Below are 57,671 nucleotides of genomic sequence, written 5' to 3'. Positions count from 1 at the left end.
ACCGGCAGTGGCAGTCCGCCGGCTCGCCGGTCGGCCTGTCCACGGTCTACCGCACCCGCACCGCCCTGGCCGCCGCCGGCCGGGCCGACACGGTCCGCGACACCCCTGGTGCGGGGCGGCGAGGCGGCCCTGTCGCGTACCGAGGAACGCCTGGTCGAGATGACCAACGGATGTATCTGCTGCACTCTGCGCGACGACCTGCTTCAGGAGGTCGTCCGGCTGGCCCGCGAGGGCCGCTTCGACTACCTGCTCATCGAGTCGTCCGGCATCTCCGAACCCATGCCGGTCGCCGCGACCTTCGCGGTCGCCCGCGACGACGGCGCCACCCTCGGCGAGATCGCCCGCCTGGACACCATGGTCACGGTCGTGGACGCCGCGAACTTCCTGCCCGAGCTGGTGAGCGGCGACGAACTCGCCGGGCGCGGCCTGGACCAGTACGCGGAGGACGAACGCACCGTCAGCGACCTGCTGATGGACCAGGTCGAGTTCGCGGACGTCATCGTCCTCAACAAGACCGACCTCGTCGACGAGGAAGCGGCGGACCGGCTGCGGGCGACGCTCACCCGCCTCAACCCGGCCGCACGTGTCGTCCCGGCCGTCCACGGCCGGGTGAGGGTCGGGGACGTACTGGGCACCCGTCTGTTCGACCTGGACCGCGCCCAACAGGCCCCCGGCTGGGTGAGGGAACTGGGCGGCGACCACGTCCCCGAGACGGAGGAGTACGGCATCTCCTCGACCGTCTTCCGCGCCGAACCGCCCTTCCATCCGGAACGGTTGTGGACGTTCGTGACCGAGGATCTCGACAGCGGTGCGTACGGGCAGGTCCTGCGCTCCAAGGGGTTCTTCACGCTCGCCGGCCGCCCCCGGGTGACGGGTCTGTGGTCGCAGGCCGGCTCCGTCGCCCGCTTCGAGGCCTCCGCCGCCCGCGACACCGACGGCCCGGGCGGCCAGGAACTGGTCTTCATCGGCACGCACCTGGACGCGGACGCACTGCACGCCGCCCTGACCGGCTGCCTCATGGCCGACCACGAGAGCCTGCCGGGCGCGGACCCGTTCCCCGCCTGGGACACCTACGGCACCGACGAGACGTGCGAGCACGAGCATCCCGGACTCCTGGCGGGTGCCTGAGGACGCCGATCCGGCAGACGCCATGGAAGGCGGCCACGGTGTCCAGGGCCGTTGGCTCGTCCGAGCCGCGCCGCCAGGGGCCTGCCGGGTGGCCGAAGCGGACCGGGATGCCGGTGGCGAGAGTGGTGATGGTGAACGCGCCGTGGGCGGCCGTCTCGCCTGACCGTGGTGACCAGCGCGTCCCGGACGCCTTCCGCGCCGTGGTCGCCGGGCGGGCGCAGGAGCACGACGTAGCGATGGGACGCTCGACCGGGGTGCCGATGGCCGATCCGGACGGTGGATTGTGACGGGAGCCTCCCGTGGGGCGCCTCCCGGATCCCCGGCCCGCGTCGATAATCACCTTGTGCGCTCGCTAGCCAGGAAATCCATCCTGCCCCTGACGCTGGTCATCGTCGGGACGGCCACAGTGGTGAGCGACGCCGCGGTAAGGACCCCCACGGCCGGAAGCAGCGGGCGCAGCGGTTTCGGCAAGTCCGGCGGGCCCGGCCGGTCCCCGCAGAGCCAGGACCAGGATCTCCCCGCGACGGCGTCGGCCAAGGACGGCGACGCGTACACCCCCCGCAGGACCGAGGAGAACGCCCGGATCGGCGCGGTCTTCGAGAAGGACGACCAGGGCGGCCACTTCTGCACCGCGAGCGTGGTGCGGAGTCCGGGCCGGAACATGCTGATCACCGCGGCCCACTGCGCCTTCGACGCCGACTCCGGACAGCCGCTGAACGACCTGCTCTTCGCCCCCGGCTACCGCAACGGCGACGAACCCAGCGGCCTGTGGAAGGTCAGCAAGGTGGTCGTCGACGACCGCTGGGCCACGTCGCAGAACGAGGACCTCGACGTCGCCTTCCTCGTCCTGGACCAGAAGGACGGCAAGGACATCCAGGACGTCCTGGGCGGCAACACCCTCGGCATAAACCGCGGCTTCGACAACAAGGTCAAGATCACCGGCTATCCCACCGGCCGTGACACCCCGGTCTCGTGCCAGAACCGCACCACGAAGTTCAGCGACACCCAGCTGCGCATCGAGTGCACCGGCCTCAAGAACGGGACCAGCGGCAGCCCCTGGCTCGCCGGCTACGACCCCAAGAGCCACACCGGCACGGTCATCGGCGTCCTGGGCGGCCACGAGGGCGGCGGTGACCAGGACGACGTCTCCTACGCCGCGTACTTCGACGACGACGTCGCCAAGCTCTACCAGCGCGCCGAGCACGAGGACTGAGCCCGGACCACACGCGGAATTCGCGACGTACGACACATATTCCTGCGGCCACAGGCGGTGCGGAATCATTTACCACGCACGGCCGACATCGACGTGCTATGGTCGTTGCCAGTTACAGGTGTGGTTGCCGGAATCTTTTTCTCCGGCTGATCGACGCGGTGACACGAAATGTGCACAAAGTGCACGACTTCGGCCTCGGCGAGCTGCTGAAGGGCCGGACGGGCCCGACGGCCGAGAACACCGTTCTCGCCTGACGCACCGCACTGACGTATATTTTGCAGCTGGGGCCCGCACCTTGGGGTGCGGGCCCCAGCTCGATTTCTATTCCCAGGGTAATTCAGCCCTGTCGTTTTTCGGCCCGTTCTCGCGATTCTCTGCGCTGCTCGCTCTGCTGCGGAAATCCCTTGATACGTGCCCGCATCGAGGAAGGTTCCGCATGAACCGCGCCCGCTCCACTCGCGCACGTACCAATCGCGCCCACGACCGCACCGGAGGAAGTGCGGCCGCCGGCCGCTCCGGTGCTCCGCGCCGCTCCAGCGGTCACGGAAACCGACAGCCCGAGCAGGGCGAGTTCGCGCTGCCGAAGACGGTCACGCCCGCGCTGCCCGCTGTCGAGTCGTTCGCCGATCTCGCCATGCCGGCTCCGTTGCTGGCCGTGCTCGGCCAGGAAGGCGTGACCGAACCGTTCCCCATCCAGGCGGCGACCCTGCCGAACTCCCTGGCCGGCCGTGACGTACTCGGTCGCGGCCGCACCGGGTCGGGCAAGACCCTCGCCTTCGGCCTCGCGGTCCTGGCCCGTACGGCGGGCCGGCGCGCCGAGCCGCGCCGGCCGCTGGCCCTGGTCCTCGTCCCCACCCGTGAGCTGGCCCAGCAGGTCACCGACGCGCTCGCTCCCTACGCCCGCGCCGTGAGCCTGCGGCTGGCGACCGTCGTCGGCGGAATGTCCATCGGCAGGCAGGCCGGTGCGCTCCGCGCCGGCGCGGAGGTGGTCGTCGCGACGCCCGGTCGGCTCAAGGACCTCATCGACCGGGGCGACTGCCGGCTCACCGACGTCGGCGTCACGGTCCTCGACGAGGCCGACCAGATGACCGACATGGGCTTCATGCCCCAGGTCACCGCCCTGCTCGACCAGGTGCGCACCGGGGGGCAGCGGTTGTTGTTCTCGGCGACCCTGGACCGCAACGTCGACCTGCTGGTCCGCCGCTACCTGAGCGACCCGGTGGTTCACTCCGTCGACCCGTCGGCCGGCGCCGTGACCACGATGGAGCACCACGTGCTCTACGTGCGCGAAGCGGACAAGCACCGCACGACGACCGAGATCGCGGCCAGGGACGGCCGGGTCATCATGTTCCTGGACACCAAGCACGCCGTGGACCGGCTGACCAAGCACCTGCTGAACAGCGGTGTCCGTGCCGCGGCCCTGCACGGTGGCCGGTCCCAGCCGCAGCGCACCCGGACCCTGACGCAGTTCAAGGACGGTCACGTCACCGTTCTGGTGGCCACCAACGTCGCGGCGCGCGGCATCCACGTCGACAGCCTCGACCTGGTCGTCAACGTGGACCCGCCCAGCGACCACAAGGACTATCTGCACCGTGGCGGTCGTACGGCCCGCGCCGGGGAGTCCGGCAGCGTCGTCACCCTCGTGACCCCCGACCAGCGCCGCGGCATGACCCGGCTGATGGCCTCGGCCGGCATCACCCCGCGCATCACCACCGTCCGCTCGGGCGAGGCGGAGCTGAGCCGCATCACGGGCGCCCAGGCGCCCTCCGGCGTCCCGGTGGTCATCACCGTGCCCGTCGCGGAGAGCCCCCGCCGCGCGTCGTCACCGTCCCGGGGCCGTCGGGGTCGCCGGGGCCGCGCCGGTCAGGGCCGGCCCGCCGGCACGGGGGAGCGCCGCAGCGCCCAGCGGCGGCCCGCCGGCGACCCGGCTGCCTGAGACCGGCGCGGTTCCCGGCACCCTGACGAGGACCGGGGTGCCGGCCGCGGTGAGGGACGTCGGGCCGGAGCCCGTCACGGATGAGTCCGTCACCCTCGGCGGGCGCCGCCCCGCTCGCAAACCCCCGGCCGGGCGACGGCGGGCGGACGGCGTCTCACCCGTCTGAGTAACTGAGGTCGCCCACGGTCCATGCGCTGACGTCCTTGATCGCGACTCGGTACATGCCGCCCGTCTCCGGCATACCGATGCTGCCCTGCAGGATCCGGGCGAGATGGAAGTGCAGATGCGTGGGCGGCTCGCCGCGACCGGGCCGGTTCCCTCGTGGTCCGCGCGCGAAGACGTCCGAGAACGGGCCGAGACGGTCCGAGTCCTTCAGGACCTCCGCCACCCGCTCCCGCCACACGGCCTCGGGGGCCAGCCGGCCGGTGATGACGGCACCGCCGACGACCACCGTCAGCGACATCTGATTGCTTCGCTCGGACTCCACCGCGGCGGAGATGGCGACGAGCAGCTCATCAGGGTTCGACATGTCTGCAGAGCTTATGCGGCCCGCCCGTGACCGCGCCCCCCGCGGGGCCGAAGTCACCGCGCGCCGGGCCGGGTGGCGGAGGCGGATCGATGGGCGTCGTCCTTCGCAGGGGGAGGTGCCGGCCGGTCGGCCGGGACACCACTGCGGGGACCGGTGCCCGGCAGGAAGCCCACGAAAGTGTTCGTCTACGGGCCGTCACCGGCCGTGGCCGACGGCGAGCCGGTCAGCCGGTCGTCGGTCGCCGGTTCGCGGGATACTGCCGGCTCGGTGCCGCCGACGTCGATCCGCAGGGGCGGATACTCGTCCGTCATCAGCGCCACGTAGGCCAGCAGGCGCAGGATCCAGCGGTCGAAGCCGACGATCGGGCCGAAGAGGCGTCTGGGGTAGCGGCCGGTGAACAGCAGGATGGCCGCAGGCCCGACGAAGCACGAGACCACGGCGGCGCACACCACCAGCAGCCACAGGATGCCGCCCCACCACTGGGCCGCGAGGAAGACCAGCGAGGACAGGCCGAGGAGCAGGAAGTGCGGCAGGGGCAGCAACCACGACTTCACCAGCACCAGGCCGCGTGACAGCCGCTCGGGATAGGCGATCTCCACGCGTGCCGGGTACCCGGGCACCGCCCCCAGGCTGAACGGCGGATAGCGGTCGGTGGCGAGCGTCCCGGAGAAGTAGTAGGCCACGCGCCACGTCCAGCGCAGCACGCCCGTGGTGAAGGCGAACAGCACACGCGGGTAGCGGCCGGTGCACAGGATCGCGACGAAGGCGATCGCGCTGGCCGCGGCGAACAGCACCCACAGTGCCGTCAGCGCCACGTGGTGGGGGACGAGCAGGACCGGCTTCACCAGCCACAGCCAGCGCGACAGGGGCTCGTCCAGTTCGGCCTCGACCGTCACCGAGCGGTAGGGCTTCCGGTTCGCCGCCCGGCCCGGCAGATGGCGCCGAGTCCGCATACCTCCAGTGTCCCGCCGCCGGTCCCGTCCGGCACGGCGTGCTGGAGAGCACCTCACCCGACGTGTCCGGACCGCCGCGCCGAGGCCGGCGGGCGCGGCGCGGACCCCCACGGCTGCCGTCCGGGTCGCCCCACTCGCTCGTCCGCAGGCGACTTGCGGGGCGGGCCGTGGTCCCTGGTACTCGCGCCGCATCCCGTGGCAGCCGCGTCGTACCGGGCGGACAGTGGAATGGAGGGGCATCAGGGAAGCGAGATGATCATGGACCGTTACCCGCCCATCGCCGACCACGGACTCGTCGGCGACCTGCAGACCGCTGCGCTGGTGTCGTCCCGGGGCGTGGTCGACTGGTTCGCGGCTCCCCGGTTCGACTCGCCCAGTGTCTTCGCCGCCCTGCTCGACCACGACCGCGGCGGCTACTTCCTGTTCGCGCCGGAAAGCCGGACCACCACCTGCAAGCAGCTCTACTACCCCGACACCGCGGTCCTGGTGACGCGGTTCATGTCGCCCGACGGGGTCGGCGAGGTCTTCGACTGCATGCCACCGGACCGCACCGGCACCCCCACCGACAGCCATGTGCTGATACGCGGCGTACGAGCGGTGCGCGGAACGGTGCGCTTCACTCTGGAGTGCCGTCCGCGCTTCGACTACGGCCGGGCCACCCACCGTCTCGACCTGCGGGACGGTACCGCCACGTTCCGGGCGCCGAACGTCACGGCCTGTCTGCAAGGCACCTTCCCCCTGCGGCAGGACGGCACCGACGTGCGCGGTGAGGTGACCCTGAGGGCGGGTGAGCTGGCCGCGGCGGTGTTCACCGTCGGCGGCCCGGGTGACGACCCCCCGCCACCGGTCACCCCGGACCGGGCGATGGACCGGTTCTGGGACGTGGTGGAGTTCTGGCAGCGCTGGGTGCGCTCCTCGCGGTACCGCGGCCGGTGGCCGGGGGTGGTGCACCGCTCGGCCATCACGCTCAAGCTGCTCACCTACGCGCCCACAGGCGCCCCCGTCGCCGCCGCGACCATGGGCCTGCCCGAGCAGATCGGCGGCGAACGCAACTGGGACTACCGCTACACCTGGGTCCGTGACGGCTCCCTGTCCGTGCGTGCCCTCCTCGACCTGGGGTTCGCCGAGGAGGCGGCGCGGTTCACGCGCTGGATGGGGGACCGCCTCCGGGCCCGGGAGGGCGTCGATGGCGAGCCGCTGCAGATCATGTACCGCGTCGACGGAGATCCCGATGTGCCGGAAGAGGATCTCCCGCACCTCGAGGGCTACCGGGGTTCGTATCCGGTGCGGCTGGGGAACGCGGCGGCCGATCAGTTGCAGCTGGACATCTACGGGGAGGCGCTCTACGCCCTGTCCGAGGGCCGCGAGGTCACCATGGAAGGCAGCTACCACGGCTGGAAGAACGTCGCGCGCACACTGGACTGGCTCGCCGACTCCTGGGACCGCCCCGACGAGGGCATCTGGGAAACCCGCGGCGGACGCCAGGACTTCACCTTCAGCCGGATCATGGCGTGGGTGGCCTTCGACCGGGGGCTGCGCCTGGCGAGGGAACAGAGCCGTCCGGCGGACGCTCCCCGGTGGACCGCGGCCCGCGACGCGATCCTCGAACAGGTGATGGAGCGGGGCTGGAACGAGAAGGAACAGGCCCTCGTCCAGCACTACGGAAGCGATGTCCTCGACGCGTCGCTGCTGCTCGTTCCGCGCGTCGGGTTCCTGGCGCCCAGGACGTCGAGCTGGCTGTCGACCCTGGACGCGATGGAGCGCACGCTGGTGTCGGACAGCCTCGTCTACCGCTACGACCCCGCGGCCTCCCCGGACGGTCTGCAGGGCTCCGAGGGCACCTTCAGCCTCTGCACCTTCCTCTACGTGGACGCTCTCGCCCGCGCCGGACGGACCCGTCCCGCGCGCTACGCCTTCGAGAAGATGCAGACCTACGCCAACCACGTCGGCCTGTTCGCCGAGGAGATCGGCCCCAGCGGCGAGCAGTTGGGCAATTTCCCGCAGGCGTTCACGCATCTGGCGCTGATCATGGCCGCCACCACCCTGGACGACGCCCTCGACCGGCAGCGCGACTGAGCACCACGCCGCGTACCGCCGTCCGGGCCCAAGGACGCGCAGCGGCTCAGCCGCCGGTGGCGAATCCGGGGAAGAGGGTCATGCCGCCGTCCACGAAGACAGTGGTGCCGACCACGTAGTCCATGAGGTCCGAGGCGAGCGCGACGGCCGCGCGGGCGATGTCCTCGGGATCGCCGACGCGACCGTAGGGAATCAGCCGCAACAGGTCCTTCTCGGCATCGGGGGAGTCCCAGGCGCTGCGGTTGATGGGCGTCCTGATGGCTCCCGGAGCGATGGCGTTGACCCTGATCCTGCGGGGCGCCAGCTCCTGGGCGAGCGTCTCCATCATCATCTGCACGCCGCCCTTGGAGGCCGCGTAGTTGACGTGGCCGGCCCAGGGGATGACCTGGTGCACCGAACTCATGCAGATGATCTTCCCGGCGGCTCGCGACACCTCGGGGACGACCCCCCGCCTCAGGAACTCCTTGGTCGCCTCACGCGCGCACAGGAACTGGCCGGTGAGGTTGACGTCCAGCACCTTCTGCCACTGGGCCGTCGTCATCTCGGTGAACGCCGCGTCGCGTTGCAGCCCGGCGTTGGCCACGAGGATGTCGATGGTCCCGAAGTCCCGCACCATCCGTTCGGTCATCGCGACGACCTGGTCCTCCTGGGACACGTCGGCCTCGTACGCCATCGCGCGCACCCCGAACCCGGAGATCTCCTCGACGACCTTCTCGGCCTCCTCGCGTCCGGCGACGTAGTTCACGACCACGTCGGCTCCGGCGCGCCCCAGGCCGATGGCCGTCGCCTTGCCGATGCCCGAGTTCGCGCCGGTGACGAGGGCCTTCTGGCCCTTCAGCAGATGCGCGGGAATGACGCCCCGAGGGCCTCCCTGAGACACGCTCACGCCGGTTCTCCTCCTCGACTGGCCGTCCGCACGGCCTCGTGCCGGTCCGGTCGGCCTCTGCCGACACCGAACCACCCGGGAGCCCGGGCCACACCCCGAGCGGGGGCGGGTTGCGCCGATCGGTCGAACGCGGCCGGGCCGCAGGGTGGTTGTGGCGGGGATGCGGCTCGGGCGCCGATCGGCACAGCCGCCCTTTCCCCGCATGCGGGCGGTATGTGCGCGGGATAGGCTTTTCCCCAGGAACGTCAGGATCTCCGGGCGGTGTTCACCCGCCCGTCGCCTTGGACGAGACAGCCAGTTCCTCCTGCGGCGACCCGACGAGCGCGGTGCACCTCCGCGCGGTCCGCGGAGGTGGCGACGGGCCACATCCCTTCTCTCTCTCGCCGTCTCGTGCCTTGCGCGCCGAAGTGGCGCCGGCTTCGGGCCCGCAGCCTGCAATCCCCGTGGAGGCCGGGATGAGAGTTGTCGTCGATCTTTCCCGATGTGAGGGGTACGCGCAGTGCGCCTTCCTGGCTCCGGACGCGTTCCGGATGCACGGCGAGGAAGCGCTGATGTACGACCCGAACGCCGACGACGCCCGGCGCGACCAGGTGCTGCGTGCCGCGGCGGCCTGCCCGGTCCAGGCGATCCTGGTCGACCGGCTGGAGGGACGGGACGCACCCGCGCAGGCGGCGGCGCCATGACCAGCGCCGACAATCTGCAGGCGTTCAAGCGCGAGGGCCGCATCGTGGTCGTCGGGGCGTCCCTGGCGGGGCTGCGTGCCGCCGAGGCGCTGCGCGACGAGGGTTTCACCGGATCACTGACCATGATCGGCGACGAGGTGGGCGAGCCCTACGACCGGCCTCCCCTGTCCAAGCAGGTACTGACCGGGTGGGTGCCGGCCGGGAACACCAAGCTGCCGCGCCGTCGCGAGATCGACGCGGAGTGGCTGCTGGGCGTGCCCGCCGGCGGACTGGACCTGGCGACCAACCGGGTGCGTCTCGCGGACGGACGCGAGGTCCCCTTCGACCGGGTGCTGATCTCCACCGGGGTCCGGGCCCGGCCCTGGTTCGTCGAGAGCGAGGCGGCCCTGGACGGGGTCTTCGTGGTGCGTACGCGCGAGCACGCCGAGGGCCTGCGGCGAGCCCTCGCCGCCGGACCCTCACGCGTCCTGGTCATCGGTGCGGGCTTCACCGGCTCCGAGATCGCCTCGGTCTGCCGCGAACGGGACATCCCGGTGACCGTCGCCGAACTCGCGCCGGCCCCGCTGGTCGGGGCGCTCGGTGCCATGATCGGCGAGGTCGCGGCGGACATGCAGCGCGCGCACGGCGTGGACCTGCGCTGCGGGGCCAAGGTGACCCGGCTGGAGGGCGACGCGCAGGGGCGGCTTCGGCGCGCTCACTTCGACGACGGCACCACCGTCGACGCCGACGTGGCGGTGGTGGCACTCGGGGGCATCCGCAACACCGAGTGGCTGCACGGCTCGGGACTTGCGGCGGGGGTCTGGGGAATCGCCTGCGACACGGGCTGCCGCGCCCTCGACCTCAACGGCCTGGTCACCGACGACGTCTTCGTCGCCGGAGACGTGGCCCGCTGCCCGAACCCGGTCTACGAGTACCGGCTCATCTCGCTGGAGCACTGGGCCAACGCCGTGGAGCAGGCCGAGGTCGCGGCGCACAACATGGTCAGCGGCCAGGCGGACCGCTGGCCCCACCTGTCCATCCCGCGGTTCTGGTCGATCCAGTTCGGGGTCAACATCAAGTCCGTCGGCGTACCGACCTTCGCCGACGAGGTGGTCGTCACGCAAGGGTCGGTGCCCGACCACCGCTTCGTCGCGGCATACGGCTACCGGGGCCGCGTCACCGCGGCGGTGAGCTTCAACAACGCGAAGTGGCTGGACCACTACCAGAGGCTCATCGAGACGGCCGCGCCCTTCCCGCCTCCCTGTCCCACGCCGGACCAGCCCGCCGACATGAAACCGGTGCCCGTGGACTTCCCCGGCCCCGTCCTGCTCGCCCAGGGCGCCACCGTGGTCGTCACCGGCCACGACCCGAGCGAGCGGCGCGTCACGGCCGCGTACCAGCACCGATAGGACGGAGGGCGAGATGACCACGACCGAGACGCCCGGCATGCTCCGCCGGATCCTCGACTACTCGTCCCGGGCCGACCCGTACCCGCTCTACGCCGAACTGCGCAAGACGCCCGTGGCCCAGCAGGAGGACGGCAGCTACGTCATCAGCACCTATCGCGAGATCACGGACATACTGCACAACCCACACCTGAGTTCGGACACCCGCAATCTCTCCCGCCCGGCGGCCGGGGCCGAGGAGCAGACCACGCCGGCGTTCATCAACCTCGACCCGCCCGAGCACGACCGCCTGCGCCGTATGGCGATGCGCCATTTCGGCCCCCCGCACACCCCGGGGCTGGTCACCGGCATGGAACCCGCCCTCACCACCACCGTCAGCGGCCTGATCGACGACTTCGCGGGCAAGGAACGGATCGACATCGTCGACGACTTCGCCTACCCGTTCCCCGTCACCGTGATCTGCCACCTGCTCGGCGTGCCCCGCGAGGACGAACCGAGGTTCCACCTGTGGGTGAACGACATCATCGACTCGATCGACTACGACCCGAAGACCGATCCGAAGGAAAAGCTGGACAACGGCGTGCGGGCCCGCAAGGACCTGCGCCAGTACCTCGGCGGGCTGCTGGCGCAACGCCACGGCGGGCAGGGCGACGACCTGCTGTCACGGCTGGCCAACGATGACGGGCCCGACGGGCGGATGACCGACGAGGAGATCATCTCCACCGCCAACCTGCTGCTGATCGCCGGCCACGAGACCACCGTCAACCTCATCACCAACGGCATGCTGACGCTGCTGCGCCACCCGCGGGTGCTGGAGCGCCTGCGCCGCGAACCGGACCTCGTCGTACCGCTGGTCGAGGAACTGCTGCGGTACGAGCCACCCGTGCACATCATTCCCTGGCGGGCGGCGTACAGCGACATCACCGTCGCCGGCACCGACATACCCAGGGGTTCGCAGATCATGCTCATGCTGGCCTCGGGCAGCCGCGATCCGAACCGCTTCCACGATCCGGACCGCTTCGACCCCGACCGGCGGGACAACCAGCACCTCGGGTTCGGCAGCGGCATCCACCTGTGCTTCGGCGGCCCGCTGGCCCGGCGGGAGACCCAGATCGCGCTGACCGAACTGGTACGCCGCCTCGAGGAGCCCAGGCTGGTCACCGACCCGCCGCCGTACCGGCGCAGCCCCGTTCTCCGCGGTCCGGTCCATCTGCACGTCGAGCAGGGCGCGGGGTGACGCCGCCGCGTAGCGCCTCGCACGAGGTCGTGCTCCCCGGAGACCACCATGGGACATGCCGTCGGTGATGTGCTCGGCCTGGCGGCGGTGTCGCGATCAGCCCGCTGCCCGTCGTGGCGATCATCCTCGTCCCCGCCACCCCGCAAGGGCGCCTGAACGGCACCCTGTTCGCCATCGGCCGGCTCCTCGGCCTGGCCGCCCTCGGAGCGATCATGCTGGCGGTGGGCGGCCCCGGTGGAGCGTCCGCGCACGAACACCCCGCCACCTGGGTGGGCGGCCTCAAGCGGGCACTGGGTGACGGCCTCCCCGGATGGATTTCTCCGGTGCATCGCCCGCGTCAAGGAGCTGACCGGCGGCATCGGGGCGGATTCGGTGCTGGAGTGCGTCGGCACCGCCGAGTCCATGCGGCAGGCCCTGCACTCGGCGCGGCCCGGTGGCAACGTCGGCTTCGTCGGTGTCCCGCACGAGGTGGCGGTCGACGGCCAGGAGCTGTTCTTCTCCCAGGTCGGCCTGCGCGGCGGCCCCGCCCGCGTCCGCCGCTACCTGCCCGACCTGATCGACCGGGTCCTGTCGGGCCGGATCGACCCGGGCAAGGTCTTCGACCTGACCCTGCCCCTGGAGCAGGTCGCCGAGGGATACCGGGCGATGGACGAGCGCCGCGCCGTCAAGGCCCTGCTGGAGCCCTGACGGCCGACCCGTCACCGCCCGCCACGTCCCTGCCCCGCACAGAGAGAGCAAGCGCATGCCTTCCGCGTCCGGGACAGCCCCCGGCAAGCTCCCCCTCGCCGGTGGCCTCATCGCGGCCCGCACCCTGCTGCCCTGATCGCTCTCGCCGTCCGCGGTACCTCGATCACACCGCGGCTCGTGGCCCAGCGCACCGCTCCGCTCCCCGGGCGCGGTGAGGAGCGTGCCGGAGCACCGGCCCGCCGCTGAGCACCGGCCGCGTCACGACACCGACGGGCGAACACGGTGATCCGGCGCGGGGCGCATGGCCGTCCGGCGTGCGGCGGCCGGCGCGGAGCGTACGGCATGGCTGATGCCGCGGCCCGTGGAAATCTGTCGTGGCGGGGCCAGGTCTCCCCGGCCGGCGGAGTTAGGGTTGCTGTACGCGGCAGATGGCGACGAGTCGTCGGAGCGCGGGTGCCACGCACGCCCCGCCGTCCCCGCCGCGCCCCGAGACGAAGGTGCCATGCCCGCCGAGAACGCCCCAGTCGCCAACAACCTCGACGACGACGACTACCCCGCCTACACCATGGGGCGGGCGGCGGACGTTCTCGGTACGACTCCCGCTTTCCTGCGGGCCGTCGGCGAAGCCGGGCTCATCACGCCCCTGCGTTCGGACGGCGGCCACCGACGGTACTCGCGCCGGCAGCTGCGCGTCGCCGCCCGCGCCCGGGAGCTGGTCGACCAGGGCACGCCCGTCGAGGCCGCCTGCCGCATCATCTCGCTGGAGGACCAGCTCGACCACGCCCTGCGCCTGAACCGGGAAATGCGCCGCAGACGGGACGAGGTCGACACGGATACCTAGTCCCGCCGATACAGAATTACGGGCCGCGGCGGAACGAGAATTACGACGGCACCCCGAAAAACGGATGGGTGCCGTCGGCCGACCTGTGTTAGCGTGCTAGCAGTTGCAGTTTTGGTTGCCAGAGATCGTATTCTTTGCAGAGCTTTCCGGATCTTTCCGGAGGGGTGATCATCGCGGCGACCCGGTTCCGCAAGGTGCGGAGTCCGGCACTGCCCCAAGGGAGATTCAATATGGCATCTGGCACCGTGAAGTGGTTCAACGCGGAAAAGGGCTTCGGCTTCATCGAGCAGGACGGCGGCGGCGCTGACGTGTTCGCCCACTACTCGAACATCGCCACCACCGGCTTCCGCGAGCTTCAGGAAGGCCAGAAGGTGACCTTCGACGTCACGCAGGGCCAGAAGGGCCCGCAGGCCGAGAACATCGTTCCCGCCTGACACTGACGCGAAGCGCCCGACTCACATCGTCTGACGCGAATCGTCGCGAGCCCATGGCTCGCACATCATGAGGCTGGGGCCCGCGCTCTCGGGGTGCGGGCCCCAGCTCATTGGTTTTCCCGCTTTCCGGATTCACCGGACCGCCGACGCCCCGACCGCACCACGAAGCCGGGCCTTTCTTCTTTTCCCGGCTCATTCCCGCGAATCCTCGCGCGGCCGTAGCCGCCGTACGGCTTTCTCGACATGCCGCACAGGAGTTCGCCCTGCCGGTCATCCCTCACCGGCGTACTCCCCCGCCCCGTGGAGGCATCCATGCGCTGCGTCATCGCCCGTTTCCCCTTCGACCTGACCAAGAGTGAGGTCGAACAGTCCATGGCCGGTGTCACGCCCGAACCGGTCACCGGCGTGGCCGTGACCATCGGCCGCCGCGTCTACCCCGTGATGCAGGTCGGGGAAGTGATCACCAGGCAGAACCGCCGGGACTTCACCACGGGTGAGATGCGCCGGGCCCTGACCCGCCTCGGCTTCACCTGCCACACCGCGGCCCCGGTCGCGCCGGCCCGTGACACCCTGGCCGGCGAGGACGCGCTCGGCTGGTGACACCGGCCAGGCCGACGGCGGACGAGGGGGAGCCCGCCGGGCGCGCCTGACGGAAGGCCGCCAGGCGCGATGACAGCCAGGTGGCCTCCGCTCGCTGAAGACCGCGCCGGGCGAGCCCGACGCCCCCGTGCGGGGACGGCCACCTGTGCCCCGCCTTCCAAGGCGCCCACCCGGCACCCCGGCGCGATCGACCAGAGCCCCGCGTCGGCCCCGCCGGGCTGCGTGACACCGTCCGCCGGCACCCAGGTCCGCATCGCCGCCCAGGGCCCGCTGGCGTACCGCGTCCTCGGCGTCACCGACCAGGCCGGCCTGTTCACCACGGTCCGCGAGGCCCTGCGCCTGCGCTGACCGCCGCACGCCACCGTGCCGGTGCGGTGACGGGACGCTATCCGGTCCAGCCGGAGACCAGGTGCACTCCGGCGAGCGCGACGGCCAGGCCCGCGCCGAGGGCCGCCGCGAGCAGGGACCAGCGCGCGGCGCGCCGCGCGGCGGTGATCCCGTGGCGCGCCGGGCGGCGGCGCAGGTCGGCGCCGATGAGGCGGGGCAGGCGCCACAAATAGACGAGGACGTGTACGGCGGTCACGGCGATCCAGCAGACGAAGCTCGCCTTGTGCAGCAGGAGCACCGGAACCGGGCCGGTGTCTCGTCGGCCCAGCAGGGCCAGCGCCACACCGGTGCCGAGGACGGCGACGCTCGTGGCGACGACCAGGGGGCCGAGCAGGCGCGGCAGCGGGGCCGGCGGGCCCTTGAGGCGGTGGGCGGGCGATCCCCTGTGGTAGCGGTGGAACCGGTAGCCGGTCGATCCGAGCTTCAGGCAGACCGGGCCGGTCAGCAGCAGCCCGGTGAAGAAGTGCAGGGTGAGCAGCCGTCCGAGGAAGACGATGGTGACGCCCTCGACGGCGAACAGGACGAGCAGCACGGCACCGGTCGCCGCGGTCAGCCGCTCGTTGCCCTCCGGGCCGCCGGTCAGTGTGCCGGGCGGCCGGAGCGCGGCGTCCGTCGGTGTCCTGCCGCCGATCACGGTCACTCGTCCGTCCTCCTGGTGATCGGGCCCGGCCCGGCCCGGGTGGCCGTGCCGCGTCGCCCGCTCCCGCGCCGTGCGCCTGAGCGGCGGAAGTATGGACGACGTGGTTGAGAAAACGATCATCTCCGCCGGGACGGTGGCGGGCCCGGCGGCCGCTGCGGCTGGTCCGTCCGGGCCGGTCCCGCGACCGGAGCGCCACCGCCCTGCCAACTCGGCGGTCCACAGCCGGAGTTCGGCAACGACGCTACGGGGGCCGCTACTTCAGGCCGACGGCCGCGCAGTCCGCCGCGTACGCCGGGGTGCAGATGTCCTGGACGGTGTAGACGCCGTCCGCGATCACCGTCTGCCTGATGTCGTCTCTCGTGAGGGCCACCACCGGCACGAGCCTCGCGGGAATCTTCTTCGCCGTCGGGCTGTCGACCGTGTCGCGGGTCAGCGCGTCGAACCGGATGTCCTTGTCCTGCACCTTGTCCACCGCCATCTGCGCGGCGTCGGTGGCCTCGTCCAGGAACGACTTGTACACGGTCATGTACTGCTCGCCCGAGACGATCCGCTGCACGGCGTCCAGGTTGGCGTCCTGCCCGGTCACCGGCGGGATCCTGGTGGCGCCCGCCTCCTTCAGGGCGTCGATGACGGCGCCGGCCATGCCGTCGTTCGCCGCGTAGACGCCGGCGATGTTGTCCAGCCCGACCGACCGGATCGCCTTCTTCATGTTCGCCTTGGCGATCGCGGGCGACCACTTGTCGGTGTCGTACTGCTGGACGATGTCGACCTGGCCCTTGAGTTCGCCGAGCGCGCCCTCCTTGAAGCGGGCCGTGTTCGGGTCGGCGGGGTCGCCGTTCATCATGACGACCTTGCTGCCCGACGTCCTGGGGCCGAGCGCCTTGAGGAGGGCGCGGGCCTGCACCTGGCCGACGAGTTCGTTGTCGTGGGAGACGTACGCGTCGACGGGTCCCTCGGCGAGCCGGTCGTAGGCGATGACCGGTATGCCCGCGTCCTTGGCCTTCTGCACGTCCGGCGCGACGGCCTTGGCGTCCAGCGCGTCCACCAGGATGACGTCGACCTTCTGGGCCACCATCCGCTGGAACTGCCGGTTCTGCGTGGCCTGGCTCGCCTGGGCGTTGGCGTAGACGACCTTGCCCTTGCCGCGCGTGAGGGCGGCGACCTCCTTCGCGATGATGGGGTGGTCGAACTTCTCGAAGCGCGCCGTGTCCGTGTCGGGCAGGAGCAGCCCCACCGTGATGTCGTCACCCTTGGGGGAGGCGGAGCCGCCGCCGCTGCCGACCGCGTTCTGGACGGCGCCGCACGCGGTCAGCGTGAGGGCCGAGGCGGAGGCGGCCAGAGCGATCGCGAGGTGGCGTGTGGGGGTTCTGTGGGGGGTCGGAGCGTTCACTGCAGGTGCCTTCCGGATCAGGGAGCATCTGGGAACCCAGGTGTCGGAAGCCAACGCGGAAAGCACCGGGAACGTCAAGACGTCAGGACAAAAAGGGAGTTGAGGCGGCGGGCGTGGCACCGTCCCACACCGTGTGGAAGGCCAGGCGCAGGCAGCCGGCGAGGGCCGGGTGCTCGATGAAGAGGGTGGTGGTGGAGCCGGCCCCGGCCACCGGGTCGGGCATGTCGCACAGGACGAGGGAGGCGTCGGCGATGACGAGCTTCAGCGGCAGCGCGGGGGCGAAGCGGGCCTCCTCGCCGGCGGCGGCGAAGCGCTGTACGTGGTCGATCGTCTCGGGGTCGTCCAGGGCGGCGTCGAGGTAGATCGCCCGGACGGTGCCGCCCGCCCGGTGGAGCCTGCGGACCACCGCGATGCCCTCCGTGTTCTCGGCGGGGGCGACGAACGGCGGCTTGCAGAAGGTGAGCAGTTCACGGCGGGCCTGCCGCTGGATGTCGGCGAAGCGCTCGGCGATCGCCTTCGGGTCGCGCAGGATCTCGATGTAGTCCAGCGGGTCGGTGTGCTCCCGGCCCTGGGACCACAGCGGCTGCAGGACACCGGCGAGCCCCTGCGAGACCCGCTCCAGCCGGTCGACGGACTCCCGCTGCACGGCCATCAGCCGGGCGAGGGCCAGCTCGGGGGTGACGGCGGAGTACGTCGCCACGCGCCCGGGGTGGGCGGTGACCAGCTGGCGTCGTACGAGCGCGTCCAGCACGTCGTACACGCGCTGGCGCGGCACATCGGCCTCGCGGGCCGTCTCGGCGGCCGTGTAGGAACCACGCCTGATGAGGGCCAGGTAGACCCGTGCCTCGTACCGGGCGAGGCCCAGCGCCATCAGGTCGCCCACGGTTCTGTCGTCCAGCTCCATGGCTGCACAAGGTACCTGTCCTGGCCGAGGAGTTGAGGGAAAGGTTTTACCAACGCGCCCTGTTCTCTTCGGCAAATGGTCAATACCCTCGTTGCCCAGTCACCACTGACCAGGGTGGCACGACCAACAGCATGCCCGGAATCCGGCTCCTATTCGGCCACCCCCAACGGAAAGCGCTTGTCATGCCCACGACATCCCCCTGCGGGACGGGGCATCCGGCGGCGCGTCCGGCCGCCGACCGGGAGCCCACCCATCCCCCCACGGAGGGCAGTTCATTGCATTCGCATCGCAGAAGGAACCCGATACGCCGCGGCGCGCCCGCCCTGCTGTCCGCGGCGGCGCTGATCACCGGCGGCCTCGCCGTCGCCTCGCAGTCGGCAGCCTTCGCGACCCCGACCACCTCTTCCGGCTCCACTTCCGCCTCCGCCTCCGCGTCCTCGGTCTCCGCCGCGCACACCCACCGGCTGTGCTCCGAGCCGAGCAAGCCGGGCTACATGGCCTGCCAGGCCGTCGTACGCACCGACCTGAAGACGCAGAAGACCCTCGGCCGCCACGACACCCCCAAGGGCTTCGGGCCGGCCGATCTGCAGGCCGCCTACAACCTGCCCAAGGACGGCGGCAAGGGCGCCACCGTCGCGATCGTCGACGCCAACGACGACCCGAACGCCGAGAAGGACCTGGCGGCCTACCGCTCCCAGTACGGCCTGCCGGAGTGCAGCACGAGCAACGGCTGCTTCAAGAAGACCGACCAGGACGGCGGCTCCAACTATCCGGCCCCGGACGCCGGTTGGGCCGGCGAGATCTCCCTCGACCTCGACATGGTCAGCGCGGCCTGCCCGCAGTGCCACATCCTGCTCGTCGAGGCCAAGTCCGCGAACATGGACGACCTCGGCGCGGCCGTGAACCAGGCCGTCAAGCAGGGCGCCCGTTACGTCTCCAACAGCTACGGCGGCAACGAGGACGCGACCGACGCCAAGGCGGACGACCAGTACTTCAAGCACCCCGGCGTCGCCATCACCGTCAGCTCCGGCGACAGCGGCTACGGCGTCGAGTACCCGGCGGCGTCCCCGTACGTGACCGCCGTGGGCGGCACCTCGCTCAAGAAGGACGGCAGCACCCGCGGCTGGTCCGAGTCCGTGTGGGGCACCTCGGCGGGCGGCGACGGGGCGGGCTCGGGCTGCTCGCAGTACGAGGCCAAGCCGTCCTGGCAGAAGGACACCGGCTGCGGCAAGCGCAGCGTCGCCGACGTCGCGGCCGTCGCCGACCCGGCCACCGGTCTCGCCGTCTACGACACCTACCAGGCGAGCGGCTGGAACGTGTACGGCGGCACCAGCGCCTCCGCCCCGTTCATCGCCGGCGTCTACGCCCTCGCGGGCGCCCCGGGCTCCGGCGACACCCCGGCCTCCTACCCCTACGCCCACCCGGACAAGCTGAACGACGTCACGAGCGGCTCCAACGGCTCGTGCGGCGGCTACCTGTGCCAGGCGGGCAAGGGCTACGACGGCCCGACGGGCCTCGGCACCCCGAACGGGGTCGCGGCCTTCACCAAGTGATCCGCCCCGCCGTCTGACAGACCGCAGCGCCCCGCCGGAGAACCGGCGGGGCGCTGTCCTGTCGGCGGCGCCGGCGCCGGGGGCGTGGAACGGCCGAGCCGGGCAGGGGCCCCGAATGCTCCGTCCCGGGGTCCCGCACCGGCGCCGGCGGCCGGTCGCCCCAGGCTGCGCCCCGTACCGGATCGATCCCGTACTCCGGCGAGCAGCGGGGAGGCGGGGAGCGCCCGGTGCGGGGTGACGTTTCCGCGGCGGCGGACGCTGGTCATAGGGGGCCGTCGACGCGACTGGAACACGGCGGGCGGCAGGAAATCGCTATGAACCGGCGCGAACGAGGACGATCTTGGGCCAGGTACGGCAACCCCGGCGCGTACAGGCGTACGACGGAGAACTGGGCGCGGCGGTCGCACGGGCCCAGGAGGGCGACGAGGCCGCTTTCGCGGTCGCCTACCGGATCGTCCAGCCCGGCCTGCTCGGCTTCCTGCGCGGCATCGTCGGCGACGACGCGGAGGACGTGGCGTCCGACGCCTGGCTGGAGATAGCCCGCGACCTCGGACGTTTCCAGGGTGACGGCGCGGGCTTCCGCGGCTGGACCGCGACGATCGCCCGGCACCGGGCGCTGGACCATCTGCGTCGTCAGCGCGCGCGGCCCCGGGCGGGCGGGACCGAGCAGGACGTACTGGACCTGCCCGGCCCGCACAGCACCCATGAGCAGGCCCTGGAGTCCCTCTCCACCGAGCGGGCCCTGGAACTGGTCCGCGGGCTGCCCCGGGACCAGGCCGAGGCCGTCCTCCTGCGGGTCGTGGTGGGTCTGGACGGCCCCGCCGCCGCGCGCGTCCTCGGCAAGCGCCCGGGTGCGGTGCGCACGGCGGCCCACCGCGGCCTGAAGCGCCTCGCCGGCCAGCTGGGGTTCGCCGGCGTCGCCGGGGAGGGTGTGACGGATGGGGCCGTCCGCACGCTGGGGGAGTCGGCATGAAGGACGACAGCGGACCGGCGAACGGGCAGCCGGGTGGCGCCCCGCGCCGGACGAGCGGAATCCGGCGCCCCTCACCGTACGTACGGAGTCTGTCGGACAGGAGCGGAACCGGACATGAGGCGGAAGCGGACATGAGCGAAGGGCTGAGCGGCGGACGTCCGCTCGGCGGGGTCCCGGACCGTCGGCGGGGATCCGACGGCGCTCTGTCCGTCCCCCGGTACGGACGTGGCACCGTGCCGGACACCTCGGACCTGGAAACGGTCCTGGCCGCCGCCCTCCGCGTGGACGACGTCGACCCCCGGGCCGAGCAGCGGGCCGTGGCCGCCTTCCGGGCCGCCCGCGATACGGGCGCGCACCGGGCGCGCCCCCGGCGCCGCGACGACTGGCGGCTGCCCGGGGAGCGCCGGGCCCGGCACTCCGTGAAGATGACGCTCGCAGTGGTGTTCGCGAGTCTCACCCTGGGAGGTGTCGCCGTCGCGGCCATCGGTTCCGCCGGCTCCTTCGGCGACGGCGCCGACGGCGGCCGGAGCGCCACCGGGACGCATCCGTCGGCGGCCGCTCCCGGCACACCGGGCGGCCCGGCCTCCGCCGCCTCCTCGGCGCCCTCCGGCGGCCCCAGGCCGACGGACGGCCCGGCACCGGCCCAGGACACCGAGGCCCGCTGCCGCGCCTACGCGCGGCTGCGCGGCCTCGGCAGGACGCTGGACGCGGCTGCCTGGCAGTGGCTCGTCTCGGCGGCCGGCGGCAAGGACGAGGTCGCCGCGTACTGCTCGGCGCAGCTGTCCCGGGCGACGGCCGAGCCGCACGGTTCCGCCGACCCGGGCAGGTCCGACGAGGGCGCCGGCAACGGTACGGGCGCCTCCGGCGACTCCGGTGACTCCGGTGACTCCGGTGACTCTGCCGACTCCGGCAACTCGGGCGACTCCGGCAACGGCAACTCCGGCGACTCCGGTCACCGTGCGTCCGGCAACTCCGGCAAGGGTGGGTCCGGCCAGGCGGGCGGCTCTGGTGACTCAGGGGGCTCCGGCAGCTCGGGCGCAAACGGAAGCTCCGGCAACGGCACGTCCGGCTCCAGCTCCGGCGGGGCGACCGGCACCGGCGGAAACGGAGGGTCGGACGGAAACGGCGGATCGGGCGGGCACGGAGGCTCGGGCGGAAACGGAGGCTCGGGCGACCAGGGCGGCGGAAAACACAAGTAGCCCGCCCCCTGGGCGGGCGACGACGCGGCTTACGTTCGCGCCCTCGGCTGGGGACAATCGCGGTATGCGGGTTGTGGTCGTCACTGCCGGTTCGCGGGGGGACGTAGCGCCGTTCACCGGGCTGGGCCGGCGGCTGCTGGAGGCCGGGCACGAGGTCGCCGTGGCCGCCCACGCCCCCTTCGCGCCGCTGGTCACGGCGTGCGGTCTCGCGTACCGGGAGCTTCCGGGAGACCCCCAGCGGCTGATCCGGTCGCGAGGCCGGGCGGGATCACCGGCCGAGGCCCGGGCGGTGATGACGGCCTTTCTGGACGGTCTCGCCGACGGCGTGGCGGCGGCCGTGGCGGGCGGAGCCGATCTGCTGCTGACCGCCTTCGGGCCGTCGGCGTTCACCCAGGCGGCCGGGGAGGCGTACGGCATCCCCGTGCTCGGCACCTATCTCGCACCGGCCTTCGCCACCCGGGAGTTTCCCCTGCCGGGCGCCGCGGCGACCGAGGACGGACTGGGTCCCGACGGCAATCTCGCCGCCGGGCGGGCGGTGCTCCGGCGCGGGGGCGTGCTCTTCGCGGGGGCCGCGGCCCGGCTGCGTGACCGCCTCGGCCTGCCGGCCGGAGCGCCGTCGGCACCGCTCGGGCAGCACGGGCCCGTCCTGCACGGCTTCAGTCCGCGGGTGGTGCCGCGCCCGGCGGACTGGCCGGCGGGGGTCGACGTGGTGGGCTACTGGTGGCCCGCCCGGCCGCGCGGCTGGCAGCCGCCGCCCGAGCTGGTCGACTTCCTCCAGGCCGGTCCGGCCCCGGTGTTCGTCGGCTTCGGCAGCATGGCGCCGGGCGAGGGCGAGCGGCTCGGCACGCTCGTGGCCACCGCGGCGCGGCGGGCCCGGGTGCGCGCGGTGGTGCAGGCGGGGTGGGCCGGGCTGAGCGGAGCGGGCGACGACGTGCTGACCGTCGGCGAGCTCCCCCACGACTGGCTGTTCCCCCGGACGGCCGCCGTCGTCCACCACGCCGGGGCGGGCACCACCGGTGCCGGGCTGCGGGCCGGGGTGCCCGCCGTGCCGGTACCGGTCATGGCCGACCAGCCGTTCTGGGCGGCGCGTCTGCACCGGCTGGGCGTCGCGCCCCGGCCGCTGCCGTTCCGCGACCTCACCGCCGAGAACCTGGCCGCCGCGATCACGGCCGCCGGCGCCGAGCCGCTGCGCCGCCGCGCGGCCGCCCTCGCCCGGCTCATGGCCACCGAGGACGGTGCCGCCGCCGTCCTGACCCACCTCGCCGAGAACCCCCCGCGCTGACCGGCGAGCGCGCCCCGCCGGCAACCCCGCCACCCCAGCCACCCCCCACCTCATCCACCCCATCCGCCCCGCACCCCACCGGGCACCCCTCATCCGCGTCAGTGCGCCAAGGCGCCCATCGGGTCCCAGGCGGGGAGGACGATCGGTGGCTCGTCGAGGGCGGCGGCCAGGTCCGGTGGGAGGGCGGAGCGGCGGACGGCGATCTCGAAGACGTGCTCGCCGAACCACGAGTCGTTCATGGTCCAAAAGCCCCTGTCGGCCTTCTCCTCGCCCCAGCTGTTCTCCACCCGCCAGCGGCGCGGGGCGCCGTCCACCACGTCGACGCCGGTGAAGAGCATCGCGTGGGTCATCTCCGTGTCGTGGTGCAGCAGCCGGGCGGCCTTGTCCATGGTGAAAGGGGTGTCGTAGACGGCCGCGTAGTCGAAGAGGGCGGCGTCCCAGACGCCGGCGTCCGCGCGCATCATCTTGGTCACGTCGCAGCCGAACCACACCGGCTCGCCGCCCACGATCGCCTCCATGGCCAGCCGCTTCAGTAGCTCCATCTCGACGTTGAGGTAGACCACCGGCGGGGCGTCCACGACATTGCCGAGGTACTCGACGGTGAAGGTGCGGCCGACCGGGCTCGACTCCCGCGGGTCGTGCACCAGGCAGACGTACTCGTCCAGCGGCAGCTGCACGTACGACGCGGCGAACTGCGCCGGGGTGAGCCAGCCGTCGCGGTGGAACCGCTTGTCCTTGTCCTCCCACTGCCACAGGAACCGCTGCGGGGGCGTGCCGAGGTGGATGCTGAGCACGCGGTGGACGGCGGCCAGCACCTCCCGCTTGTACGCGCGCTGCGCCGCCGCGCCCTCGGCGGCCCGGCCGCGCAGGTCGCGGGCGCCCTGGCGGAGCAGGGTCTTCAGGGCCCGGTTCATCGCCCGGGTCGCGGAGGAGCTGTCGGTCTCCGGCATGGCCGACTTGGGCACCAGGCCGTGCTTGGCGACCAGGGCCACGAACATGTTCCACTGCCCGCCGTCACCGATCGGGTCCGTCAGCAGGCGCGCCACCGTACGGTCGTCCACGTCCCGGTCCGAGGTCTCGATGACCGCCTCCAGGAAGTGGTTCGCCCGCTCGAACTTGTCCCACCAGAGGAGGTAGTTCTGCGAGAACTCGAAGTCCTTCACCCCGAGCTTGCGCGCGGCGCCGACCCGCAGCAGGTTGAGTCCGGCGAACATCCAGCAGCGCCCGCTCTGCTTCTGGTTGGTGGCCTTCCAGTCGTCCAGGTGGTGGGAGACGGAGTGGTCGATGCCGGTGAGGACCCGCCGGTCGAGGGCGATGTCGTCCACCGGGGTCTGGGTGACCGCGTTCTGCATCAGCCGGTTCGCCGGCCGGGCGGCGAACTCCTTCTCGAAGACATCGACTTGATCCGGGGTCAGGCTTCGGTCCATGGTCCTCACCGTCGCACGCCTGTTCAGCCGGGGTCAACGCATAATTCACGACCGGTGACGGAGGGTGACCTGGAACGGACCGCTGGCACCATCGGGGAGTGGTCCAGATCACATAAAGATCCCGTGAGGGCTTGGGCAACTCTTTACGGTCGGCGTAGGTCTTGTTTGCGAACACATCAGCCACTCCTGCCCTGAGGTTCGTATGAAGCTTCGCCGTTCCCTGGCCCTCGCCGCCGCGACGGCCGCCATCGCCCCGGCCGTCCTGCTCGCGGCCCCGGCCGCCCACGCGTCCGACGGCGACAACTCGACGCCCACGGTCGCCGAGTCGACCCCGGGCCAGGACGAGGCCACGCCCACCGCGGGCGGGACCACGCCGGGCGCCGACGACTCGGCTCCGCCGGCGCAGGACTCCTCGCCCACGCAGTCGGCGCCCGCCGGCCAGGGAAGCAGCCCGGCCCCCGCCGGGTCGACCCCGGCCGCCGGCGACTCCAGCCCGGCCACCTCCTCCTCGCCGGCGCCCACCGCCTCGGCGTCCGTCTCGGCCTCGCCCTCCCCGTCGCCCTCCGGGTTCCCGGGCCAGTGCGCCGACTCCGACGAGCCGAAGTTCGACGACAGCCTGCGGACCAGCCTGTCCGGCCTGCCCTCGAAGATCGTCGCCGGCAGCGGCTTCCACGGCTTCGAGCTGCACGTGAAGAACACCGGCGACCACGCCTACAAGCGCGTCGACCTCGGTGTCTTCGCCGCCCAGACGGGCCAGGACGACTACTTCATCGACACCAGCCACCTCACGCTCCAGTACCAGGACCCGTCCTCCGGCGCTTGGCACGACATCTCCCTGGACGACAGCGACGCGGGCGCCGGCTACCTCGGCTACACCGACGTCAAGGCCAAGGAGTCCTTCTCCGTCAAGCTGCGGCTGAGCGTCGACAAGACGGCACCGGCCGGCCTCGGCTTCGCCATCAGCATCGGCATGTACGCCGACGACAAGGGCAACTGCGTCTACTCCGGCGACGACAGCTACTACGAGTTCGACGTCCTCAAGGCCGGCTCCCACCCCGGCGAGCCCGGTGACGCCAAGCCGCAGGGCGGCAAGAAGCCGCTGCCGAAGACGCAGCCCGCCGGCAACACCAGGATCGAGCCCCAGGGCCACCTCGCCGAGACCGGCACCGGCTCCGCCCTGCCCCTGATCGCCCTCACGGGCGGCGCCGCGGTCGCCCTCGGCGCGGGCGCGGTCTTCATCGTCCGCCGCCGCAAGGCCTCCGGCACCGACGCCACGGTCTGACCGGCACCGACGCCACGGTCTGACCCGTCCCACCGGACCCGCCCGCCGCACCGGGTACGCCGGGGGCGGCGTGCGCGCAGTGCCGGCCGCGGCGTGCGCGCAGTGCCGGCCGCGGCGTGCGCGCAGTGCCGGCCGCGGCGTGCGCGCAGTGCCGGCCGCGCGGGCCGCGTGGGACGCCGGCCGCACGCGGGCGCCGGTCCCACGGGGGCGGCACGCGCGGAGTACCGGGTGCGCCGGGGGCGGCGCGCGCCGGTCCCTCGGGGGCACGCGGGCGCGAGTCGCACGCGGGCGCCGGTCCCACGGGGCGGCGCGCGGAGCACCGGGTACGCCGGGGCGGCGCGCGCGGAGTGCCGGGTACGCCGGGGGCGGCGCGCGCCGGTCCCTCGGGGGCACCAGTCATACGGAGCGCCGGTACCCCCGAGGCGGCACGCGCGAAGTGCCGGGTACGCCGGCTGCATGGGACGCCGGTCGCACGCGAGCGCCAGTCGTACGGGGCTCCAGTCATACGTACGGAGCGCCGGTCGTGTGGAGGCTCCAGTCCTACGGGGCGCGTCAGGGGCTCTTGCCCGGCGCGCCGCCCAGGCCGAGGGGCGTCGCCTGTCGGCCACGGCGGCCGCACCCGGCACCGGATTCGTCGGCCGCTCCCGCCTAGGCCTGCTGTCTCGGGTTCGGTCGCAGGACGGCGAACACGGCTTCGGCCGGGTCGGCCAGCCAGGCGACGCGGCCGACGTCGGGCACGTCGGCCGGGGGCATCAGGACCGTGCCGCCGTTGTCGTGGGCCGCGGTGGCGGTCGCGTCCGCGTCGGCCACCGCGAAATACGGCACCCACCGCGCGTCCTGGCCGTCCCTGAGCGGCGCCACACCGCCGAAGGCGCCTTCCTGCTGGTCGCCGTCGGCGATGCTCAGCACCCGGTACGTCATGCCCGGCGCCGACATCTCCGCCGAGCGCCAGCCGAAGAGCCGCCGGTAGAAGGCGAGGGCCGCCTCGGGGTCGGCGACATGCAGCTCCACCCACACCAGCGCGTTGTCCTCCGACGTCCGCTGCAGTCCCATGCCGGACTGGAGCACGGCGAACCGGGCGCCCTGGGGATCGGTGAACTGCGCCATGGAGGCCTCGCCCATGCTCACCGGCGCCACCCGCACCGTGCCGCCGGACGAGGTCACGTCGTCCACTGCGGCCCCGATGTCGTCGGCCCGGAAGTACGTCATCCAGGCGGACCGCGCACCCTCCTCGGTCAGCCGGCCGGCCGCGGCCACCGTCGCACCCTCCTGCTGGAAGAAGCCGTAGCCGCCCGCGTCGGGGCCCGCCGACGCGAACCGCCAGCCGAACACCGCGCCGTAGAAGGCGGCGGCCCGGTCGATGTCGGGGCTGCCGAGGTCGAGCCAGACGGGTGAGCCGGTACGGAAATCTGTGCCGAGCATGCGTTTCCTCCTGCCGATCCGGTGCGGAGCCGCCCGCCACTATGCCGACCGTCCCGGCAGGCGCCGGCGCACCGGCCGGGGCGCCCGGCGGGTTTCACCCTGCTGGCTGGGCCGGGAGCGGGACGGTCAGGGCCGTGGCATATGCCGGCGGCCGAGAATCTGCGCAGGAGTGCCACACCGACTGCACACAGCCTTTCGAAAGGCTCGTTAGCGTGTGGGGTCGCTCGATCTCCCGTACGAGCGTGACCAGGCCGTGGCCCCGGTGGCCGACGGCGCAGTCAACTCAGGAAGACCGCAGATGGACTACTGCTCCTCGTGCCGCCGGCACCTCAACGGTGCCCTGGTCTGTCCCGGGTGCGGCGCCTACGCCCCGGACATCGCCCCGCCCGGCGCCGCCGGGTACACCGGCGCGCACGCCGCCCCCACACCCCCTTCACACCTGCCGGTCACCGACACCGGTCGCTGGTTCGACGACGTGCCGCCCGCCGGCCCGGCCGAGTACGGCACCGAGGCGGCGACGGCCGCAGTGGCGGCGCCAGCGGCGGACCCGGCGGACGCCGCCGTCGCCGATGTCACGGACGCGCCCCCGGCCCCGCAGGGGCGGGCGGCCCGGCGGCGGCAACTGGCCCGCTGGAAGAAGAGCCAGCGCCGCGCCGTGGTGGCGACCGCCGTCGCGCTCGTCGGGGGCGGTCTGACGCTCTCCTCGATGGACCGCGGCTCCGGCGACCGCGCCCAGGCGGCCACCGCACCGGACAACCACAGCATGGGCCTCGGCCAGGAACGCCCCGCCTCCCCCGGCGGACCGGCGTCCGCGACGCCGACCGCGTCCGCCCCGCGCCACAAGGCCGCGCCCGGCACCTCCCCCGCGCAGGCTCCGGCCGGCTCCACCGGCTCCCGCACCTACGTCGCCCAGCAGCCCGCCCACGCCTCCGCGCCCCGCACGGCGGCCTCGGTCAGCAGGCCGGACAGCGTCCCCACGACGCCCCGCCCGACGGGCACCGCGGCGCAGAGCGCCCCCATCTCCTCGGGGCAGGGCGGCACCGCCTCCGCCTCCGGTACGGCGACGGGCGGCACGGGCTCGACGTCCGTCCCGCCCCCCAGCACGGGCACCAGCACCGGCACCTCCGCCGGCTCCGGCCAGACCTCGACCTCGACGTCCTCTTCCTCGTCGTCCTCGCCGTCCTCCCCCTCGTCCCCCTCCTCCAACCAGCTCTGCCTCGTCCTGGTCTGCCTCGGCTGACCTCACCACGGCCTTCCCGGCCCGGTGATCAGTGTGGTGCCGGTTCAGTGTCGCGCTGCCCTGCCGTTGCCGATGTTTACGACGGCACGGGCAGGGACCACGAGCGCCGGAATGTGCCTCCGGGCACGTCGTCGGCGCGGAGGCGGTGGCCTGATGGACGCGAGCCCCGAGCGCCCCGAGGCGGGACCGGGACGGCGGCAGCCGGTTCGGATGTGCGTCCGCTGCAACGTCACCACCGATCAGCCGGTCGTCGTCTCCGAGGTGCACGCCAACACCGGGCCCGGCTTCAACGTGTACGCCTGCCCGGACTGCGCAACCCACTTCCCGCCCCAGCCGGAGTACTCGTCCTGCCCCCCCGCTCCTGCCGTGCGGGGGGTGAGCCGTGAGCGCGCCCACCCCGGCGGACGCGTCGGCGCGGTCGGCCGAGTGCACGCTCGCCACGCGCCACGAGTACGAAGACCTGCACGCCTGGTGCCGTCAGACGAGGACGTGCCCCTGCCCCACGGCAAGGGCCTGCGATGAACACCCGACCCCGCCGCCGTAGGGGATACCGCCTCACCGCTCCTGTCCGTCGCCGCGGACCCTGCTGATCGCCGATTCCACCGCCGCGATCCGGTCCGCCAGCAACCCCAAGGCGGCCACGGCGCGCGTCACCGGATCGTCCTCGGGGCCGCCGAGCGTGCGGGCGCGGACGTGGGCCCTCTTCACCTCGGCCCAGCGCGCCGCCTGGCCGGCGTCCAGCGAGTCGCGCAGTTCGGCCAGCTTCAGCAGGTTGGCCTCGGCGCCGGTGGTGAGGGTCTGGGCCTCGGCGGTGTAGTGGTCCTGGACGACGGCCTCGCGCTCGGCGTCGTTCATGACCGGGCGCAGCCGCTGGGCGATGCGGTTCATGTCGCGGTAGGAGCCCTGGAGGCGGAACGGGGGTTCCGTGCGGGCGGCCTCGGACTGGGCGGCGGAGGCGATGTAGGCCGCGTTCACGGCCAGCACCGTCTCGCGGACGGCGACGGCATGGCGCAACACGGCCAGCACACGCTCCAGTTCGGCCGCCGGCAGCGGCTGGGCGAGACGGTCCGCGCGGGCCGTGGGGTCGCCGGCGGCCAGCCGGACGAGCTGGTCGAGGTCGGCGCGGTCGCGGGCGGCGAGCGGGGCGAGGACCGGGTTGGCGGTGAGGGCGTTCTCCAGGAAGCTGAGCGCGAAGACGTCCTCCTTGCCGGTGAGGACGTCCCCGAGGTTCCACACGTCGGCCCGGTTGGCGAGCATGTCGGGGATGCGGAAGCGCTCACCGGACTCGGTGTAGGGGTTGCCGGCCATGCACACCGCGAACCGCTTGCCGCGCAGGTCGTAGGAGCGCGGCTCGCCGTCCCAGACGCCGTCCACCCGGCGCGTGGCGTCGCACAGCGGGATGAACTTCTGCAGCAGCTCGGGCGAGGTGTGCTGGATGTCGTCCATGTACAAGAGCGTGTTGTTGCCCGCCGCCAGCGCGAAGTTGATCTTCTCGATCTCGTGCCGGGCGGTGGCGTTCGGGGCGTCGGCCGGGTCCAGCGAGGTGACCGCGTGGCCGAGCGCCGGGCCGCTGACCTTGACCAGCATCAGGCCGAGCCGGTCGGCGACGTACTCCATGAGCGTGGTCTTGCCGTAGCCGGGCGGGGAGACGAGCAGGAGCAGCCCGCCGGTGTCCGTGCGCTTGGAGTCGCCGGTGGTGCCGAGCTGGCGGGCCAGGCTGTCGCCGACCAGCGGCAGGTACACCTCGTCCACCAGCCGGTTGCGCACGAACGCCGACATCACCCGGGGGCGGTGGTCGGCCAGGCGGAGCCGGTCGCGTTCGGTCGCCACCAGGGCCGTACGGCGGCGCTGGTAGGCGCGGAAGGCGGGGACCTCCTCGGCCGTGAAGCGGGCCGTGCGGGCGAGGAACTCGTCGATCCGCAGGGCGAGCCGGCCGGACGTCAGGCGTGGGTGCGCGCCCAGCAGCCCCTCGGCCGTCGCCGTGAGCAGGGCGTCGCCGTCGTAGCGGGGCAGGCCGGGGCACAGCTCCGCGGCCACCGCCTCCGCCAGCTCGCCGGGGCCCGCCTCGGTGCCGGTCGCTGCGGCGTACGCGCCGAGCCAGGCCGCGACCACCTGCCGGCGCGCGGCGAGGCCGGGCAGGTCGCGCAGGTCGTCGTCGCCGTAGCGTCCGCCGGCGTGGCGGAACTTCTCCAGCAGGGTGCGCGCCCCGACCCCGAGCACGAAGCCGTCGGGACCGCAGGTCAGCTCCTCGAAGAGGTACGCGGCCGCCGGGCCGCCCGGCGCGGCCGGGTCCCACGCCTCGATCGCCGCCGCCAGCTCCCGCTCCAGCTCGCCGACCGCCGGTACGGCGCCGAAGGCGTCCCGGGCGCGGGCCAGTGACACCGCGCGCCGGGTCCAGGCCGTGCGGTCCCGCGGCGTCGTGCCGTGCGTCCAGAACAGCTGGGCGGCGGCGCGGGCGGCGGGTTCGTGGCGCAGGGTGCCGGCGCCCTCGTACAGCGGCAGCAGGGCCTGGAGCACGACCGTCGCGTCATGGTCGTGGACACCGCGCTCGTACCCCTCGTCGTACGCCTCCTGCGCCGCCCGGCGCACGAGGCCGGGCAGGTCGTCGGCGGCGGCGAGGGCGGCCGGTCCGTGCTCGGCGAGCAGCCGGGCCGCCAGGTACTCGGCGCGGTACACCTGCGGCGACTCGGACGGCAGGTGGCGCTCCCAGTAGGGGCGGTACGCCGCGAAGTCGGGGTCGGTGACCGGGGCGCGGTAGTCGGTGCCGGTCACCGCGAAGGCGAGGGCGTCGCCGTGCGGGACGAGGGTGAGGTCGAGCGGCTGGGTGTTGACGGCGAAGCGGTGGCCGCCGAGCAGCAGGGTGCGGCCGTCGTCGGTGTACAGGTCGGTGCGGTCGCGCAGGGCGCGGGCGGCCTCCTGGCGGGCGGACTTCAGCCGGCCGTCGAGTTCCTCGGCGCGCACGCTGTCGCCGAGGGCGCGCAGTTCGCCGCCGGTGCGGCGGACCTTGCCGACCAGCGGGTCGGAGGCGAAGTAGGTGGTGACCGCCTCGGTGTCCGGGAGCGCGGCCGCGCGGCGGGCGATCGTCTCCAGCATGCGGCCGGCCGAGACGGCGAGCTGTTCGGCGCGGCGGGCGCGGGCGTCGGCGAGGGACTGCTTGCGGGCGGCGAAGGCCTCGTAGACCTCGGTGCGCCGGTCGGCGAGTTCGGCGAGGAAGTCGTCGAACTCGGCGAACCGGCCGTCCAGGTCCTCCAGCCGGCCGAGCACGGCGGCGAGTTGGTCGTCGCACTCCTGCGGGGTGCCGCAGGCGCCGAGCGCGGCGGTGAGGCCCTGCGCGAGCAGCGCGGTCTCGGCGGCGAACTCCGCCCTGCCCTCGTGGTCCTTCAGGGCGCGGCGGCGGGCGTCGAGGGTCGCCCGGGCCCGGTTGACCCCGCCCAGGACGTCGGCGATCCGCTCCAGCACGGCCGTGCGGACTGTGGCGTCGGCGATGTCGAGGCCGGTGACGACCTCGGTGACCGTGCGCAGCCCGTCGGCGAGGTCGTCCAGCCGGGCGGCGACGGGCGCGGCACCGGCCACGGTCTCGACGGCGGCGGCCTCGGTGACGAGCCGCTCGACCTCCTCCCGCTGCCCGGTGAAGGCGTCCTCGCGGGCGAGGAACGCCACCGCCCGCCGCCCGAACACGGCGAGGTCGTCCTCGGCGCCGGAGGCCAGCGCGGCGAGCCGCTCGGCGTCGACGTAGCGCAGCTCCCCCAGGGTGAGCAGGTGGCCGTGGGCGTGCCGCAGCTCGGTCAGTCCGCGTACCCAGGCGGCGGCCTCGCGCGGGGCCTCGCCGCGCAGCCGCCGCACGACGGCGGCGATCCGCTCGGCCGCCTCGTCCAGGGCCTCGGCGGCCTGCCGGGTCAACTCCCGCACGGTCTCGAACTCGGCCAGCACCTGCTCGGCGGTGGCGCGCACCTCGGCCAACGGGGCGGCCAGCGCGCCGAGTTCGGGGTCGGTGAGCCAGTGGTGGGTGTCGGCGGCGCGTACGCAGGCGGCGGTCAGCGCCCGGTAGCCCGCGCCGGTCTCGATCCCGTCGGCGACCAGCCGGGCCACGGAGAGGCAGTCGGCGAGCCCCCGGACGAGGTCGGCGTTGCCGACGCGGGCGAGGGCGCCGGTGCCGGTGCGCAGGGCGGCGGCGTGGGTGTCGGAGACGTACGGCGAGGTCCACCACTGCAGCGGGTGGGTGTGCGCGGGCTCGTCGCCGCCGTCGCGCAGCACGGCGAGCGCCCCGTCCTCGAACAGCGCCCAGCCCCGGCACGGCAGCGGGGTCGCCACCTCCTTGCGCAGGGTGTTGTACGGCAGCAGCAGGGCGCGCCCGCCGGCCCGGGAGCGGAACGCGTACAGCACGTCCTCGCCGTTCGGTGCGCGCACCTCCCGCTCGAACTCCAGGCCGCGCACGTCGAGTTCGTACGACTTGTGGCCACCGCCGGCGAGGACGTACCCGCCGGGGAACACGATGCCCTGCTCCTCGGGCAGCCGCCGGCACGCCTGCCCGATCCCGTCGAGCCGGACGACGCTGCGGGTCAGCGTGTCGAAGACCAGGTACCGGTCGGCGTCCTCCTTGTACGGCCGGACCCGCAGCAGCACCAGCGGTCCCGCCTGGGCGTGCGCGACGGCCGCGTCCGCGAGGGCCTGCAGGGGCTCCTGCACGGGCTCGCTGAGCAGCGGCTCCGCGACGTCCGGGGTGCGCACGGTGAGGTGGCCGCCGACGGTGGTCACCGCGAGCCCGCCCGGCACGGCCACGTACGGGTCGCGGCCCTCGCGGCCGAGGACGTGGTCCTCGCGGGTGGTCTCGGTCCAGGTGACGTCCTGGCCGGGCGGGAAGACGTCGTCGCGGTCGCCGCGCGCGTCCAGGAACGCCACCCGGCCGTCGTCGGCGACGCTCCAGCGCAGGACGCGCACGTCGTCGGCCTTCTCGCCGGTGCGGAACACCGCCAGCAGCCGGCCCTCGACCCGGCGCAGCCGCAGCAGGCTCGCTCCGCGGTAGTAACGGTGCAGCGCGCCGGACTCCCGCACGAACGCGGGGTCGTCGAGGAGGCCGGGGACGGTGTCGGGGGGCAGCCGCTCGCCGTCCCGGCCGTACAGCGCGAGTACGTCGTCGGCGCTGCCCGTTCCGCCGAAGAGCAGCGCGTTCCCTACGGCCACGATGTCGCTCGGGGCGCACGGGTGCTCGCTGCGGAGGCGAGCGGTGGACGCGAGGGCGAGCCGCGCCGAGCCGAACTCCTCGGCCCGGCGGTCGTTGAGATCCCCGGCCCGCCGGGCCAGCTCGGCGGCATGCCCGGCGAGCCGGTCGCGGAGCACCTCGTAGGTACCGGGGTCGACGGCACCATCGGTTGCCATGGCGGATGGGTTTCCCTTCGTGGACTGTGCGGCTACCGGCTCGGGGCGCTGTCCTCAGTTCAGCGCGCTGCTCCCGTTCAGCGCCGTCAACGGGGTGTCCTCCAGGCCCAGTTCGCTCGCCCGGTCGAGGAGCTTCTGGAGCTGGCCCGCGTTCGGGCCGCCGCCCTTGATCTGCTTCATCAGCAGCGCCGACACCGTCAGGTTCCGCACGTCCGCCGAGCCCAGCGAGCCCAGCACCCGGCTCAGGTCGTCGGTGAAGCTGGCCGATCCGTCCAGCCAGGAGCCCGCCAGTGCCTGCGCGGTACGGGAGTTGTCGATGAAGCCGTCCACTCCCTTGCCGAGCGAGACGGAGGAGACCAGCCGGTCGAAGAAGACGGACTCGCCGCCGACGATGTCGATGTCGGCGTTCTCCAGGCCGGTCGCGAGGACCGTCGCCTGGGCCTCGGCGACCTGCCGCTGGGTCTCCAGGCCGGCCAGCCGGATCTCCTTCTCGGCCTGCAGCCGGAGCCGGTACTCCTCGTGTCCGCGCGACGCCTCGTCGAGGGCGGCCATCGCGGCGGCCTTCTCGGTCAGGCCCGCGGCCTCCGCCTTCAGCTTCTCGCCGATGGCGGCGGCCTCGGCGAGCGCCTTCGCCCTGGCGCCCTCCGCGTCGGCCAGGCCCTTGGCCCGCGCGCCCTCCGCCTCGGCCTTCAGCCGCGCCTCGGTGGCCTCCGCGGCCGCCCGCGCGCCCTCGGCCTCCGCGAGCCCCCTGGCCCGCGTGCCCTCGGCCTCGGCGAGGCTCTTCGCCCGGGCGCCCTCCGCCTCGGCGAGTGCCTTGGCCTGGGTGCCCTCGGCCTCGGCCGTCAGCCGCGCCTGTGTGGCCTCGGCCTCGGCGCGTCCGGCCTTGGCGGTGACCTCGGCCTCCTTGTCGCGGACCTGGACGGCGGCGAGTCCCTCGGCGGCGGCCTCCGCCTGGACGCCCTCGGCGAGCCGCAGCTTGGCGCGGGCGTCGAGGTCTGCGGTCTTCAACCGGGCCTCGGCGAGGGTCAGTTCCTCGGCCGCCCGGTGCGTGGCCGCCTGCTCCGCCGCCTCGGCCGCCTTGATGTCCTTGACCAGCTTCTCCTGCGCCTCCGCCTCGGCGGCGATGACGAGGGCCTGCCGCTCCCGCTCGGCCTCCTCGACCACGCGGAGCTTCTTGATGGACTCCTCCTGCTCGGCGACCGTACGGTCCACCGCGACCCGCTCCCGGATGACCTCGGCGATCTCGCGCTTCTCCGCCTCGACCTCCTTCTCGGCGGCGATCCGCGTCAGCTGGGTCTCCCGCTCGCGCGCGATGACCTCCAGCAGCCGGTCCTTCTCGATGCGCTCGCTCTCGACGGCGATGACCCGCTCGCGGTTCTTCGCGGCGACGGCGATCTCGCGGGCCTGGTTCTCGCGCTGGACCCCCAGCTGCTCCTCGGTGCGCAGGAAGGCGCCCTGGGCGCGCAGCCGCTCCTCCTCGACCACGCGGGCCGTCTCGGCCTCCTCGCGGGCCCGGGAGGTCTCGATCTCCCGCTTCTGCTTGATCTCGGCGTCCGCCTGCCGGCGGTCCAGCTCCAGGATGGCCTCGCGCGCGTCGACGTTCTGCCGGGTGATCTCCTTCTGCTCGTTGCGCTGGGCGTCGTTGGTGCGCACGTGCTCGACGGCGGTCAGCTCGGTGATCTTGCGGATGCCCTGCGCGTCGAGGACGTTGGCCGGGTCCAGCTGGGTGAGCGGGGTCTGCTCCAGGTAGTCGATCGCGGCGTCTTCCAGGTGGTAGCCGTTGAGGTCGATGCCGATCAACTCGATGATGTGGTACCGGAGTTCCTCACGCTTGGTGTACAGGTCGGTGAAGTCCATCTGCTTGCCGACGGTCTTCAGCGCCTCGGAGAACTTCGCGTGGAACAGCTCCTGGAGCGTGTCCTGGTGGCTGGCGCGCTCGGTGCCGACGGTCTGGGCTACCTTGATGACGTCCTCGACGGTCTTGTTGACCTTGACGAAGAACAGGATCCGGATGTCGGCGCGGATGTTGTCCCGGCAGATCAGGCCGTCGCGGCCGGAGCGGGAGATCTCGATGGTCTTCACCGAGATGTCCATGACCTCGGCCTTGTGCAGGATCGGCAGCACGACCTGGCCGGTGAAGGACACGTCCACCCGGCGCGTCTTGGACACGATCAGGGCCTGGCTCTGGTCCACCTTGCGGTACAGCCGCGAGAACGCCAGCACCGCGAGCACCACGACGACGAGACAGGCGGCGACGAGCACACCGAGGGCTTCCATGACATACGTCCTTGCCTCAGACGACGAAATCGGAGCCCCTCGTACAGCTCCGGTGCCGGACACCTGCCGGTGTCCGGCACCGGAACCCCCCGTAGTGCTCCCCTGAGGCAATGGTGCGCGGGGGCGCGTACCAGCGCATTGCCGGTTTCCGGCAGTGTTCACTAGGGTCTGCATGCCGGACATGCGCTAAGAAAGCGTCACCGGCGCGTCAAGATCGCGGGGCACGGGGGACGGGGGCGGACGGCGTGCGGGACCGGCACGACATATCCGGGCACTACGAGCACTATCTGGACGGCTTCCCCCACGCCCTCGCCGACGTCGCGGCCACCGGGCGCCGGCTGACCCGGGAGGAGCTGAAGGCCCGCCGCACGCTGGGCGAGCAGGCCGCCGAGGCGGGGCACGGCCTGCGCGCCCTGGTCGTCGCGCACCTGGCCGCCGCGCGGGCCGCCTGGCCGGTCGGTCCCGGCTCGGCGGAGAGCACGCTGGCCGCGCTGGCCGCGGTGGAGCAGGCGGTCGACGCCTTCGCCGAGGGCTACGAGCGCGCCCAGCGGCTCACCGTGCGCCGCGAGGAGGCGGCCCGCCGGGAGTTCATCGACGACCTGCTCTACGGCCGCAGCGACCTGGGCCGCCTGGCCGAGCGCGCCGAGCGCTTCGGCCTGCGCCTGTCCCGGGCGCACGCGGTGGCCGCGGCCGAGGCCCTGACGCCCTACGTCGAGGGCAGCGGGGCGGCCCGCCAGGTGGAGGCCGCGGTCCTCGCCCGGTACGACACCCGCAGCATCCTGTTCACCACCAAGAACGGCCGGCTCCTGTGCATCGCGCCGGGCGACGAGGACGAGATCCTCACCCACTTCGCCAAGCAGGCGTACGCGGCGACGGCCGGCGGCCGCGTCGCCATCGGCCGCCCCCGGCCGGGCCCCGGCGGAGTCGTCCAGTCCTACGAAGAGGCGCTGGCCGCGCTGGAGATGGCCGAACGCCTGGACCTGACGGACCCGGTCCTGCGCGCCGCCGACCTGCTCGTCTACCCGGTCCTGGCCCGGGACCGCCAGGCGCTGGCCGACCTGGTCTCGCACACCCTGGGCCCGCTGACGCAGGCCAGGGGCGGCGCCGGACCCCTCCTGGACACGCTGACGGCCTACTTCGACGCGGGCTGCGTGGCGGCGGAGGCGGCCCGCCGGCTCTCGCTGAGCGTGCGGGCCCTCACCTACCGCCTGGAGCGCATCCACCACCTCACCGGCGCCGACCCCACCGACCCGGCCCACCGCTACATGCTCCAGACGGCGGTGATAGGCGCCCGCCTCCTGGACTGGCCCGACCGCCCCCTGTGACGAAAGGCCCAGGGCGAGCGACGAAAGTACTGAGCAAGACCCTCTCCGCGCTGGAGAAGGCCGGCTGTGTCAGCGTCCGCAAGGGCTGCCTGGGCAAGCGCCCGCGCACCTGGGCCTCGCTCACGCTCACCGGCCGCCGCGCGCTGGCCCGCCACCTCGGGGCGCTGGAGGAGATCGCGGAGACGGCCCGCCGAGCCGCCGACCCGAGCGGCAACTCGGCTTGCACACAGTGCACTTGAGGCCGGTCAGCCACGCCGGCCGGGTCACTCCTCGTCCGTCGTCCGCACCGGGGCCGACCGCCCCGGCTCGGGCAGTTCGGCCAGCTCCGCCCGCACCAGCAGGACGTCGCCGACGAACAGGTCGTACACGACGATCCCGACCACGCCGCCGACCAGCGGACCGACGATCGGGATCCACCAGTACGCGCTGAACGAGCCGGGCAGGCTTCCCGGGAAGGCCAGGCCGTCCCAGCCGGCCGCGTAGGTGAACAGGCGCGGGCCGAAGTCGCGGGCCGGGTTGATGGCATAGCCCGCGTTGGCGCCGTAGGACATGCCCACGGCGGCGACGACGAAGCCCACGATCAGGGGCCCGAGGTTGGCTTTCACCGCCTGGTTGCGCAGGTCGAGGACGGCGGCGATCAGCATGAGGAGGAAGGCCGTACCGACGATCTGGTCGACCAGCGGCCCCCAGTAACCGCCGTGGAAGTACGCCGCCGGGAAGGTCGCGAAGATGGAGAAGGTGGCGTTCGTGTGCCCGTTCACCTTCGGCGCCACCACCAGGTGGTCGTAGGCGCTGATCGCGTCGTGGTACACGGCGTAGACCAGTGCCGCACCGGTGAGCGCGCCGACGACCTGCGCGAACCAGTACGGCAGCACCTTGGCCCAGGGGAACCCGCGGCGCACGGCCATGGCGAGGGTGACCGCCGGGTTGATGTGGGCGCCGCTGACGCCCCCGGCCACGTACACGCCGAAGACGACGGCGAACGCCCAGCCCCAGGTGATCAGCAGCCAGTCACCGGCCGCGAGGAAGATCGTGGTGGGCGTGGCGGCACGGCCCGACCCGGGCAGCGCGGCCACCGCCATCGCGACCGAACCGCAGCCGAAGGCGATGAGGACGAAGGTCCCGAGGAACTCGGCGAGACACTCGCCGAGGAGCCCTCCCCGGCTTCTGAGCCGGGACGGGCCGATGATCGCCGGGATATCCACAGCCATGCGAGGCCCCCTTGAAGAGAGCAGTACGGCCAACGTCACCATATTGGCCTACACGTCACCACCTCGCAGGTTGACGGTGCCCCGTCAGCAGCGGTCCGGGCGACGGCGGGGAGCCTCAGCCGTCCAGGTCGTCGGCGTAGGTCCGGAACCCGTGCCGGTCCCGGTGCAGCCCCCACAGCACCTCCGCGAGCACGTCGGGGTCCTTGCGCGCGTGCCCGGGAGTGATGGCGCCCGGGATCACCAGCTGGGCGACGTGGATGCCCTCGCCCGCGAGCCGGTCATGCAGCAGACGCGCGTACGCGCTCTCCGCCGCGAACGCGATCGACGTGCCGGCCCGCTCGGGATGCGGTACGGCCGCGCTCCCGCCGTTGACGAAGAGGATCGTCCCGCGCCCGAGCCGCCGCATCCCCGGCAGCACCTGCTGCACGGCCGCGACGGGCCCGTACACGGAGAACTCGACCGGGCCGACCAGGTCCCGGTGCCGGGTCTCCAGCACCGGCCGCATGAAGTCCCGGTGCGGCACCGGGCTGTACTGGAGCACCTCCACGGTCCCCAGCTCCCCGGCGGCCCGCTCCAGCGCCGCGGCGAGTTCCTCGGGCCGGCGCACGTCGGCGGCGAACCCGCCGGCCCGCACCCCGCTCCCGGCGAGATTGCGCACCAGCCGGTCCAGGTGCTCACGGTCCCGGGCGAACAACGCGACGGCGAACCCCTCCCGCCCGAACCGCCGCGCCACGGCGGCCCCCAGCCCCGGCCCGGCACCCACGATGGCGACACAGCTCATGCCGGCATCCGTACCGCACCCGGCCCCGGCCCACACCGCGCTCGCCACCCCAGGTGGTTCGCGGGGGAGTTGTACGGCCGGCGCACCACGGCACACCCGCTGACCAGGCAGCACCGCCACCGGTGCTCCCCGCCCGGTACGGCGAGCCGCGTCCCCCCGGCCCACGCGCGACCGCCCCGCGCCGCCCCCACCGGTCGTCGGCCGCGCCGCTGCGCCATCCGTGTGTATCCGTCACGCGATCGGCCGCGCGTCGGGCGCCCGGGGGCGCGCGGGCGGCGTCGCGCGGCCAGGATGGCGAGGAGCGGACGCGTGGCGTGCGCGGACCGCGAGCATCGGGAGACAGACGACTTGTGAGCATCCTCAACGAACCCCATGGTGCCGTCGCGCCCGAGGACTCGTACGAGAGCGAGGTGACGGTCAGGCGCACGCAGCCCGGAAGCGTCGTGGTGAAGTGGCTGACCACCACCGACCACAAGACGATCGGGACGCTGTACCTGGCGACGTCGTTCGCGTTCTTCCTGATCGGCGGGGTGATGGCGCTGCTCATGCGCGCCGAGCTGGCCCGGCCGGGACTCCAGATCGTCTCCAAGGAGCAGTTCAACCAGCTGTTCACGATGCACGGCACCGTGATGCTGCTGATGTTCGCGACGCCGCTGTTCGCCGGCTTCACCAACTGGATCATGCCGCTGCAGATCGGTGCGCCGGACGTGGCGTTCCCGCGGCTGAACATGTTCGCCTACTGGCTGTACCTGTTCGGCTCGCTCATCGCGGTCGCCGGCTTCCTCGCCCCGGACGGCGCGGCCGACTTCGGCTGGTTCGCGTACTCCCCGCTGACGGACGCGACCCGCTCCATCGGCATCGGGCCCGACCTGTGGATCATGGGCCTGGCCTTCTCCGGGTTCGGCACGATCCTCGGCTCGGTCAACTTCGTCACCACGATCATCTGCATGCGCGCCCCGGGCCTGACCATGTTCCGCATGCCGATCTTCGTGTGGAACGTGCTGCTGACCGCCGTCCTGGTCATCATGGTGTTCCCGGTGCTGGCCGCGGCCCTGTTCGCGCTGGAGGCGGACCGCAAGTTCGGCGCGCACGTCTTCGACGCCACGAACGGCGGGGCGCTGCTGTGGCAGCACCTCTTCTGGTTCTTCGGCCATCCCGAGGTGTACATCATCGCCCTGCCGTTCTTCGGCATCATCAGCGAGATCATCCCGGTGTTCGCCCGCAAGCCGATGTTCGGCTACATGGGCCTGATCGCCGCCACCATCTCCATCGCCGGCCTGTCCGCCACCGTGTGGGCCCACCACATGTACGTCACCGGCGGTGTGCTGCTGCCGTTCTTCTCCTTCATGACGTTCCTGATCGCCGTGCCGACCGGGGTGAAGTTCTTCAACTGGATCGGCACGATGTGGAAGGGCAGCCTCTCCTTCGAGACGCCGATGCTGTGGGCGGCGGGCTTCCTCGTGACGTTCCTCTTCGGCGGGCTGACCGGGGTCATCCTGGCCTCGCCGCCGATGGACTTCCACGTCTCGGACTCGTACTTCGTGGTGGCCCACTTCCACTACGTCGTCTTCGGCACGGTCGTCTTCGCGATGTTCGCCGGGTTCCACTACTGGTGGCCGAAGTGGACCGGCAAGATGCTGGACGAGCGCCTCGGCAAGATGACCTTCTGGATGCTGTTCGTCGGCTTCCACGGCACCTTCCTGATCCAGCACTGGCTGGGCGTGGAGGGCATGCCGCGCCGGTACGCCGACTACCTGGCGGCCGACGGCTTCACCGCCCTGAACACCGTCTCGTCCATCGCCTCGTTCGTCCTCGGCCTGTCGATGCTGCCGTTCCTCTACAACGTCTGGAAGACCGCCAAGTACGGCAAGCCGGTCGGCGTCGACGACCCGTGGGGCTACGGCCGCTCGCTGGAGTGGGCGACGTCCTGCCCGCCGCCGCGGCACAACTTCGTCACCCTGCCGCGCATCCGCAGCGAGTCCCCCGCGTTCGACCTGCACCACCCCGACATCGCGGCAACCGAGCACGAGGTCCCGGTACGGGCCGACCGAGGGCGGACGTGACCGGCTCACCCGGGCACGGGACCGACCGCGCGCTCGCCGACCAGGTCGAGGGATACCTCCTGTGGCAGGCCCGGATCGCCGAGGCGGAGCAGCGCGCCCGGGACTTCACCGGCTCCCTGGACTGGCTGACCACCGGGCAGCGCGAGGAGGTGGAGCGGCGCTACGTGGCCGACAGCCTGCGCCGGGCCCGGGCGGACCTGGAGCGCGTCGCCGCCCGCTGCGTCTCGCTGCGCGCCGAGTACGAGCACCGCTACGCCGAGCTGCGCCGCCGCTGCCTGGCCGTCGCGATCGCCGTGACCGTGGCCGTGTGCGCCGGCTGCACGGCGGTGACCGCGACCCTGCTGCTCAGGTGAGGGGCGCGCTCACGCCATCCAGAAGAACACCGCCGTCATGCGCTTGTCCTGAAGCGTCGTACCGGTGTAGCCCGTCGCGCTGTGCACGAGGTTGGCGTTGTAGAGGAGCAGGCGGTTGTACCTGTGGGGGACGCGGACGTCCTCCTCGAAGTGGTCGCCCGGGACGAAGCGGGTGCCGAGGGCCTCGACGAGGTTGTTGTGCGGGGCCTGGACGATGTTGCCGCCGAGCCGGCCGCCGGGCAGGGACTGGCGGTAGAAGGCCGTGCCGCAGTCCTTCGGGGCACCGGGGTTGAGGTAGAGCACGGCCGCGTACCGGCACAGGGCGCGCGAGTCGGTGTGCGGACGGGGTTCGCTCTCGCCCTCGCCGACCACCTGGACGCAGTTGTGGTTCAGGGTGCCGCCGCCGGGCGCCCGCTGCACCCACAGCTCCTTCGCCCCCGTCGCCCGCTTCACCAGCCGTTCCACGACGGCGAGTTCGGCTGGCTCCAGGCCGGGCATGGCGCGCAGCCCCGGCCAGGTCTCGGAGGTGTAGGGATATCCCTGGGCCCAGTCGTCCTTGGCCAGGCACCGCTGCCGTACGGCGTCGACGTCGGGCAGGACGTCGTCGAAGACCCAGTAGTCACGGCCCTTGGTGGGCTTCCGGTAGGGCAGGACGGGCAGCGCCGCGGGCATCCTGGGGGGTGGCTGTGGGGGCATGCGGAGAATCTAGGCCAACGTTCGCCCAGTTCTCTCCCGGGGAACGGTCAACACTTCTGACAGAAGGTCAACACTTCTTTACCCACTCGGTCGATACGAACGGCCGCCTTACCCGTACTGCTGGGTGTCCGAACCGCCCCGCGCCGTCACGTGGGCGGCACATCCCCGACGGGCAGGAGGCACGGTGCGCTTTTCGCGGAACGCGACGGGAACGCTCTTCGTGGGCGGTGCGATGGCGGTGACCCTCGCGGCCCTGGCCTACCCGGGCATGCTCGGCCTGAGCACGGCCACCACCGCCCAGGACCGGGTCATCGCCAACACGCAGTGGGGGCCGCTGACCGAGCAGGACCGGGACTTCGTGGTGAAGGTACGCGCCGCCGGTCTGTGGGAGTACCCGGTGGGGCAGATGGGGCTCCAGAAGGGCACCATCCCGGCGGTGAAGACGGCCAGCGAGCACCTGGTCGACGGCCACGCGGCACTGGACACCACGTGCCGGAAGATCGCCCCGATGCTGAACATCACGCTGCCCAACATCGCGAGCCCCCAACAGGAGGGGTTCGTCCGGCAGTTGCAGGCCGACAGCGGGAGCAAGTTCGACAGCGACTTCGCCAACATCCTGCGCATGACCCACGGCGCGATCTTCAACACCATCTCGAAGATCCGCTCCACCACGAAGAACACGCTGGTACGAGCACTCGCCGACCAGGCGAACAACACCGTGCTCGACCACATGACGGTGATGGAGAAGACCGGTCTGGTCGACTTCGACCAGACGCTCTTCCTGCAGACGACCCCGCCGAAGCTGCCCAACTCCGACCTGACGCCCCCGCCGCCGCCGGCGGGTCAGCCGGAGGTGGTGCTGACACCGCCGCCGAACCCGACGTCCACGCCGGTGGACATCAACGGGATCGCCGGTGCCTCGCCGGGAGCGAGTCCGGCGCCCTCGGCGGGGTAGGCGGCCCGGCGGGGTGGGCGGTCCGGCGGGGTGGGCGGTCCGGCGGGGTTGTGGTCTACGACAGCCACACCGTCGTGTCCGGCGCGAGCACCCCGCTCCCGTCCAGCGGCGCGCTCGCCAGCAGCGGCTCGCCCGGCGGCAACGGCACCGGCTCCGCACCGAGGTTGGTGACACAGCGCCACGCCGGGGAGCGGACGAAGTCCAGGACGCCGGGCGCGTCGGCGGTGGACCAGGTCAGCTCCTCCCCCTCCAGCAGTTTGCGGCGCAGGCGCAGGGCCGTGCGGTACAGCTCCAGGGTGGAGCCGTCCGCGCCGGTCTGGGCCTCGACGGCGTAGGAGGCGAAGGACGGCGGCTGGGGCAGCCAGGCGGGGCCGGGGCCGAAGCCGTAGGACGGGCCGGCCGGGGTCCAGGGCAGGGGGACCCGGCAGCCGTCGCGGCCCTTGCGGGTGTGGCCGGTCTGCTCCCAGACGGGGTCCTGGAGGGCCGCGGCGGGCAGGTCGGCGACCTCGGGGAGGCCCAGCTCCTCGCCCTGGTAGAGGTACGCCGAGCCCGGCAGCGCCAGCATCAGCAGCGTCGCCGCGCGGGCCCGGCGCAGGCCGGCGGCGGGGTCGACGCGCGGGGCCGTGCCGTCCGACAGCAGCCAGGCCGCCGGGTCGGTGCCGGGCGGGAGCACGAGGCGGGAGGCGTGGCGGACGACGTCGTGGTTGGACAGCACCCAGGTGGCCGGCGCACCGGCGGCGCGGGCGCCCGCGAGCGCGGCGCTGATCAGTTCACGCAGTTCGTCGGCGTCCCACGGCGCCTGGAGGTACTCGAAGTTGAAGGCCTGGCCCAGCTCGTCGGGGCGGGCGTACAGGGTGCGGCGGGCGCCGGGCACCCAGGCCTCGGCGACGGCGGTGCGCGGCGGGGAGTAGGCGTCGAGGAGGGTGCGCCAGTCGCGGTAGATCTCGTGGACCTCGTCACGGTCCCAGTACGGGTGGCTGCCGGGCGGGACGCGCGGCAGGGACTCCTCGCCGGTGGCGCCGATGTCCCCGGTGTCGCGCAGCGGCTCGGCGAGGTCCTTGGCGAGGCCGTGGGCGACGTCGACGCGGAAGCCGTCGACGCCCCGGTCGGCCCAGAAGCGCAGGGTGGCCCGGAAGTCGGCGCGCACTTCCTCGTCGGCCCAGTTCAGGTCGGGCTGCTCGGGGGCGAAGAGGTGCAGGTACCAGTCGCCGTCCGCGGTGCGCTGCCAGGCGCTGCCGCCGAACACGGACTGCCAGTCGGTGGGCGGGAGTTCGCCGTGCGCGCCCCTGCCCGGGCGGAACACGTAGCGGTCGCGGGCCCGTGACCCGGGTCCGGCCCGCAGCGCCTGCTGGAACCACGGGTGCAGATGGGAGGTGTGGTTCGGGACAATGTCGACCACGACCTTCAGGCCGAGCCGGTGCGCCTCGGCGACCAGCGCGTCGAAGTCGTCCAGGGTGCCGAGGCGGGGGTCGACGTCCCGGTGGTCGGCGACGTCGTATCCGCCGTCGGCGAGTTCGGAGGGGTAGAAGGGGCTCAGCCACAGGGCGTCGACGCCGAGCGCGGCGAGGTGGCCCATCCGCTCGGTGACGCCCCGCAGGTCACCGAGGCCGTCACCGTCGGCGTCGGCGAAGCTGCGGGGGTACACCTGGTAGACGACGGCCTGCCGCCACCAGTCGGGGTTCTTCGGGGAGAGGTCGGGGTGCTGGGACTCGTGATCCGGCGAGACGCCTGCCATGCGGGCTCCGTTCGGGCTCCGTACCGGCTCTTCGGGCACATCCGCGCGGCCCGCTCTAGTGTCCCCGCAGGCAACGTTTGCCCGTCAAGGAGCGGCGTCCGGTGCGTGCTGTCGGCGTGCCGGCCGGAAGTCCTCGTACTGGGCGTACGTGGGCTTTCGGCCGGTGCGGCGAGTGGGGGCACCTCCCGCGCAGCGGGGGAGCGTGCCGGGCGTCGCGACGGGGCGAACGTTGCCTGCCCCGGCACTAGGACCGCGCCACCGTCTCCAAGTACAGCTGCGCGTACCGCCGTACGTCCACCTCCAACGCCACGTCCACCAGGGGCTGTTCGCGGACGCCCTCGTGGATCTCCGACTCGCCGGGGCGCGGACGGCGGTCGACGATCGTCTGGCCGCGGGACGGACCGGGGGCCAGACAGACCTCGACCGGCAGCAGCCGGGTGGTGATGCCGCCCGGGTCGGCGACCGCGCACACCGCGCCCGCGTCGCCGAGGCCGCCCGCCTCCTCCGCCTCGGGGGGCTCGCCCTGGTGGGCCGGCCGGTGGGCGAGGAGTTCGCCGGCCAGCCGGGTGCCGGGCTCGCCGCTCGTGCGCAGCCGGTGGACGTCCGGGGCGGCCACGACGACCTGCCGGAAGACGTCGAGGCCGTACATGGTGATCGGCACCCCGGCGGTGAGCAGGATCGCCGCCGCCTCCGGGTCGTGCCAGACGTTGAACTCGGCGACCGGTGTGGCGTTCCCGGTCTCCACCGCCCCGCCCATGAAGACGATCCGCTCGATGTTGCCGGTCACCTCCGGGTGGGTGCGCAGCAGCAGGGCGATGTTGGTCAGGGGCGCGGTGGGCACGAGCGTGACCGGGCGCGGGGAGGCGAGGATCTCCCGGCGCAGCAGGGACACGGCGTCCAGTTCGGACGCGGTGCGCTTCGGCGCGGGCAGGCCGAGGTCGCCCATGCCGTCGGCGCCGTGGACGTGCCGCGCCGAGCGGGCCGGCTCGATCAGCGGGCGGGCGGCGCCCCGGCCCACCGGGATGTCGGGGGCGCCCGCCTGCTCCAGCACGGTCAGCGTGTTGCGGACCACGCCGTCGACGTCCGTGTTCCCGGCCACGCAGGTCACGGCCCTCAGGTCGATCCCGGGGTGGCGTACGGCGAACAGCAGGGCGAGGGCGTCGTCGACGCCCGTGTCGCAGTCGATGATCACGGGGGTGGGCTGACCGGTCACGGCGTACTCCTTCCGTCGAGCCGACCTTAGATCAGGCCCGTCACTCCCACAGGGCGGTGCCGCGCGCCGCGACCCGGTCCGCGATCCGGCGCAGCAGCTCCGGCACCGGCAGCTCCCCGGTCCGGCGGCCGTCCCGCAGCCGTACGGCGGCCAGGCCGCGCGAGGCCTCCCGGGCGCCGACGACCACCTGGTACGGCACCAGGCGGGCGGCCCGGACGCGGGCGCCGAGGGTGCCCTCGGCGGGGCCGGCCGACTCGGCCCGCAGGCCCAGCGCCACCGCGTCACGGACGACGTCCGCCGCCTGGCCGGCCTGCTCCTCGCCGACCGGCAGCACGACCAGCTGCACCGGCGCGAGCCAGGCCGGGAAGGCGCCCCGGTGGGCCTCGATCAGGTGGGCGACGGCCCGTTCGACGCTGCCGATGATGCTGCGGTGGACCATCACCGGGCGGTGCCGCGCGCCGTCGGCGCCGATGTAGTGCAGGCCGAAGCGGGCGGGCTGGTGGAAGTCGATCTGCACGGTGGACAGGGTGGACTCGCGGCCGGCCGGGTCGGCGATCTGCACGTCGATCTTCGGGCCGTAGAACGCGGCCTCGCCCTCGGCCTCCTCGTAGTCCACCCCGGCCGCGTCGAGGACCTGCCGCAGCAGCGCGGTGGCCCGCCGCCACAGCTCGGGGTCGGCCACGTACTTGCCGCCCTCGCCGGGCAGCGACAGCCGGTGGCGTACGGCCTCGATGCCGAGGTCGGCGTAGGCGCGGGCGATCAGCTCCAGGGCGGCGCGGGCCTCGTCCACCGCCTGCTCCAGGGTGCAGAAGATGTGCGCGTCGTTGAGCTGGATGGCGCGGACCCGGGTCAGACCGCCGAGCACGCCGGAGAGTTCGGCGCGGTGCATGCCGCCCAACTCGGCGATGCGCAGCGGCAGTTCGCGGTAGCTGTGGGAGCGGGAGCGGTAGATCAGCGCGTGGTGGGGGCACAGGCTGGGGCGCAGCACGACCTCGTCGGACCCGTTCGGGCCCAGCCGCATGGGCGGGTACATGTCGTCGCGGTAGTGGTCCCAGTGCCCGGAGATCTCGTACAGCTCGCGTTTGCCGAGCGCGGGCGAGTACACGTGCCGGTAGCCGGCCCGGCGTTCGGCCTCGCGGATGTACTCCTCCAGGGTGTGCCGGACCACCGCGCCGTCCGGGAGCCAGTACGGCAGGCCCGCGCCCATCAGCGGGTCGGTGTCGAACAGGCCGAGTTCGCGGCCGAGGCGGCGGTGATCGGGAAGCCGGTCGTTCATGGGGTTCCTCTCCGGAAGGGAGCGAGGAACCGGGGGACGGGTACGCCGAAGCCCCGGGGCGCTCGCCCCGGGGCTTCGATGCTGCTGGTCAGGTGTCAGCGCGCCGGGACGGTCTCCGGCGTCGTCGTGCTCGACGGGCACTGCTGGGCGCGCTGCATGCGGCGACCGTAGCGGCACCGGTGCCCGCGGGTCGAGGGAATTTCCCCGTCCCGCTCCCCGCGCCCGCCGGGCCCCTCACCCGTACGGCCCGGAGCGCTGGTGGGGCGGGCGGGGCGGTGGTGCCGTGAGAGCAGGCACCCACCGGCAGAACCCCGCCCCAGGCACCCGCCGTCCCGCACTCCCGGAGGCAGCCCGATGCCGTCGAGACCCCCGTTGACCTCCTTGACCTCGCTGACCTCGCTGCGTGCGCTGACCTCGTTGATCGAGGCGATACGCGCCCGCCCCCGACTCCGGCTCGCCCTCATCGCCGCCGGTCTCATCGCCGTCGGCGGCTGCGCGGCCCTCGGCCTGAACCACCCGGCGACCGCGCCGCAGCCCCTGCCCGCGATCGACCGGCCGACCCCGATACCGCGGTCGTCCGGCCGGCCGAACGGCGCCGCGCTCACCGACGAGCAGGTCCGGGGCGCGCTCCTCACCCAGGCCGACCTCGGCGCCCCCTGGACGGCGACCCGCGGGGCGGCCACCTGGCGGGACGGGCTGCTGAAGGCGACCAGCTCGGCCGGGGAGTGCTCCCGCCTGATGGACGTGCTGTACACCGACCAACTCCTCGGCGGCCCGGCCCGCGCCGCGATCGGCCTGGACGACGCCGACACCGACGCCCAGCTGCGCTACCAGATCGGCGCCCGCCGCCCCGCCGACGTCGACGCGGACCTCGCCTGGCTGAAGACGCTGCCGCAGCGGTGCGCGCGGTTCACGGCCACCACCGAGAACGGGCTGGTGGAGGACGTACGGGTCGACGGCGCCGCGCTGCCCGAGGTCGGCGACGCCCGCCAGGGCCTGCACATCAGCATCGCCACCACGCTCGGCGACGGGCGGAACGCCGTGCTCACGCTGGAGCTGGCCGCCGTCCGGGTCGGCCAGGACGCCTTCGCGTTCACCAACGGCGGCCTGGGCGACGTACCCAACGGCGCGACCCAGGCCGCCGTCCAGGTGGGCGCGCTGCGCCTGGCGGACGCCCACCGCCAGGGCCGGGCCCAGGCCTGACCCCGACCGCGCTCGCCGTCCGCGCGGGTGTCACAGGGGCGGCTGCGCCGGCGCAGGGCCCAGGGTGGTGGTGCCGGGGGCGGTGCGGTGGCCGAGGCCGGTGCGGTAGGCGTCCAGGGCGGCCTCGGTGCGGCCGGTGCGGCGCAGGAGGTCGCCGAGGAGACGGCACAGGTCGGCGAGGTCGCCGGCGGCGCCCGCGCGTTCCAGCAGGCTGAGCGCGCGGACGTAGTGCTCCTCGGCGGCCTCGGTGTCGCGGGCGTCCTCGGCGATGATCCCGAGGAGGCGGTGGGCCGCTGCGGAGTGCACGGCGCCGCGTTCGGAGGAGAAGTCGCCGAGGACCCCTTCCAGCAAGACCGCCGCCTCGGCGGACTTGCCGCGGCGGTGGAGGACGTCGGCCAGTTCGACGGCGGTCTGGCTGCGGTACAGGGCGGCCCGGCTCTCCGAGAGCATGGTGTACGCCTGCCGCAGCTCCGCTTCGGCGCGGTCCAGTTCGCCGTTCTGCGCGCAGACGTAGCCGCGCATCCAGTGGCAGTTGGCCAGCTCGGTGCGCAGCCGCAGCCGGCGGTACAGGTCGGCCGCCTTGGCGAGGGAGGCGTCGGCCTCGGCGAGGCGGCCCTCGGCGAGCAGGGTGCGGGCCACCGAGCGGTGCATCCGGGCGATCAGCGCCTGGTCACCGGCCTGCGGGGCGAGCGCGAGGGCGAACTCGGCGGCCTGCGCGGCACGCGCGTGCGCGCCCATGTCCATGTACGGGCCGATGACGCTGGCGTAGAGCAGGAGCAGGGCGTCCGGGTCGTGCAGTCCGCCCCGGTTCAACTCGTCGAGGGCCGTTTCGAGCAGGTAGACGGCGTAGCGCAGCTCTCCGGCGAGGTAGTGGGAGACGGCCCGGCCGCGCAGCGCGGGCACGCGCACCGGGAGGGACTCGTCCGCGAGCCGGGCCTCGGCCCGTTCGAAGAAGTCCCGGGCTCGCGTCAACTCGCCCGTCTCCAGGGCGCATTCGCCGAGCCCGAGGAGCGCGGTCGCCTGCTCCGCGCCCAGATCGTGCGTCCCGGCCTCCGCGAGCAGGGCGTCGTACTGGACGGCGGCCTCCTCGGCCCGGCCGTCGGCGAGCACCCGCTGGGCCTCGGTGAGCCGCAGTCTGAGGTCGGTGGCGAGGTGGGCGGGCCGCCCGACGGCCAGCTCCTCGAAGGCCACGCCGAGCCGCCCGGCGATGTGCCGCAGCGCCTCGTCCGAGGCCCGCACCCGGCCGGCCTCCACGGTGGAGATGTAGGCGGGCGTGTAGGCGGGTTCGGCCAGCTGCCGCTGGGTGAGCCCCTGCTGCGTGCGCAGGTGCTGTACGCGCCGCCCGATGACCTCCGGATCGTCCCGTTCCCGCATCCGCCGGATCCCCCCAACTCCCTTTGGGCCCCTTGCCGTTCGACCCTTGCAGCCCTAGGTTAAACGGCGGATCAAGCGCGCTTAACACGTCGCTGTCGTGTTCGTCGCCGTTGTGTTGCGAGGTCGCCGTGCAAGGACGTACGCCCGCCCCCTACGGACGTCCCACCAGGTATGCCCGGAGTGTCGCCGCGGCGGTCGTCGCCGTGGCGGCACTGGTCACGGCGGCGAACGCGGTACCGGCTCACGCCGACCCGGCCCCGGCCGGCCAGAGCCGGGCCCCGCAGGCGGCAGCGGCACCGGCACGCCGGTGAGTCCGGGAATCCGGGCCCTTCGCCGCGATCACCAGATCGGGCACGAGGTGACCGGTGTCGGACGGGGGCTGCCCTCTCCCGCCGAGGAGGCCTACGCTGCCGCCATGTCCTCCGCAGCCGCGCGTACCGCCCTCGACCTGACCGCCGACCTCCCGGTGCCGGACCTGGAGGACCTCTACCGGGATCTGCACCGCCACCCAGAGCTGTCCCTGCGCGAGCACCGCACCGCGGGCACGCTGGCCGGTCGGCTGGAGAGCGCCGGGTTCGAGACCGCCGAGGGGGTCGGCGGCACCGGTGTCGTGGGCCGGCTGCGCAACGGCGACGGGCCGGTCGTGCTGCTGCGCGCCGACATGGACGCGCTGCCGGTGCGCGAGGAGACCGGGCTGCCGTACGCCTCCGAGACGGACGGCGTGATGCACGCCTGCGGGCACGATCTGCACGTCACCTGGCTGGCCGGGGCCGCCCGGGCGCTGGCCGCCGGGCGGGACACCTGGCGCGGCACGCTGCTGGTGGTGGGCCAGCCCGCCGAGGAGTCCGGCCAGGGCGCGGCCCGCATGGTCGCCGACGGGCTGTACGAGCGCTTCGGGCGCCCGGACGTCCTGCTCGGCCAGCACGCGGCCCCCGGCCCGGCGGGCCTGTACCCGCACGCGCCCGGCCTGATCATGTCGGCGGCGACGGACGTGGACATCGTCGTGCACGGCCGGGGCGGGCACGGCTCGCGCCCGGAGGCGGCGGTGGACCCGGTGGTGACGGCCGCCTACCTGGTCACCCGCCTGCAGACGGTCGTCTCGCGGGAGATCGCCGCGGGCGAGTCGGCGGTGCTCACCGTGGGCCGGATCGAGGCGGGCACCCGGCACAACATCATCCCGTCGACGGCGCGCGTCTCGCTCAACCTGCGCAGCCAGACCGAGGAGGTACGGCAGCGGATGCTGGCCGCGATCGAGCGCATCGCCCGCGGCGAGTGCCTGGCGGCGGGCTGCCCGCGCGAACCCGAGGTCACCGTCGGCAACACCTTCCCGGTCACCGTGAACGACGCGGCCACCGACGCCGCCGTGGCCGCCGTGCACGGCGAGGTGTTCGGCCCGGAGACGGTGTTCGACCCGGGTCCCGCGATGGGCAGCGAGGACTTCCCCCAGCTCGCGCTCGACGGCGCCGTCCCGTACGCGTACTGGTTCGTGACGACCACCCCGGCGCACGTGTGGGAGCAGGCTCCCGGCGACACGTTCCCGGAGAGGTTCGCGGCCGTCCCGAGCAACCACAGCCCGCACTTCGCGCCCGACCTGTCGGTGATCGCGCCGGGTGTGCGCACCCTCGTCTCGGGAGCGCTGGCCCTGCTGCCGGCGGCCTGAGCCGGCCTTCGCCGCGGCCGGTCACCGGATACGGAACTACCGGGCCACTGCCTGGAGTTGGCGCAGCTGCCGCTGCACGTTCTCCAGCGCGCCCTCCCGGCGGCCCGGCACCCGCAGCCGCAACTCAGCGAGCGCGGGCCCGAGTTCGCGGGCCAGCGCCGCGTCCGCGATCCGGCCCCACTGGTGGTGCGCCCGGTCCACGGCGGCCTCCACGGCGGGCGCGTCCACCGCCTGCCCGGCGGCCAGCCGCACCCCGGCCACCGCCAGCCACGCCCGGCAGCTCCCCACCGCGTCCCCCGCGAACATCGCGAGATCGGCCCGCACTTCGGCCCAGTGCAGCGCCTCGGCGGAGGCCACTCCGTGCGCCCGTACGGCACCGGCTTCGAGGCGCGCGGCCAGTGCGTCCGCCTCCGCGTGCCGGCCGTCCTGGACGGCGGCGCTGATGAGGGTGTGCGGATCCTGCCCGGCGGCGCGGGGACCGGGTGAGCCGGTGCCGGGACCCGGTGCAAGGGCGTCCGCGGGCGCCGGGTGAGGCTGGAGGCGGGCGGCCTGCGGGGGAACGGGGTGAGGAGGCCGGGTGCCGGGGCCGGCCGGGCGGCCGGGACTCACGGGGCGCGCGGGCGGGTGGGCGAACACGAGGTCCCGGCCCGCACCGGACTCGGCGATACGGGCCAACGCCTGCTCGTGCAACCGGGCGAGCGGCGGCCGGTGCCCGCTGCGCAGCACCGTCGCCACGGCCTTCATGTACGCCGGCTCGGCCGGACCCCGCCGGCCCGGCGCCGGCGCCACCCGGCCGTACACCGCCGCGTTGGGCCCGCAGTCCAGCCCCCGCTCGGCGACGTACCGCCACGCCTCCGCGTCCGCGTGCAGATCCAGGAGCAGCGCCGTGTCCGCGGCGGAGCGCAGCCGCAGCTCGTCACGGACCCAGTGCCACGGCAGCGCGGTGTAGCGCACGGTCGCCGCGGTGGTGCGGGCCAGCGCCAGATGCGGCAGCCGCTGCTTGCGGTCCAGCTGCACCTGCCCGGCGATGTACACGGTCAGCGGTCCGGGCGAGGCCGCCGCGGCGCGCAGCCGGGTCAGCACGGCCTGCGGCTCCAGCGGATCGGCGAGTTCGACCACGTTGGCGGTCTCGGTGCCGGACAGTACGGCCGGGGCGACCGCGGCCAGCACCGGCAGCACACCGGCCGCGTCCACCAGGCGCCCCCTGCCCAGCGGCGAGGCCGCGAGCAGCAGCACGGTTCCGGGCATCGTCCCTCCCCCTGTCGGCCCTGAGCGGCCGGCGGACCCCGCGACGGCTGTGCCCCCGCGCGGCCCGTGATTACGGCTTGCTTCCAGCCAGCACCGTAACCGCTGCGGCTGCCCACGCGCGCCTCAAGGACCGCGAACATCCAGCGGCGGGCGGCGGCTCGGGGACGACACCACCCGTGGCACCGGGCCTCGCGGAAGGTGCCGGGCAGCGCGGCGGCCTCCACCGCGTGCGGGCCGGGTGCTCGCCGGGTCGGGCGCTGCCGAGGGCGACGTACGTCACCATCGCGAGCACGGCGAAGGCGGCCGTCGTCCACACCGGCGAGCAGCAGGGACGGCACCAAGGCACGCTCCTGCCGCGGAAGCGGAGCGGCCGGCGCCCCCGCCCGTACGCCGTCTTCCGTCACGGCGTCTCCCGCACCCGCGTCCGTGCCCCTTAACGCCGACTTGCCGGGCCGCGGTCCCAGGGTGTGCCCTGGGAAGGCGGGGGCGAGGAGAGAGGAGTGCTCTCATGGCTCAAGCGGCACCCGCGCCCGGCGGAATGTCCCGCCCCGGGCGGACACCGGAGCTCCAGGACCGGGCACCCGGCGCACGCGCCGGCCGTCCGCCCGACATCTTCGACGCGCGCACCCACCGCGTCGGCCGCATCGCCGTCCCGGTCGTGCTCGGCCTGGTCTACGGCTACTGGGCGGCCACCAACCGGCGCTACGGCGGCCCCCTCACCGGCGGGAACATCGCGTTCGGGTTCATCACCGCGCTGGTCTTCGCCGTCCTGATGGCGGCCGTCCTGGTCGCCGCGCCACGGGTACCGCGCGAGCTGCGCGCCGGGCTGTGGTCGGTGTTCATCGGAACCGCGTTCGGGTTCCTCTACTCCCAGTCCACCGCGGCGTTCTGGGTGATCCTGCTGGTCTCGCTCTTCATGGCGGCGGGCACGTACGCCGTGTCCTTCTACCGCTACTACACGCGCGAGGACGCGGCCGGCCACCGCATCCACTGACCGGTGGGGGACGCAGTGCGTGGGCCCCGGCCGAACACGTCGGCCGGGGCCCATGCGCTCCCCTGTTCTTCCCTCTTTCCCCACCGCTCCCTCGCACCGGTCTCCGTCTCCCTAGCACCAGGAAACACCCGTTCGGCCGAACCCTCCACCGCAGCGCGCCACCCGGTTGCCCCGCCCGGCTGGCGCGCGCGACCCGAGGGCCCTTGCCTGGAAACGTGTCCCCACGTCTCAGGAGCGGCCTGTCGGCCGCGCTGATCACCCTGTCCTGCCTCCTCGTGCCGTTCGGCGCACTGGCGGCCTGGGCCGCGTACGGGCTGGTCGACACGGGCCGCTACGTCACCACGATGGCCCCGCTCGCCGCCGACCCGGCCGTGCGGGACGCCGTCGCGGACACGGTCGGCGACGGCATCCTGCGCGCGGTGGACCAGCACATGGACGTCCACCCGGCCGGTGGCTCGGTGCGGCCCTTCGTACACGACGCGGTGCGCTCCTTCACCCAGACCGACGCCTTCCGGCTGGCCTGGGACACCGGCAACCGGGTCACCCACGACGCGGTCCTGCGCGCCCTGCGCGACGAGCGGGACATGACGGCCGGCGAGCCGGTCACCGTCGACCTCGCCTCCGTCACCGGCCCGGTCAAGCGCCGGCTCGCCGAGGACCACGTACCGCTGGCCGCGCGCATCCCGGTGGAGCACACTCCGGTCGCCGTGCTCCCCGGTGGGGCACTGGCCGCCTTCCGGAAGGGGTTCCACGTGCTGGAAGTGGCCGGCTTCTGGCTGCCGATCACGGCGCTCACCTTCGCCTCGACGGGCATCGCGCTGGCCGTCCGCCGGCGCCGCGCCATCACCGCGACCGCCCTGGGCACGGCCCTGGGCGGCGCCCTGCTGGCCCTGGCCCTCTCCATCGGCCGCACCCTGACCCTCGCCGACCTCCCGGCCGACGTCCCCCACCCCGCCGCGGCCGCGGTCTACGACACCCTCACCTCCACCCTGCGCACGACCGCCTGGCTCCTGCTGGCCCTGGGCCTGGCCGCCGCGGCCACCACCTGGCTGACCCGCAACGTACGCCCGGACCGCCCGGACCGCCCGGACCGCGTGAACCGGCTGGCCCGCCTGCGCCGGCTCACCCGCCGCCGGGCGACGACCTCCGTGTCCGCGTCGGAGACGCCCCGCTCACGGGCGCGGGTCTGAGGCCCGACGGGGCACGAATCCCGACGTGGACGGGACACCCGGCCGGAACCGGACACCTGGCCGGAACCGGATAATGGAACCCATGTCCCGAGAGTTCCCCATCGGCCTCGCCCCTCCCGACTGGCTGGTCCGGAACCTCCGACCCCAGCAGGCCCCCGTCAACCGGCCCGCCGTGGCGCGCGCCGCCATCGCCCTGGCCCTGCCCCTGGTCATCGGCCTCACCACCGGCTACCCCGCCTACGGCGCCCTCGCCGCCATGGGCGCCCTGTCCGGCGTCATCGGCGACACCGCCGACGCCTACCGCATGCGCATCCTCAACATCGCCGTACCCCAGCTCTTCGGCGCGGTCGGCGTCACGCTGGGCACGCTGGTCTACGGCCACGGGTGGTACGCGGTGGCGGCCGTCACCGGCGTGGCCCTGGTCTCCGGAATGATCTCGACCATCGGCGCGGTCGCGTCGGTCTCCGGGCTGCTCCTGCTCCTGAACTGCGTGGTGGGCGCCGGACTTCCGCTCCCCCGCCCCTGGTGGCTGGCGCCCGTCCTGATGACCGGCGGCGGTCTCCTGGTCCTCCTCCTCGCCCTGCTGGCCTGGCCGTTGCGCTCGGGCGTCCCGGAGCGCGCGGCGGTGGCGGCCACGTACCGCACGGTCGCCGCACTCCTCGCCGTCTCCGGCACGGACCGCACGGAGGAGTACGACACGGCACGCCAGGCCGTCACCCAGTCCCTGAACCAGTCCTACGACCTGATCCTGGCCCGCCGCGCCCGCCACCACGGCCGCAGCCCCGAACTCACCCGGCTGCTCGCCCAGCTGAACGCCATCACGCCGGTGCTGGAGGCGGCCCCCGCGGCCCACTGGGCGGGCCGCCCCCTGCCGCCGCGGATCCCGGAGGCGGTCCGCCACCTGGCCCACGCCGTCGAGACGGGCTACACCGGTCCGACGGCGCTGGACCTGCCGGCCCCGCAGACCGAGACGGCTCGCGCGGTGGACCACGCCCTGCGCCACACCGCCGGGGTGGTCGCCTCCCCGGACGTGGACCCGCGAGGCATCGACGACCGCCTGGGCCGCCCGGCCGGCCTCGGCATCCGCACCGCGAGCGCGGCGCGCACCGTCGTACTGTCCGCCAACTCCTGGCGCTACGGCCTGCGCCTCGCCGTCTGCATCGGCATCGCGCAGGCCCTGGTCTCCCTGATCCCGGTGCCGCGCTCGTACTGGGTGGCCCTGACGATCACCTTCGTCCTCAAGCCCGACTTCGGCTCGGTCTTCTCCCGCGCCCTGCTGCGCGCGCTCGGCACGGTGGCGGGCCTGGTGATCGCGGCGGTGGTCCTGGCGGAGGTCCCGCTGGGCTGGTGGGACGTCCCGGCGATGCTCGTACTGGCCCCGCTGATCCCGGCCCTCACCCCGAGGGGCTACGGCTACCAGACGGCGGCGATCACCCCGGTCATCCTCCTCCTGTCGGACATCCTGAACCACCAGGGCACCGCCCTGCTCCTGCCCCGCCTGACGGACTCCCTGCTGGGCTGCGCGATCGCCCTGGTCGCCGGGTACCTGCTGTGGCCGGAGAGCTGGCACACGAGGGTCGGCGCCCGCCTGGCCGACGCGGTGGCGGACACGGCGGCGTACGTGGAGGAGGCCTTCACCACCGGTGCGGCCCCGGACCCCGCCGCCCGGGCCCGCATGCGCCGCCGCCTCTACCGCGATCTGTCGGTCGTCCGCACCGAGTTCCAGCGGGCCCTGACCGAACCGCCGCCCACCGGCCGCCGGGCAGCGGCCTGGTGGCCGCTGGTCGTCGCCGTGGAGCGCATCGTGGACGCGACGACGGCAGCCCGCGTCCGCGTGGGACAGGGCGCACCCGCGCCGTCCCCGGCCGAGGTCACCCAGATCACGCTCCAGCTCCGGGAGCTGTCGGCGGGCGTACGCGACGCCGAAACGTTGACCCCGGTTCGCACGGATCTCACCGGCCCGGCGGACAGCGTTCTGGAACCCCTCCGACAGGAGGTCGCCGCGGCCCGGTCGCTCGCGTCCCCCCACTGAGCGCTTCGCTAACCTTACGTGTCCGTCGTGGCCAGGGATCGACGGGCATCAACTCACGCGAAGGGTTGCGCACATGGGCATTCTCACTCTCCTGCGGAACGCATTCGGCCGCTCACGCAAGGGGCGAGCCGCCGAGGCAGAGGGTGCGGCCCGCCTCCCGACCCAGCCGGCCGAGCCCACCACCCCGACCCCCACACTCCCCGAACCCCGCCAGGAGTCTCCCGACACCCACGACCTGGTGGCAGCGGCCTTCGACAACGTCAAGGTCCCCCACCCGACCACCCCGGACACCCACGCCGAGGCCGTCAACGACCAGGCGAAGACCGGGGAACCCCACCCGGAACCCGAGCCCCAGCAGCCGGCCGAGGCCGAGGCACCCGGCACGGACACCGAACCCGAGCAGATCACCGAGAGCCAGGACT

General features: G+C 73.5%; 44 protein-coding genes and 4 pseudogenes. 30 read left to right on the top strand and 18 right to left on the bottom strand.

The genetic code is table 11. From position 1 onward, the window contains the following. Positions 1–105: 105 nt before the first annotated feature. The 3 genes and pseudogenes from ACZ60X_RS19935 to ACZ60X_RS19925 all read left to right on the top strand — a co-directional run. Positions 106–1,128: pseudogene (locus ACZ60X_RS19935) on the top strand (GTP-binding protein); the annotation flags it as partial. Between the two features lie 343 nt (positions 1,129–1,471). Further along, a complete protein-coding gene (locus ACZ60X_RS19930; protein WP_469599978.1) occupies positions 1,472–2,341 on the top strand; it encodes a trypsin-like serine peptidase in 870 nt (289 codons plus the stop codon). A gap of 436 nt (positions 2,342–2,777) precedes the next feature. After that, positions 2,778–4,277, top strand: coding sequence for a DEAD/DEAH box helicase (locus ACZ60X_RS19925; RefSeq protein WP_469599976.1), 1,500 nt, complete (start codon positions 2,778–2,780; stop codon positions 4,275–4,277). A gap of 154 nt (positions 4,278–4,431) precedes the next feature. On the opposite strand, the gene ACZ60X_RS19920 is transcribed toward ACZ60X_RS19925, so the two are convergent. Together ACZ60X_RS19920 and ACZ60X_RS19915 are read right to left on the bottom strand one after the other, a co-directional pair. Next, on the bottom strand, positions 4,432–4,806 hold the full coding sequence (locus ACZ60X_RS19920; RefSeq protein WP_469599974.1) for a hypothetical protein: 375 nt from the start codon (positions 4,804–4,806) through the stop codon (positions 4,432–4,434). A gap of 185 nt (positions 4,807–4,991) precedes the next feature. Further along, entirely contained in the window at positions 4,992–5,759 is a 768-nt protein-coding gene (locus ACZ60X_RS19915; RefSeq protein WP_469599972.1) for a DUF4389 domain-containing protein, read from the bottom strand. 258 nt (positions 5,760–6,017) lie between these two features. Here ACZ60X_RS19915 and ACZ60X_RS19910 point away from each other — a divergent pair, with 258 nt between their 5' ends. Next, positions 6,018–7,835, top strand: coding sequence for a glycoside hydrolase family 15 protein (locus ACZ60X_RS19910; RefSeq protein ID WP_469600071.1), 1,818 nt, complete (start codon positions 6,018–6,020; stop codon positions 7,833–7,835). A gap of 46 nt (positions 7,836–7,881) precedes the next feature. On the opposite strand, the gene ACZ60X_RS19905 is transcribed toward ACZ60X_RS19910, so the two are convergent. Beyond that, a complete protein-coding gene (locus tag ACZ60X_RS19905; protein ID WP_469599970.1) occupies positions 7,882–8,721 on the bottom strand; it encodes an SDR family oxidoreductase in 840 nt (279 codons plus the stop codon). Between the two features lie 455 nt (positions 8,722–9,176). Between ACZ60X_RS19905 and ACZ60X_RS19900 the strand changes: the two genes are divergently transcribed. From ACZ60X_RS19900 to ACZ60X_RS19860, 9 genes and pseudogenes are all read left to right on the top strand, one after another. Continuing rightward, entirely contained in the window at positions 9,177–9,404 is a 228-nt protein-coding gene (locus ACZ60X_RS19900) for a ferredoxin (protein WP_469599968.1), read from the top strand. Then, entirely contained in the window at positions 9,401–10,792 is a 1,392-nt protein-coding gene (locus ACZ60X_RS19895; RefSeq protein ID WP_469599966.1) for an NAD(P)/FAD-dependent oxidoreductase, read from the top strand. The genes ACZ60X_RS19900 and ACZ60X_RS19895 overlap by 4 nt, the downstream gene beginning before the upstream one ends. Positions 10,793–10,805: 13 nt before the next feature. Next, positions 10,806–12,026: a cytochrome P450 gene (locus ACZ60X_RS19890; protein WP_469599964.1), complete on the top strand. Its 1,221-nt coding sequence runs from the start codon at positions 10,806–10,808 to the stop codon at positions 12,024–12,026. Between the two features lie 113 nt (positions 12,027–12,139). Beyond that, positions 12,140–12,262, top strand: a pseudogene (locus tag ACZ60X_RS19885) (GAP family protein); the annotation flags it as partial. 91 nt (positions 12,263–12,353) lie between these two features. Next, positions 12,354–12,713 (top strand): annotated as a pseudogene (locus tag ACZ60X_RS19880) (zinc-binding dehydrogenase); the annotation flags it as partial. Positions 12,714–13,215: 502 nt separating this feature from the next. Beyond that, positions 13,216–13,554 carry a helix-turn-helix domain-containing protein gene (locus ACZ60X_RS19875; protein ID WP_469599962.1) on the top strand — a complete coding sequence of 113 codons (339 nt, stop codon included), beginning with the start codon at positions 13,216–13,218 and terminating at the stop codon, positions 13,552–13,554. 230 nt (positions 13,555–13,784) lie between these two features. Beyond that, positions 13,785–13,988: a cold-shock protein gene (locus ACZ60X_RS19870; RefSeq protein WP_030736617.1), complete on the top strand. Its 204-nt coding sequence runs from the start codon at positions 13,785–13,787 to the stop codon at positions 13,986–13,988. A gap of 312 nt (positions 13,989–14,300) precedes the next feature. Next, entirely contained in the window at positions 14,301–14,588 is a 288-nt protein-coding gene (locus ACZ60X_RS19865) for an SCO5918 family protein (protein ID WP_469599960.1), read from the top strand. 222 nt (positions 14,589–14,810) lie between these two features. Continuing rightward, the gene (locus ACZ60X_RS19860; protein WP_469600074.1) at positions 14,811–14,936 is read left to right on the top strand and encodes a hypothetical protein; all 126 of its coding nucleotides are present in this window, start codon (positions 14,811–14,813) and stop codon (positions 14,934–14,936) included. Positions 14,937–14,973: 37 nt separating this feature from the next. Here ACZ60X_RS19860 and ACZ60X_RS19855 read toward each other — a convergent pair whose 3' ends face one another. The 3 genes from ACZ60X_RS19855 to ACZ60X_RS19845 form a co-directional block, all read right to left on the bottom strand. Next, positions 14,974–15,615 carry a hypothetical protein gene (locus ACZ60X_RS19855; protein ID WP_469599958.1) on the bottom strand — a complete coding sequence of 214 codons (642 nt, stop codon included), beginning with the start codon at positions 15,613–15,615 and terminating at the stop codon, positions 14,974–14,976. 253 nt (positions 15,616–15,868) lie between these two features. Further along, on the bottom strand, positions 15,869–17,005 hold the full coding sequence (locus ACZ60X_RS19850; protein ID WP_469599956.1) for a sugar ABC transporter substrate-binding protein: 1,137 nt from the start codon (positions 17,003–17,005) through the stop codon (positions 15,869–15,871). A gap of 82 nt (positions 17,006–17,087) precedes the next feature. Next, entirely contained in the window at positions 17,088–17,909 is an 822-nt protein-coding gene (locus tag ACZ60X_RS19845; RefSeq protein WP_469599954.1) for a TrmB family transcriptional regulator, read from the bottom strand. Positions 17,910–18,184: 275 nt separating this feature from the next. Between ACZ60X_RS19845 and ACZ60X_RS19840 the strand changes: the two genes are divergently transcribed. The 4 genes from ACZ60X_RS19840 (at position 18,185) to ACZ60X_RS19825 (ending at position 22,916) form a co-directional block, all read left to right on the top strand. Continuing rightward, positions 18,185–19,462, top strand: coding sequence for a S53 family peptidase (locus ACZ60X_RS19840; RefSeq protein ID WP_469599952.1), 1,278 nt, complete (start codon positions 18,185–18,187; stop codon positions 19,460–19,462). Positions 19,463–19,802: 340 nt separating this feature from the next. Next, positions 19,803–20,435 carry an RNA polymerase sigma factor gene (locus tag ACZ60X_RS19835; protein WP_469599950.1) on the top strand — a complete coding sequence of 211 codons (633 nt, stop codon included), beginning with the start codon at positions 19,803–19,805 and terminating at the stop codon, positions 20,433–20,435. 233 nt (positions 20,436–20,668) lie between these two features. Then, positions 20,669–21,634, top strand: a complete 966-nt coding sequence (locus ACZ60X_RS19830; protein WP_469599948.1) for a hypothetical protein — start codon at positions 20,669–20,671, stop codon at positions 21,632–21,634. A 64-nt stretch (positions 21,635–21,698) separates the two neighbouring features. Next, positions 21,699–22,916 (top strand): glycosyltransferase, encoded by a 1,218-nt coding sequence (locus ACZ60X_RS19825; RefSeq protein WP_469599946.1) that lies wholly within the window; start codon positions 21,699–21,701, stop codon positions 22,914–22,916. Positions 22,917–23,014: 98 nt separating this feature from the next. Here the strand turns inward: ACZ60X_RS19825 and ACZ60X_RS19820 are convergent, their stop codons facing one another. Continuing rightward, the gene (locus ACZ60X_RS19820) at positions 23,015–24,343 is read right to left on the bottom strand and encodes a C1 family peptidase (RefSeq protein WP_469599943.1); all 1,329 of its coding nucleotides are present in this window, start codon (positions 24,341–24,343) and stop codon (positions 23,015–23,017) included. Positions 24,344–24,545: 202 nt separating this feature from the next. Between ACZ60X_RS19820 and ACZ60X_RS19815 the strand changes: the two genes are divergently transcribed. Then, positions 24,546–25,625, top strand: coding sequence for an LPXTG cell wall anchor domain-containing protein (locus tag ACZ60X_RS19815; protein WP_469599941.1), 1,080 nt, complete (start codon positions 24,546–24,548; stop codon positions 25,623–25,625). Positions 25,626–26,273: 648 nt separating this feature from the next. Here the strand turns inward: ACZ60X_RS19815 and ACZ60X_RS19810 are convergent. After that, positions 26,274–27,047, bottom strand: coding sequence for a VOC family protein (locus ACZ60X_RS19810; RefSeq protein ID WP_469599939.1), 774 nt, complete (start codon positions 27,045–27,047; stop codon positions 26,274–26,276). 298 nt (positions 27,048–27,345) lie between these two features. Here ACZ60X_RS19810 and ACZ60X_RS19805 point away from each other — a divergent pair, with 298 nt between their 5' ends. Continuing rightward, a complete protein-coding gene (locus ACZ60X_RS19805; protein WP_469599937.1) occupies positions 27,346–28,287 on the top strand; it encodes an SCO2400 family protein in 942 nt (313 codons plus the stop codon). A gap of 555 nt (positions 28,288–28,842) precedes the next feature. Here ACZ60X_RS19805 and ACZ60X_RS19800 read toward each other — a convergent pair. After that, positions 28,843–33,663 carry a DNA repair ATPase gene (locus ACZ60X_RS19800; protein WP_469599935.1) on the bottom strand — a complete coding sequence of 1,607 codons (4,821 nt, stop codon included), beginning with the start codon at positions 33,661–33,663 and terminating at the stop codon, positions 28,843–28,845. Positions 33,664–33,717: 54 nt separating this feature from the next. Then, positions 33,718–35,940: a flotillin family protein gene (locus ACZ60X_RS19795; RefSeq protein ID WP_469599933.1), complete on the bottom strand. Its 2,223-nt coding sequence runs from the start codon at positions 35,938–35,940 to the stop codon at positions 33,718–33,720. 245 nt (positions 35,941–36,185) lie between these two features. Here ACZ60X_RS19795 and ACZ60X_RS19790 point away from each other — a divergent pair, with 245 nt between their 5' ends. Both ACZ60X_RS19790 and ACZ60X_RS19785 read left to right on the top strand, forming a co-directional pair. Then, entirely contained in the window at positions 36,186–37,265 is a 1,080-nt protein-coding gene (locus ACZ60X_RS19790) for a PucR family transcriptional regulator (protein ID WP_469599931.1), read from the top strand. After that, positions 37,262–37,504: a transcriptional regulator gene (locus ACZ60X_RS19785; RefSeq protein ID WP_469599928.1), complete on the top strand. Its 243-nt coding sequence runs from the start codon at positions 37,262–37,264 to the stop codon at positions 37,502–37,504. The genes ACZ60X_RS19790 and ACZ60X_RS19785 overlap by 4 nt, the downstream gene beginning before the upstream one ends. Before the next feature lie 24 nt (positions 37,505–37,528). On the opposite strand, the gene ACZ60X_RS19780 is transcribed toward ACZ60X_RS19785, so the two are convergent. Together ACZ60X_RS19780 and ACZ60X_RS19775 are read right to left on the bottom strand one after the other, a co-directional pair. After that, positions 37,529–38,476 carry an MIP/aquaporin family protein gene (locus tag ACZ60X_RS19780; protein WP_469599926.1) on the bottom strand — a complete coding sequence of 316 codons (948 nt, stop codon included), beginning with the start codon at positions 38,474–38,476 and terminating at the stop codon, positions 37,529–37,531. A gap of 115 nt (positions 38,477–38,591) precedes the next feature. Next, positions 38,592–39,257 carry an SDR family NAD(P)-dependent oxidoreductase gene (locus ACZ60X_RS19775; protein WP_469599924.1) on the bottom strand — a complete coding sequence of 222 codons (666 nt, stop codon included), beginning with the start codon at positions 39,255–39,257 and terminating at the stop codon, positions 38,592–38,594. A gap of 350 nt (positions 39,258–39,607) precedes the next feature. On the opposite strand from ACZ60X_RS19775, the gene ctaD reads away from it, so the two are divergent. Together ctaD and ACZ60X_RS19765 are read left to right on the top strand one after the other, a co-directional pair. Further along, positions 39,608–41,320, top strand: a complete 1,713-nt coding sequence (gene ctaD / locus ACZ60X_RS19770) for an aa3-type cytochrome oxidase subunit I (protein WP_469599922.1) — start codon at positions 39,608–39,610, stop codon at positions 41,318–41,320. Then, entirely contained in the window at positions 41,317–41,673 is a 357-nt protein-coding gene (locus tag ACZ60X_RS19765; RefSeq protein ID WP_469599920.1) for a cytochrome C oxidase subunit I, read from the top strand. Before ctaD ends, ACZ60X_RS19765 begins: the two co-directional genes overlap by 4 nt. Before the next feature lie 9 nt (positions 41,674–41,682). Here the strand turns inward: ACZ60X_RS19765 and ACZ60X_RS19760 are convergent, their stop codons facing one another. Next, complete coding sequence (locus ACZ60X_RS19760; RefSeq protein ID WP_469599918.1) at positions 41,683–42,369, bottom strand: DUF6445 family protein; 687 nt, start codon at positions 42,367–42,369, stop codon at positions 41,683–41,685. 232 nt (positions 42,370–42,601) lie between these two features. On the opposite strand from ACZ60X_RS19760, the gene ACZ60X_RS19755 reads away from it, so the two are divergent. Further along, positions 42,602–43,324, top strand: a complete 723-nt coding sequence (locus ACZ60X_RS19755; RefSeq protein WP_469600069.1) for a DUF4142 domain-containing protein — start codon at positions 42,602–42,604, stop codon at positions 43,322–43,324. Positions 43,325–43,379: 55 nt separating this feature from the next. On the opposite strand, the gene ACZ60X_RS19750 is transcribed toward ACZ60X_RS19755, so the two are convergent. The 3 genes from ACZ60X_RS19750 to thrS form a co-directional block, all read right to left on the bottom strand. Continuing rightward, positions 43,380–45,059, bottom strand: coding sequence for a glycoside hydrolase family 13 protein (locus tag ACZ60X_RS19750; protein WP_469599916.1), 1,680 nt, complete (start codon positions 45,057–45,059; stop codon positions 43,380–43,382). Positions 45,060–45,303: 244 nt separating this feature from the next. Continuing rightward, the gene (locus ACZ60X_RS19745; protein ID WP_469599914.1) at positions 45,304–46,272 is read right to left on the bottom strand and encodes a nucleoside hydrolase; all 969 of its coding nucleotides are present in this window, start codon (positions 46,270–46,272) and stop codon (positions 45,304–45,306) included. 40 nt (positions 46,273–46,312) lie between these two features. Further along, a complete protein-coding gene (gene thrS / locus ACZ60X_RS19740; RefSeq protein ID WP_469599912.1) occupies positions 46,313–47,548 on the bottom strand; it encodes a threonine--tRNA ligase in 1,236 nt (411 codons plus the stop codon). A 372-nt stretch (positions 47,549–47,920) separates the two neighbouring features. Here thrS and ACZ60X_RS19735 point away from each other — a divergent pair, with 372 nt between their 5' ends. Continuing rightward, the gene (locus tag ACZ60X_RS19735) at positions 47,921–48,751 is read left to right on the top strand and encodes a hypothetical protein (protein ID WP_469599910.1); all 831 of its coding nucleotides are present in this window, start codon (positions 47,921–47,923) and stop codon (positions 48,749–48,751) included. A 30-nt stretch (positions 48,752–48,781) separates the two neighbouring features. Here the strand turns inward: ACZ60X_RS19735 and ACZ60X_RS19730 are convergent, their stop codons facing one another. Further along, positions 48,782–50,125 carry a helix-turn-helix domain-containing protein gene (locus ACZ60X_RS19730; RefSeq protein ID WP_469599908.1) on the bottom strand — a complete coding sequence of 448 codons (1,344 nt, stop codon included), beginning with the start codon at positions 50,123–50,125 and terminating at the stop codon, positions 48,782–48,784. 415 nt (positions 50,126–50,540) lie between these two features. On the opposite strand from ACZ60X_RS19730, the gene ACZ60X_RS19725 reads away from it, so the two are divergent. Next, complete coding sequence (locus tag ACZ60X_RS19725; RefSeq protein WP_469599906.1) at positions 50,541–51,785, top strand: amidohydrolase; 1,245 nt, start codon at positions 50,541–50,543, stop codon at positions 51,783–51,785. 36 nt (positions 51,786–51,821) lie between these two features. On the opposite strand, the gene ACZ60X_RS19720 is transcribed toward ACZ60X_RS19725, so the two are convergent. Beyond that, complete coding sequence (locus tag ACZ60X_RS19720; RefSeq protein ID WP_469599904.1) at positions 51,822–53,033, bottom strand: hypothetical protein; 1,212 nt, start codon at positions 53,031–53,033, stop codon at positions 51,822–51,824. A gap of 508 nt (positions 53,034–53,541) precedes the next feature. On the opposite strand from ACZ60X_RS19720, the gene ACZ60X_RS19715 reads away from it, so the two are divergent. The 4 genes and pseudogenes from ACZ60X_RS19715 to ACZ60X_RS19700 all read left to right on the top strand — a co-directional run. Continuing rightward, positions 53,542–54,027 (top strand): hypothetical protein, encoded by a 486-nt coding sequence (locus ACZ60X_RS19715; protein ID WP_469599902.1) that lies wholly within the window; start codon positions 53,542–53,544, stop codon positions 54,025–54,027. Positions 54,028–54,242: 215 nt separating this feature from the next. Then, positions 54,243–55,217, top strand: coding sequence for a hypothetical protein (locus ACZ60X_RS19710; RefSeq protein ID WP_469599900.1), 975 nt, complete (start codon positions 54,243–54,245; stop codon positions 55,215–55,217). A gap of 82 nt (positions 55,218–55,299) precedes the next feature. Further along, positions 55,300–57,249 carry an FUSC family protein gene (locus ACZ60X_RS19705; protein WP_469599898.1) on the top strand — a complete coding sequence of 650 codons (1,950 nt, stop codon included), beginning with the start codon at positions 55,300–55,302 and terminating at the stop codon, positions 57,247–57,249. 73 nt (positions 57,250–57,322) lie between these two features. Continuing rightward, a pseudogene (locus ACZ60X_RS19700) lies at positions 57,323–57,671 on the top strand (VWA domain-containing protein); the annotation flags it as partial.

The sequence above is a fragment of the Streptomyces sp. NPDC104106 genome (genome assembly GCF_055584345.1).
This window is presented reverse-complemented; position numbering and strand designations above follow the sequence as displayed.

Excerpts from the sequence above, each read along its gene's own strand:
- ACZ60X_RS19925 (WP_469599976.1), top strand. The coding sequence starts at position 2,778 with ATGAACCGCGCCCGCTCCACTCGCGCACGTACCAATCGCGCCCACGAC.
- ACZ60X_RS19920 (WP_469599974.1), bottom strand. The coding sequence starts at position 4,806 with ATGTCGAACCCTGATGAGCTGCTCGTCGCCATCTCCGCCGCGGTGGAG.
- ACZ60X_RS19915 (WP_469599972.1), bottom strand. The coding sequence starts at position 5,759 with ATGCGGACTCGGCGCCATCTGCCGGGCCGGGCGGCGAACCGGAAGCCC.
- ACZ60X_RS19910 (WP_469600071.1), top strand. The coding sequence starts at position 6,018 with ATGGACCGTTACCCGCCCATCGCCGACCACGGACTCGTCGGCGACCTG.
- ACZ60X_RS19900 (WP_469599968.1), top strand. The coding sequence starts at position 9,177 with ATGAGAGTTGTCGTCGATCTTTCCCGATGTGAGGGGTACGCGCAGTGC.
- ACZ60X_RS19895 (WP_469599966.1), top strand. The coding sequence starts at position 9,401 with ATGACCAGCGCCGACAATCTGCAGGCGTTCAAGCGCGAGGGCCGCATC.
- ACZ60X_RS19890 (WP_469599964.1), top strand. The coding sequence starts at position 10,806 with ATGACCACGACCGAGACGCCCGGCATGCTCCGCCGGATCCTCGACTAC.
- ACZ60X_RS19875 (WP_469599962.1), top strand. The coding sequence starts at position 13,216 with ATGCCCGCCGAGAACGCCCCAGTCGCCAACAACCTCGACGACGACGAC.
- ACZ60X_RS19870 (WP_030736617.1), top strand. The coding sequence starts at position 13,785 with ATGGCATCTGGCACCGTGAAGTGGTTCAACGCGGAAAAGGGCTTCGGC.
- ACZ60X_RS19865 (WP_469599960.1), top strand. The coding sequence starts at position 14,301 with ATGCGCTGCGTCATCGCCCGTTTCCCCTTCGACCTGACCAAGAGTGAG.
- ACZ60X_RS19845 (WP_469599954.1), bottom strand. The coding sequence starts at position 17,909 with ATGGAGCTGGACGACAGAACCGTGGGCGACCTGATGGCGCTGGGCCTC.
- ACZ60X_RS19825 (WP_469599946.1), top strand. The coding sequence starts at position 21,699 with ATGCGGGTTGTGGTCGTCACTGCCGGTTCGCGGGGGGACGTAGCGCCG.
- ACZ60X_RS19820 (WP_469599943.1), bottom strand. The coding sequence starts at position 24,343 with ATGGACCGAAGCCTGACCCCGGATCAAGTCGATGTCTTCGAGAAGGAG.
- ACZ60X_RS19815 (WP_469599941.1), top strand. The coding sequence starts at position 24,546 with ATGAAGCTTCGCCGTTCCCTGGCCCTCGCCGCCGCGACGGCCGCCATC.
- ACZ60X_RS19810 (WP_469599939.1), bottom strand. The coding sequence starts at position 27,047 with ATGCTCGGCACAGATTTCCGTACCGGCTCACCCGTCTGGCTCGACCTC.
- ACZ60X_RS19805 (WP_469599937.1), top strand. The coding sequence starts at position 27,346 with ATGGACTACTGCTCCTCGTGCCGCCGGCACCTCAACGGTGCCCTGGTC.
- ACZ60X_RS19800 (WP_469599935.1), bottom strand. The coding sequence starts at position 33,663 with ATGGCAACCGATGGTGCCGTCGACCCCGGTACCTACGAGGTGCTCCGC.
- ACZ60X_RS19795 (WP_469599933.1), bottom strand. The coding sequence starts at position 35,940 with ATGGAAGCCCTCGGTGTGCTCGTCGCCGCCTGTCTCGTCGTCGTGGTG.
- ACZ60X_RS19780 (WP_469599926.1), bottom strand. The coding sequence starts at position 38,476 with ATGGCTGTGGATATCCCGGCGATCATCGGCCCGTCCCGGCTCAGAAGC.
- ACZ60X_RS19775 (WP_469599924.1), bottom strand. The coding sequence starts at position 39,257 with ATGAGCTGTGTCGCCATCGTGGGTGCCGGGCCGGGGCTGGGGGCCGCC.
- ACZ60X_RS19760 (WP_469599918.1), bottom strand. The coding sequence starts at position 42,369 with ATGCCCCCACAGCCACCCCCCAGGATGCCCGCGGCGCTGCCCGTCCTG.
- ACZ60X_RS19755 (WP_469600069.1), top strand. The coding sequence starts at position 42,602 with ATGGCGGTGACCCTCGCGGCCCTGGCCTACCCGGGCATGCTCGGCCTG.
- ACZ60X_RS19750 (WP_469599916.1), bottom strand. The coding sequence starts at position 45,059 with ATGGCAGGCGTCTCGCCGGATCACGAGTCCCAGCACCCCGACCTCTCC.
- thrS (WP_469599912.1), bottom strand. The coding sequence starts at position 47,548 with ATGAACGACCGGCTTCCCGATCACCGCCGCCTCGGCCGCGAACTCGGC.
- ACZ60X_RS19730 (WP_469599908.1), bottom strand. The coding sequence starts at position 50,125 with ATGCGGGAACGGGACGATCCGGAGGTCATCGGGCGGCGCGTACAGCAC.
- ACZ60X_RS19725 (WP_469599906.1), top strand. The coding sequence starts at position 50,541 with ATGTCCTCCGCAGCCGCGCGTACCGCCCTCGACCTGACCGCCGACCTC.
- ACZ60X_RS19720 (WP_469599904.1), bottom strand. The coding sequence starts at position 53,033 with ATGCCCGGAACCGTGCTGCTGCTCGCGGCCTCGCCGCTGGGCAGGGGG.
- ACZ60X_RS19715 (WP_469599902.1), top strand. The coding sequence starts at position 53,542 with ATGGCTCAAGCGGCACCCGCGCCCGGCGGAATGTCCCGCCCCGGGCGG.
- ACZ60X_RS19705 (WP_469599898.1), top strand. The coding sequence starts at position 55,300 with ATGTCCCGAGAGTTCCCCATCGGCCTCGCCCCTCCCGACTGGCTGGTC.